Consider the following 56089-nt stretch of genomic DNA (forward strand, 5'->3'; position numbering starts at 1 on the left):
GTTATCCCGAGCGCCGCCTTCGAAGAACCTTAACTTAACGGCATTAGGCTCTGACCCCGAATTCACGACTTCATGCGACCTCGCGGACGCGCAGCTTCGACAACTGGTTCAGCGACCACGCCAGCAGCACGGCGGCCACGGTCAGGCCCAGCACGAGGCCGATCCAGAAGCCGGTCGCCGCCATCGGCTTGCCCGGCGACCACGGGAACCAGTCCGGCGCCAATCCGAGAATCCAGCCGACGGGCAGGGCGACGCCCCAGAACGCGATCATCTGGATCACCATCGGCGAGCGCGTCACCTTGTAGCCGCGGATGGCGGACGCGGCCGCGACCTGCGTCGCATCCGACAACTGGAACAGGGCGGCGAACAGCAGCAGCATCACGCACGTGGCCTGGACGCCTGCGTCCGACGTGTACATCGCCGCGATCTGCCAGCGGAACAGGGCGATGCAGATGGCCGACAGCAGGCCGAACGCGATGCACATCCCGGTGCCGACCCACGCGACGAAGCGCGCGCGCACCGGATTGCCTTCGCCCATCGCCTGGCCCACGCGCGTGAGCGCGCCGATGCCGAAACTCAAGGGCACCATGAACACGAGCGAGACGAAATTCAGCGCGATCTGGTGCGCCGACACCTCGATCACGCCGAAACGCGCCACGAGCAGGCTGATGATGCCGAACGCGCTGACCTCCGCGAAATACGTGATGCCGATGGGCAGGCCCAGGCGCAGCATGCTGCCGATCTCTTTCCAGTTCGGCCCTTCCCAGCGCGTGAACGGATACGTCAGGCGGTAGGCGACGCCCCATTTGATCCACCAGACCATCGCGCCGAGCATCAGCCACATGCCGGTCGCCGTCGACAGCGCACAGCCGAGCGCGCCCAGCCTGGGCAGGCCGAACTCGCCGAAGATGAACAGCCAGTTCATGACGATGTTGTAGAGCAGGCCGCAGATGGCGATCACCATGATGGGCTTGGTCTGGTTGATGCTCGTCGTGTAGCCGTACAGCGCGCGGTAGCAGGCGAACGCGGGCATGCCGAAGCTGATGATGTGCAGGAACGTCGACGCACGGTCGGCCACGGCCGCGTCGAGGCCGATGTGGTCGAACACGAGCGTGCACAGGTTCGCGGCGAGGCACCCCGCGACGCCGACGCCGAAGCCCATCCACAGCGACTCGCGCACCGAGTGCGAGATGCGGTCGTAGCGGCCGGCGCCCATCTCGTGCGAGACGACCGAGTTCACGGCCATCATGATGCCCATGACGGTCACGAGGATGATCGACCACACGGACGTGCCGAGCGACACGGCGGCGAGTTCGGCCGCGCTGACGTGGCCCGTCATGGCGACGTCCGCCACGCCCATGCCGACGGTCGCGAGCTGGCCCACGAGCATGGGCCACGAGAGCCGCCACAGCGTCGCGACCTCGGTGCGGACGGGATGCGCCGCGCGGGCGCCGGTGCTGGACAAATTCGTCATGTTCGGTTTGCTGGGAGAAACCGCGCATTTTACTGAGGAATTGCCAAGCCCGTGTGACCGGCGCGCGACGCGCTCGGGACTGCCTCAGCGCTGCGCCAACGTCGTTCCCGGCACCGACTTCAGGTAGGCATACAACGCCCGCAGGTCCGTCTCGTTCATCTGCCGGAACGACCCGAACGGCATCACGGCACTGACCGCGCTGCCGTCCGGCCGATGGCCCGTCCTGAGCATGGCGATGAACGCGTCCGGCGTCGGATACCGGTTCATCGCACTGCCCTTGCCGGGCGCCAGCCGGGCGGCCGGCGGCCACGACGGCGGCGCGCCCGGCACGCGGCCGCCAGCCAGGTCCGCGCCGTGGCAGCCGATGCACGTGGCGGCGACATAGGCGCCATACGCCGGCGTGACGGCGGCCGGCACGGCCTGCGGCGGCGCCAGCGCGTGGTCGATCTTTTCCGATGCGTCCTTGATGACGCCGAACGCGTACAGCGCCTTGACGGGCACCGGCACGTCGACGACGGCCTTCGCCCCGGACACGGGCCGCATCTGCTCCAGGTAGGCGACGAGCGCCGCCATGTCTTCGTCGCTGAGGCGGCTGTAATCCTCGCTGGGCATGATCATGACGGGATTGCCGTTCGGCTTGACGCCATGGCGCACGGTACGCACCCAGTCGACGACGCGGTAGTGCGCCGTGGTGCCGTTCGGACCCGCCGTGATGTTGGGCGCGACGACGAGCATGCCGCCGTCGCGCACGACGGTCTTGCCGGCGCCGTCCGCACCGTGGCACTCGGCGCAGCCGCGCGTGTTGTACAGGTAGCGACCGTGGTCGACCCGGGCGACGTCGGGCACGATGTCGAGCGGACGCACGTCCAGCGTGATGCTGCGTGCCATCTTGCGTTCCCCCAGCACCTTGCCGACGCCGGCCGTGGCCACGCCCAGCAGGGCGAGTGCCGCCAATGCGATGCTCGTGCGCCTGACCCATTTGCTCACCATGATTTTCCCCTTGTTGGACGAACGGCAACACGAGGAATCTAGCACTGCCGTTCATGGCCCGATACTGGTTGAAATGCTAATGACGGCCGGGCGAACACGATGCGTCATGCGTCAAGCATGCATCATCGAACGGCGTCGCGATTCACTTCGTCGTGAAGCTGGTGAGCCACTGCGGGTTGGCGTCCTTGCTCCAGTTCGCCGTGCCGTTCATCGCCTTGGCTCACCATATCGTTGACGGCCGCCATGGCCGCCGCATTGTCGTAGGTCTCGCTGGCGCCCACGATGTCGATGAACACGTAGGGGCCCATCCCGGACGGCTCCACGCCGGCGATGCTGTAGCTCATCGAGCACGAGCCGCGGGCGGTGCCGGCGCCAAGGCTACGCCGGTAACTCATCACGTAGTCCGGCCAGTTCATCACACGCCTGCCCACGGAGGCCTTGTCTGATAGACACTTCTAGTGAAGCCTGGGAAGTGGCTTTGAGCTAAAAACCATTACAGGGGAAAGACAGTGCGTATATGTTTCTTGATAAGTCTTGCTTTGTTCTTGATCAATTTCACATCGGCCCAAGCGGCGACTTGGCAGCCATCGCCGGAACATCGGCAGATTGCCATTTGGCCTGGTGCAATACCTAATGCAACGTCTCTTGAACAGCCAGAGTCGGTAGTTCCTGCAACAGGACACGGTGGGTGGATGCAGATCAATGACGTCAGCAACCCGACGATGACGGTGTACCCGCCGAAGGGCCTGAACACCGGAGCTGCTGTCATCGTATTTCCCGGCGGGGGATTCCGAGTCTTGGCCATCGATCTGGAAGGTACCGAAATCTGCGATTGGCTGACATCCCAGGGCATGACTTGCGTATTGCTCAAATACCGCGTCCCCGGCGGGAATGACTACTTTGACGAAAAATGTCGATGCAGAATCTTTCCAAAGATACCACTCGCGCTACAGGATGCGCAGCGGACCATTAAGCTCGTGCGATCGAAGGCGAGAGAGATGAACCTGAACCCGCGAAAGATCGGCGTCATCGGCTTCTCGGCAGGGGGCTATTTGGTGGCGCAGGTCAGCAATATTGTCTCGTCTGCCTACGCAACGGTTGATGCTGTGGACGAGCTAAGCAGTCGCCCTGACTTTGCTATTGCGCTTTATCCGGGTCACCTTTGTCGCTCTGGAGCACTCGAATCAAGCATTCACGTGACGAAGGAAACGCCGCCCACATTTCTAGTGCAAGCTTGGGACGACCCGGTCGACCCCATCTGCAATAGCACGCTGTATGCCCGGGCGCTCAATGAGGCAGGTGTATCGGCAGAGGTTCATTTGTTTGCAAAGGGCGGACATGCTTTCGGTCTTAGGGAAAAAGACCATCCGATAACCGCCTGGCCATCGTTGCTGAAAAGCTGGCTAAAGGAAATCGGCGTTCTATAAATGCGATAAATTAATGTCACTTTGGGTTGATAGCGGTTTCTCGACACCAAGCGTCTGGTAGGAAGTAATTGAAAAGCAAGCCCCCCGCCTCAACATACGGGTGAACCAACCATCCAACCCGATCGGGAGCGACGCTCGTGGAATACAAGGACTACTACCAGACCCTTGGTGTCGAGAAAACGGCGACCCAGGACGATATCAAGAAGGCGTACCGCAAGCTGGTGCGGCAGTACCACCCCGACGTCAGCAAGCACAAGGACGCGGACGCGAAGACCAAGGAAATCAACGAAGCCTACGATGTGCTGGGCGACGCCGAAAAGCGTGCCGCCTATGATGAGCTGGGGCGGGGCCATCGTCCCGACCAGGGCTTCCAGCCGCCGCCGGACTGGGGCACGCAGTTCGATTTCGGCGGCGCCGGTGCGGACGATTTCTTCAACGACCTGTTCTCCCACGTGGGCCGGCGTGCGCGCGGCGGCGCGGGCGCGGGCGCAGGCGCGCGGGCGGGCGGCGGCGGTTTTCAGATGCCCGGCGAAGACATCCACGCGGCGATCGCCATCGACCTGCGCGACGCCTACCAGGGCGCCACGCGCACCATCAGCCTGCGCGTCCCGCAGCACGATGCGCAGGGCCATGTGACGATGCAGGACAAGACGCTCAGCGTGAACATCCCGCAAGGCGTCACGCCGGGCCAGCAGCTGCGCATGCGCGGGCAGGGGCATCCGGGATTCGGCGGCGGGCCGGCCGGCGACCTCTACCTGGAAATCCAGTTGAACCCCGACGCGCGCTATCGCGTCGAAGGAACACACGTGTACCAGGACGTGCCCGTGGCCCCGTGGGAAGCGGCGCTGGGTGCGAGCATCCCGGTGCAGACGCCGTCCGGCACGGTCGAGGTGACGGTGCCGCCGGGGTCGCAGAGCGGGCGCAAGCTGCGCCTGAAAGGACGCGGCATTCCCGCCAGGACGCCGGGCGATTTGTACCTGATGCTGAACGTGGTGTTGCCGCCCGCCACGAGCGACCGGGCGCGCGAGCTGTACGAGGCGATGGCGCGCGACCTTGCCTTCAATCCACGCGAACGCATAGGAGCCTGAACGATGCATGACGATATTCTCACCGGCGTGCTGCTGGAGGACGTGGCGCTGACCCTCGACGAACTGGCGCGCGCCTGCAACGTGGAACCCGACTGGGTCGTGCGCCACGTGCGCGCGGGGGTGCTGGGCGGCGAGGTCAGCGTGCAGGTGACGAGCTGGCGTTTCCGCAGCAACGACCTGGCCAGGGCCCGGCACCTGCTGAGCGTCGAGCGCGATTTCGACGCCAACGAGGACCTCGCCGCGCTCGTGGTCGACATGGCCGACGAGATCCGCCGCCTGCGCGCGCGCCTGCGTGTGCTGGGCGTCGATGCCGGTAACGGCTGAGCACTGCGCCGGCGCCCGTGCGCCGGTTTTTCGGCGGGCTCGGGCGGCACGAGGCGTGCGCGAGAATCCCCGTGTTATCTTGCCCTCATGCTCAAACGACCGACCGACGCCAACGCACCGTTTTGCCCGTCCGAAGTCTCAGGCACCGTCAACGTGCCCGAGAACGGTCCGCTGTGGAAAAAGATCCTGCGCTATGCCGGCCCCGGGCTGCTCGTGTCGGTGGGCTATATGGACCCGGGCAACTGGGCCACCGCCATCCAGGGGGGCTCCCAGTTCGGTTACGACCTCCTGTTCGTCGTCGTGCTGTCCAGCCTGGCGGCCATCGTGCTGCAATGCCTCAGCATGCGGCTCGGCATCGTCACGGGCAAGGATCTGGCGGTACATTGCCGCGAGCAATATTCGCCGGTCCAAGCGAAGGGTCTATGGGCATTCGCCGAGCTGTCGATCATCGCCTGCGACCTGGCCGAAGTGCTCGGCTGCGCACTCGCATTCAAGCTGCTGCTGGGGGTGTCGCTGCCCGTCGGCGTGGCGCTGACGGCGCTCGATACCATCATCGTGCTGGGCCTCAAGGGCAAGGGATTCCGGCGACTGGAAGCCATCGTGCTGGGGCTCATCCTGACCATCGGCGTCTGCCTGTTCGCCGAACTGTTCCTCGTCGACCCGGACCCGCTCGCCGTCATGGCGGGCCTCGTGCCGTCGCTGGAAAAGCTGGGCCAGCGCGACGCGCTGTACCTCGCCATCGGCATCCTCGGTGCGACCGTCATGCCGCATAACCTGTACCTGCACTCGTCCGTCGTGCAGACGCGCATCATGCGCCACGACCTCAACCAGGACGGCACACGGCTGGCCGAAGCGATCAAGCTGTCGCGCATCGATACCGTCGTGTCGCTGTTCCTCGCGCTGTTCATCAACGGCGCGATCCTCGTGCTGGCCGCCGCGTTTTATAAACCGGGTGGCGGTAACGTGATGGACATCGACCAGGCCTATTACCTGCTGGCCCCCGTGGCGGGCACGGCGGCGGCGGCCATCCTGTTCGGCCTGGCGCTGCTGGCGTCCGGCCAGAGCTCCACGTTCACTGGCACCATCGCCGGCCAGGTCATCATGGAAGGCTTCTTGAAACTCAGGATTCCTGGCTGGCAGCGCCGCCTGCTCACGCGCGCGCTGGCGTTGGGGCCGGCGATGGTCGGCGTGCTCACGCTGGGCGACCACGTCATCGGCAAGATGCTCGTCGGCAGCCAGGTCGTGCTGAGCCTGCAATTGCCGTTCGCCATGTATCCGCTGATCCGTTTGACGGGAAGAGGCGACCTGATGGGGCAGTTCGTCAATGCCTGGTGGACTCAGGCGCTGTCGTGGTTCCTGTTCGTCGTCATCTCCAGTGCGAATCTCTGGCTGGTGTGGCAGGCGCTGTTCGGCTGACCCGGCCATATCTTCGCGCGCGCCGTTCCGGATCGGGCAAATCTACAATTCACTTCCTGCTTAGCTATTTTTTGAACGCTGATACGGAGGTTACATGCAACGAGGAACGAACCAGGCCCTGCAGGGCAAACGTGTGGCCATCCTCATGACGGATGGCGTGGAGCAAGTCGAATATACGGGCCCGCGCGGCTTTCTCGAACAACAGGGCGCCCAGGTCACGCTCGTGTCGCCGAAGCCCACCGGCGACGAGATCCAGGGCTTCAATCACCTGACCCCGGCCGACAAATTCAAGGTCGAACTGGACGTGCGCGACGCACGCCCGGCCGACTTCGACGCGCTCGTGCTGCCGGGCGGCGTCGCCAACCCGGACCAGCTGCGGTTGTCGATGGAAGCGATCACATTCATTCGCGCATTTGGCCGCGAGAACAAGCCGATCGCCGCGATCTGCCACGGGCCGTGGACCTTGATCGACGCCGACCTCGTCACCGGCAAGCACGTCACCAGCTGGCCGACCTTGCAGCTCGATCTGCAGAATGCCGGGGCGGAATGGACCGATGAACCGGTCGTCGTCGACGGCAAGCTCGTCACGAGCCGCAAGCCGGACGACATCCCGGCCTTCAACCAGGCCCTGCTGAGCGAACTGCAGTCGGCCGGGCAGACGCGCCACTGACGCATCCTTCGCGTGATCGATGCGCCGGCGCTTTTCTTGTTGCGCATGCGGCGTGCGACGTGTCCCCTATACCGTGCCTAGAATGGTCGATCGTCTTCATACGTTCGACCAAAAGGAGTTTATATGGAACAAGTTGCCAGCAAGCCCTTACAAGGCAAGCGCATCGCCATGCTGATGACGGATGGCGTCGAACAGATCGAATACACGAGCCCCCGTTCTTTCCTGGAAGAGCAGGGGGCGACTGTCGTCCTGCTGGCGCCCAAGGCCGCCGGCGATGAAGTGCAGGGCTTCGACCACCTGCATCCGGCCGACCGCTTCAAGGTCGAGATGAACGTGAGCGATGCGAGGCCGGCCGATTTCGACGGCCTCGTGCTGCCGGGCGGTGTCGCCAATCCGGATCAACTGCGCATGAGCAAGGAAGCCATCGCATTCATCCGTGATTTCGATGCCGAGGACAAGATGGTCGCGGCAATCTGCCACGGTCCGTGGACGCTGATCGACGCGGGCATCGCCACCGGCAAGCACCTGACCAGTTGGCCCAGCCTCAAGCGCGACCTGACGAATGCGGGCGCCGAATGGACCGATGAGGAAGTCGTGCTGGACGCGCGCCTCGTCACGAGCCGCAAGCCGGACGATCTGCCGGCATTCAATGACATGTTGCTGAAGGAATTGCTCGTCGCGCCAGGGACGGACCCGGGGCCGACATCCTGATCGCACCGCATCCTCCAGTAAATTGGAGAATTAATCCAAAATAGTTGACGGAAAATCTTTCATATTGGAGAATTAGTCCATTATGAAAGAGGATTCTTCCGTCAACGGGCGTATCGCCCAACAGGTGCGGCTGCTGCGCAGCGCGCAGGGACTGTCGCTGGATGCGCTGTCGACCCAATGCGGCGTCAGCCGTTCGATGCTGTCGCTGATCGAGCGGGGCGAGACCAGTCCCACAGCCGTCGTGCTCGACAAACTCGCGGCCGGCCTCGGCGTGCCGCTGGCATCGTTGTTCGACGATCCTGCGCGCAAGCCCGAGCCCGTCGCGCGCCTTGCCGACCAGGTCACCTGGCAGGATCCGCATTCCGGCTACCTGCGCCGAAATATCTCGCCAGAAGGGCTCCAGTCGCCGACGCGTATCGTCGAAGTGACGTTTCCGCCGCGTACGCGTGTGACGTACGAGGCCGGCGCCCGCACGCCTGCCGTGCTGCAACAGATCTGGATCCTGGAAGGCAGGATGCAGATCGTCTACGGCGCGCAATCCTGGCTGCTGGAGACCGGCGACTGCCTCGCCATCCCGCTCGACGAACCGAATTCCTTCCACAACCCGGGGGACGTTCCGGCGCGCTATGCCGTCGTCCTCACCACGCTTGCCAGGAGCTGACCATGAGTTGCCGCGTTCGCCGTGTTGATACGTTGACCGATTCCGACATCGACGGGCTGGCCGCCGTGCTGCTCGACTGCGTCGAGGGTGGGGCGTCCGTCGGGTTCATGCAGCCGTTTTCCAGCGATCGGGCATCGGCATGGTGGCGTGGGCTTGCCGCCGACGTCGAGGCCGGCAAGCGTGCGTTGTTCGTGGCCGAGGACGAGATCGGCATCGTCGGCACCGTGCACCTCGTGCTGGCGCAGCCGGACAATCAGCCGCACCGGGCCGACCTGTGCAAGATGCTCGTGATGCAGCGTGCGCGCAAGCGGGGTATCGGCGCCGCGCTGATGGATGCGGCGGAGAAGGCGGCACGGTCGGCCGGCAAGACGCTGCTGGTGCTGGATACGGCCAGCCAGGATGCGGAGCGCCTGTATGCGCGCATGGGCTGGACCAGGCTGGGTGTCGTTCCCGGGTTCGCGCTGTGGCCCGATGGGGGACTGTGCGATACGACATATTTTTATCGCGATCTCACTGAGAGGTAGGTGGTTTGCCGTATAAAAGTACGAAGCGGAGTGTCCTCCGCCTCATCCATCTTTCTGCTCAGTGCTTGATCAGTGACATCAGATGCTCTGCCGCTTCAGCGACAGGGCGCCCTTTTACCTGGCTTTCCTCGACTTGCACCTGATGGTGCGCCTGATCGTGACGTTGCCGAAAGATGGGCTGGATTTTCTGTTTGCCGATCATGACGGGATCAGTCCTGATTGCGCCCAGAAACCGGGTGCTGTTGGGGTCGGTAATGACGGTCATATTCACTTTCATGGCATCCTCCGTATATCAATGCTGTGTTAATCGGCCGTGAATCCGCCGCCGCACAGCGCATAGCGCGTGCCGACGCCATCACAATGCAGCTGGAACCAATAGGCATGCTTGCCATCGGTTCCAAAGGAAATACCCTCATTATTGGTCGTAAGGGTGTTGTTGGCATCCTGCGGTTTTCCTTCGAAGAATTGCGCACCGAAATCCTGACCGTCATTGATTAAAAGGCCGACTTCGATGGTGGAGCCACCATTGATATAACCCCAGTTGTCGACATTAATTGCCATGTTCATACTCCTAGATGGTTAAGAAAACGATCAACTGACGTGATTGCCCATCACGTTAGTACACAGAGGCCAATGGGCGTATCGCAACAATATTTTGCGTTGATTTATAGCGCCTGCGTTCACTCATCGTAAGCCCGCAAGGAGGCCTGTAAAGGGTGATTCGTCGTGGTATTGACGCTTATCTACCGAGTCCAGATAGGATTAGGAAATTTCCTGAAAATTCAATCGGTAAGTCGCTGATTTAAAAAGGAATAGCTTTTGGTGTAAATGCCGGACATTGCGCATGGCGGCCGATAAACGTCGATGTTCTATTTATCGTTGGAAGTGGCCGAGGCGAAGCAAAAATGCATGAGCCGCGACATGTCCGCCCGCGAGCGCAGCGAAATGAAATGGACAGCCGTTGAGATTTCGACGCTATTCCAATCGTGCGGCAATAAATCAGCTTGGGCTTGTACGCCGCCGCGCTCCCTTGTATCCTTGGCAAGAACATCGACCAGGCGGCCGCTCCGACCACGCATGCACATCACGCTCACGCTAGAAACCGTCGGGGAAACCCTCCACATCCACTCGTTCGCCGACCGCTGTCCGAACTGCGTCGACGCGACGATCGCGTTCGCGGATGAATGGAGCGCGAGCCGCTTCCTGCAACGGCACCGCCACGACGCGAGCTGCATGGCCCGCCTGCGGGCTGCGCTCGCTGCGGACGTCGTCGGCCTGGACCGCCTGACGGACGACGACGTCATCGCGGCCGGCGCCTGGCGGCTGGGCCGCGGCGCGTGGAAAGTCAGCCGTCACGCCCAGCGGCAATCCACTGGCGGTGGCGGAGGCGGAGGCGGTGGCGGAGGCGGAGGTGGGGCGGCGAGCGCCGCGGGCAGTAGCGCGGCCGCGTCGGCGGCGCCGGGGCGCAGCCCGACGCCCGCGGCGGCGCGCACGGCATCGCCCGCGGCGGCTGCCGCCGGTGCGACGGTCGCAGCGCCCGCCGAGTGGCCCGAAGCGGCGGACCAGGTCGCGCAGGCGCAAACGCTCGAGCGGGCCGCGCAGTCCGGCGCGCCGTTCTGCGAAATCTGCGAGCAGCGCCGGCGCGAGCGCGCGGGAGCCGCAGCATGACCGACGCGGAACTGCAGGCATTGACAGGCGTCCTCTGGCCCGACGGCGACGGCACGTCGCGCCAGCAGGCCTATTGGCTGCTGGACTGCGCGCGCGATCCGGCCATCTTCGGCCTGCTGCGGGCCGGCGGGCTCGAATACAGCTGCCTGTACACGGGCAACCTGCATCCGCGGCTGCAGGCCGCCGCGCCGTACCTGGTGCATCTGGCGGCGAACTCGCGCACCACCGACCGGCTGCTGCGCAGCGGCTGGGGCAAGTCCTGGGGCATCCTGACGACGGCGGCGCCCGACGTGACGCTGGCGCGCCAGCGCCTCCATTTCAAGAAATTCCTGCGCGTCAGGACGGAGGACGGCCGCGAGCTGGCGTTCCGCTTCTACGACCCGCGCGTGCTGAACGTCTACCTGCCGACCTGTACGGATGCGGAGTTCAAGACGCTGCTCGGCCCGGTGGCGCGGCTGCTGGCCGAGGCGCCCGGCGGCGCCGGCCTGCGCCAGTTCGATCTCGACGGTCAGCGCATGCGCACGCGCGAACTGGCGCTCGCCGGCGCGGACGCCGCGCAGGCGCGCTAGCCCCAGGCGTTCTCGTCAGCGGCCAGCACGACGTCGACGCCGTCTTCCACCACGCCGGCGCGCAGGTTGTCGCGCTGGCCCCAGTTGTGATCGAAGGCGCCGTCGTTGTGCGTGAACGGCAGATTGATGATCGAGCGCGCGCGCGACGCCGCGATTGCGCCGTTATGGAAACGCACGCCGTACATGTCCTCGACGGGCGCCACGACCGTCATTTCCGTGTGCTGCAGGATGTCCCCCTGCGCGAAATAGCATGCACTCCAGGGCAGCACGTAGGCGTTGTGCGGCCAGGGATCGACGACCCACCATTGCGAGGTGCCGATCCGCAGGACGACGAAGTGGTGGTCGCCGCTCCAGCCGACCTTGCAGGCCACCGTGCCGGGCGGTGCACACGTGCTCAACACGCCCATGACGACGGACGAGAATTTTTCGCAGACGCCGCCGCCCAGATACAGCGTGCTGGCCGCCAGCGCCGCCAGTCCGCGCACCAGCCCGCCCGCCATGTTTTCCATCGCGCCGTCGACGTCGAACAGCCGCTCCGAGGGGCCGAGCGCAGTGCGGTCTTCGGCATCGATCGCGTCGACGGCATCCAGGTAAATGAAGTCGGCGCGGGCGTCCTCGGTGCGCGGATGCGGGCGGCGCTGCGCGATCGCATCCGGCAGCTGGCCGCGATTGTTGAACGGGCCGTTGGGCAGCAGAGCGCGCACGGACCGCACGACCGCGATGGCGAGATCGCGTGCGGCCTGCTCGTCGTCCGCGTTGCCGGGGGCGCGGTTCGGCGGCGCCGCCTCGACGTACGCGAAGCGCAGATAGACGTCGCGCACCTGGTCGTCCTCGCGCCGCGCGCGGTCTTGCGCGCACGCCTCGACGTCCTCGTCGCGTTCGTCGCGCAAGGGCCCGTAGACGACGCCCGTCGTTTCGGACGGCGTCTCGTGGTGGTAGGGCGGCGGCCTTTGCGCCGCCAGCGGCGGATCGGCGTCCGCCGGCAGGTCGGGGAGGGCGTCCTCCGGTTCAGGCTCAGGCTCCGGCTCCGGTTCGGGTTCCGGAGCAGGCAGGATGACGGGCGGCGGGCCTTGCACGATCACCGGGGGCTGCGCCAGGTCGGCCGGCGGATCGTCGTCCAGCACGGCGCCACAGTTGCATCTCATGCTTCTCTCCTCAGGTCGGCGGCGGCGTTCGCCGGGCGCCGGAACAGCGCATAGCGGTCCATGTGGTCCATGACGGCCCGGTGCAGCAGGCGCGCCTTGTCGCCCGGCGCGGCGGACGCCTGCAATGCGGGCGCGATCCAGGCATACAAGGGATCGCGGTCGACGTGGGTGCCGGCCATGCAGGTCAGCAGCAGCCAGCACGACAGGCCTTCCTGGCCCAGACCATGCGCCTGCACGCGCGCCGCGCTGCGTACCAGCGTGTCGTCGAGCGTGCGCTGCGACAGGCTGCGGTAGTAGGCCGGATACAGGCGGTACAGGGTGCGCACGGGGTCGCCGCGCGTCAGTTCGTCGAAGCCGGTGCGGCGGATGCGCAGCAGCGCGGTCTGGTAGCGCCGGCCGTCGGCCCCGGCCGTGTCGCGCAGGAACGCGCCGGCCGCGCCGTACAGGTCGTGCATGCGTGCGGCCGGGCTGGCGGCGCGCGCGCCTGCGAGGATCGTCGCCGCCCAGGGCAGCAGCGGATCTTCGTCGAAACAGGATCCCAGCAAAAACATCAGGCGCACCCAGCGCCGCACCTCCGCCGTGCGCAGGAAGCCGTGACGGCCTGCGCGTGTCATGCCCAGCGCGATGGCTTTGTCCACCGCGTCTGGACCCAGGATCCGGCAGTCTTCGCCGAACTGCTGGTGCACGTCGGCCAGCAGGTGCTGCCGCAGGCGGGCTGCGCGCATTGCGGCGAGCTGTTCGGAACGGACGATCAACATGGGACGGGCGGGAAGTCGACGAAGTTGCCGATAATACACGAACGCCGCGTGATTTTCCTTAGTCAGGCGCTCCGGCTCGCCCCTTGTCCGTGCCGGACGAGGATTCGATACCCAGCGCATGAGGTATTCAAAACAAAAGCCCCACCGGCTTGCGCCGGTGGGGCTTTTGTTTTGAATACTGGTGGGGCGGAGTCAATCGAACTCTTCGCATTTCGCCCGTACCTAAAGGCCTTCTGTTGAATGGCTTTCGTAGATACCGTCACAGATACCGTCAAAAGTGAACGCTTGGCCTGTAACCTAGCCGGGCTATACCAACACTGACTTGGCAACCGGTGCGCGCTTCAAGAGTGTATCGCAGCTACAACGTGGGCGAGCATGACCATGTTGGTGTCGAGAAAGCAGTTTAAATTGTATAGAATACAATCTTGAGTTTCAGATGACGCGACCCAATGGCACGAGACGAATTTTCTGCTGCAACGAAACGAACGCTTGCTGCGCGAGCTGCGCATTTTTGTTCGAATCCCTACTGTCGCAAGCTAACTGCTGGTCCGAGTTCAGATGAGAATAGGAGTCTCGTCACGGGGCATGCGGCGCATATTCATGCCGCGTCGCCGGCTGGACCCCGCTTCGATAGCAGCCAAACCGCAGACGAACGTGCGCATATCTCAAACGGCCTGTGGCTCTGTAGGGAATGTGGCGATATCATAGACAAGGACGATTCCTCTCACTCAGCGGCTCTCTTGCGACAGTGGAAGACGGATCATGAGGCGCTGATTTCCGAGGTCCGCACGCGAGGGTATTCCGAAAGCTTAGCTTTGCTTCAATCAAGGCAAGTAGAACCAATGATAGCTAAAAGGGTGATCGCCGCGCTCGAAGATCGCCGGGCGCTTTGGCAGACATTTGACGCTGAGTTTCCGGACCGGGTACGTCAATCCTTGGACCAGTTACGTTCGCGACTTGTCGATCTTCGGAGTGAGCTTGATGAACGCAGTCCGTTAGATCAGATTCTTTTAGCGCTCACAAAAACGATTCATATTTTCTTCAATGCCGTTGAGGCTTCCGACCTGACAACGCTACGATGCAATTCGAGTGATCCAGAATGGCGCAGCTTCAGTGACGCTCTCGCTACTCTCCGAAAATCAGTCGGACTCCAGATATTCAACCTCGCGAATGCATATAACGTTAAACTCAGCGACGACCTTAAGTCGATTAGCCCATTGAGCACATAGTACATGGATGAAGTCAAATTCCCTTTTCCAGAAGATGATTTTCTGGCATCGGTTGTGGAGGCACTAAAGATGCGCGGGGATGCTCGTGCAATAGCTTCTCTCATCGAAGGACAATGTAATTTCCTGCTGTGGAGCGAAGATTTTGGAATAAGCACGTGGCGTATGTTTGTTGCGTTGCCAGTTCCATTATTTTATGCGATGACCGAAGAGGATAGAGAGGCAACCGAGGAATCAATTAAGGAAGTTGCGTCATCTTTCTTTAGCTCGACGCCAGGAGATCATTTCGGTCTTGTGAATCTCGCTCCAAGGATTGAACAGGCAAATATAGGCTGGCGCGAGGAAGCTTTGCGGTTTGTGCGCGGTGAGGGAGTGACGAATCAAGGACGGGTGCGGAGCGATAACATCGCATCAAAGCAGCATCTTGGTCTTCTCTTTCGGTCTAAGGCTGAAATTACACTTTTTGAAGCTCTTACGAGAGCTCAACTTGCGGTAGCGCCGTTGCCTGTATTCGTTCGAATTGGTAAAAGCTACAATCGCCTTGAGCCTGATTTTATTGTGGTCTATAAGGGTCTTACGTTTGTCGTCGAAGTGGACGGCGATACCTATCATAGGGAATTGCCCGCTGAGGCCGACAAACGGTTAATTCCACTTACCTATGAGGGTGTCGAAGTCCGCCGCATTCGTGCTTCGGAAGTTGGTAACGATAAGGACGCAGATGTGGTAGTCCGGGACCTTATCCAATTCATGGCTAAACGAAAAGAGGCCCGCTAGTGGGCCTCTTTTGAGTCGTCGTGACGACATAAATTTGCAGAAAATCGCAACCGGCGCGGCTTTCAGAGTTTAATGGCCTCAGCTACGTACGTTGGCTATGTGAAGCTCCAAACGGTACGTTTTTGCTTTGCCATCAATGAGTAAGGGCAGGTAAAGCGCAATATCTTTCCCTTTGAGTGCTTCAGCCTTTGGTCCGTCGGGCAACAATGGCTGAGCCGACCACCCTACGTTCGCCGATACGTAAGTCACATAGTCACTCGGAAGAACAGTTTCATTCACCGACGCGTGAGGCGCGATGTTCGTTGGCACCGCTAGACGGTCCTTGTCGATAAATTTAGTTCCGCCTCGTATAACTGAGTGCGAAATTCCTGCGGTATCGACGTAAGCGGCCTGTGACCAGTCAATCCTGATGGTCTCGGACGTTAAGTTCGTTAAGAAAAGACCGAGATTTTCGCGCGACGGGGTTATACGAATTTTTACTTTCGAATCGCTGATTGATTGGTCCGCAGCGCTCCCGTCCAAGGTGAAGATGTAGTTCACATCATAAACGCCGCCGAGATACTTGATGTCGAAGGAATCCATTTTCGCGCCGTAAGTGGTCGCAATTTCGTTTTCGATTCCTTGTCCAAATGGTCGAGCAGCTCCGGGTGCGATGTCCTCTACGAAGACAATCTTGTTTCCTATTTTTGCATGCTGGCGATCAAACAAATCTACCGAAAAGGATGTACGTCTCCAATGCTTCGCCGTGTTATTGCGAAGTGTGCCATTCATTGCCACGGAAATCGAGCTTGGGGCGTAAAAACTGAAATTTTCCAGCGCAAGCGGGCCGGCGTCTGTTTGGAACGTCTTCGTATGCCATTGCTGAGCACCTGGAGGATGTTGGGGAGCCGCGCAAGCGGTGAGAAGGAGGGCACTGACAGTTGCCGCAACAAAGTGTTTTGTCATGATTTGTAGGTTACGTTCAGATTTTCGCGTTATGGGGTACATGTACCGTGGAGCGAACGCAATCATACCCTAATCATGGATGAGTGCCGAACCTATCTTCTTTACGTCGCTCCCCTCAGTTGCTCGCCATTGGTGAAGCTATCCGCCTTCGCCGGGAGGTGCTTGGGCTCTCGCAAGAGGAAGTGGCGCTTCGTTCCGAGGTTGACCGCAGCTATCTCGGCAGGATTGAGCGCGGCGACAACAATGCCGCCGTTCTCACGTTGGTGAAGATCGCAGGAGCGCTGAACTTAGCGCTGTCTGAACTCTTGCAAAGTGCCAACCTGTAGTCGGCAACTTGCAATTGATTGCAAACAGCGGCGCTCTTTGACGAAAAATATGAGTAGGGTCATTTCAAAATCGCTATTTGCAGGGATTTTGCCGTGGACAGGTGGCTTTGCGGGAACACTACTGCACTCTCGATTTTTTAGCGGATACGTCGCAAATTGCGCCTTTGCCGCTGTTGTAAATCGCCAATCAGAACATACCGAAGTGCGGCCGGAACTTCGCTCCAGATCGATTCAGGATTCCACCAAGATGGGGTAGGAATTGTACGCAGGGCATCGCGTATACGTCTTCTCACTGTACGATTCTGTATTAGCGATAGCGCTGCCTGCGCGCCGATTATAGAGCTGGCGTGAAGCAGCCATTTCCATTCGTGTGTCGATTGTTGGGCCAGCGCGAAATCAAGCTCACGTACCGTGTAGTTCATCAGAGGGTTGTGAATGCGGCCGAGGTCTGCAAAGCTGCTTAAGTCTCGAAGCCGAAGTTCGAACCGAGTCTTTATTCGAGCAGTTATCCGACCGTTGCAAACCTCATCTTCAAGGCGTTTATCGTAGACTAGCAGATAACGATCACTTTCTAATGATCCAATCGTCAGCGCATTGAGCTCACCTTGAGTTGTAAATGTGCGCGACACCTGCTTACGAGGTGTGTCAAAGACCAGAAGTCGGCTAATGGGGTGGTCGACATCAAACGCGATGTCAATCCGCGTCACACGTGCGTTTTGTAATGCTGACGCAAACGAAGGGATTGAGCGAGCGAGGAGCTGAAATACTGCATCACACCCGACTCGCCCTACCTTCGCCGGATTAAACTCAATGCGCAGGAAGTTGGAGCGCCCCCTACGGGGAGAATGTTGAATAAGGCAGAATTCCCCATTATCGAGATTGAGTCGCCACGCATATTGGTAGGTCTTGAGAGCTTCTCCGAATTGAACCCTTTCGATTTCGAGACCTTCAAGATGAGTCTGGTGAAAATTTTCGGTGACTGCATCTTGTTCGTCTGTCGGAACATGGAGTGTAAGGCTTAGCTTATCGATGAATACCGGTGTGCGCGTAATTGCCGTAGGTTGAGGGATAGCCATATGTTCTCCTCTCTCGCTTACCGCTTGACCCTCTTATAGACTGCATCGTCGCCCGTCATTCTTGGTGGCGTGGTCGTACCGCGAGGGCATGTGAGTAGCCATTGTTCAATGTCCGCTTCTAGCCAACCCATAGCTTTCTCACCTATGCGGACTCTTGTGGGAAATTTCCCCGACTTCTCTAGGCGCCAAATCGTGCTCCGGCTTAGTTGGACTCTTTTCATTACTTCTTCCACACGAATGATCTTCATGATTTCTCCGTTCGACGACGCACCATTGCGTCTCAGGAGTAATAATCTGATTCAAAGCGGGGGAGGCGAAAGGTATGAGGTATCCTTCTCTCTTTCCCCCGACACCTCGTATGGCGCTGGCCAACCACCCCAGATGGTATCGCGAGGTAGATCGCTTAATTTTTCCTTTACGTCTCGCGCGTTGTATTTGCTGCCAAATACGCAGTTGACTAGCGCAGCGACATACCTGTACTGAGGTTGGCCTTTTCGTAGCATTGGGCCATCAATTATTAGCCGCTCATCAAGAAGTAGCGTGGAGTTATGGCGAGTAGAAGTGACGCCGGAGAAGAATCGGAAAAGATAGGTCAGATTGAAAATTAAGCCTAGGACACGGACGTCCATAGACGGTCGTTCGCTTCGTCGTCTAAGCAGTCGAGATGGAAATATCAGCGGGCCGAACTGCGAGTCCAGAACAATGTCTATGTTTGACGGATGATTGATATCGGAGACCCTCTGTACGCCTAAGAGGTAAGCATCTAGTAATTCAATCAGCTCGTCTAGCTGCTCCTTCTTATTGCCACTCTTCATGGCAGATTCGGAAATGCTCCGGTTTTTAATCATGAAGGCCCGGATGTTTCTGCACTCCATTTGATGACCGGGCAGGGTATCGAATGCCGCTTCCCATGCGGCGCGCTCGGTGCTTAACGCATCGGTGCGAGGGTCGGGGCAGCGTTGGGCTTGGTAACAGGCTACTTCAATGTTTGAAACGAGCATGTCATTGGAGCCAGTGCAAACGGGAAGGATTTGCACCGCGCGTAACGTCTCCTGAATCGGTGCTCTAACCTGATGTTCAGAGGTGCATACCGTTCCAAACGACTGACGAAATTTCGCAATCCAAGTCGTATAGGAAGGCGACTTTAAAGTCATTAAAGTGACTATGCGCGCTGAGCGTTGTGAAGATTGATCACCTCGGCTCCATTGCAGAGCCCAACTAAGTAGGTTGACCAGCTATTCATCATTCGGCGCCGCTCAGGTAAATGTTCGGCATAGTTATACGCTGCCCTTACTGCGTCTCGCTCTGCATGGGCTAATTGCCTCTCAATCGCGTCTCTATTCCATCCTTGTTCATTGAGCAACGTCGACGCCATGCTTCGGAACCCGTGTCCGGTCATTTCGTCGCGTGTGTAGCCCATCCTCCGCAGTGCGGCATTTACCGTGTTTTCGCTCATTGGACGGGATGAGGTGCGTGGTCCAGGAAACACGTATCTACCAGAGCCCGTTAGCGGATGAAGCTCACGAAGAATTTCGACAACTTGCGGTGATAGCGGAACGATGTGAACTTCCTTCATTTTCATCCGTTCCGCCGGAATGCGCCATTCAGCGCTTTCGAGTTCAATCTCTTTCCACTCGGCTTTACGGAGCTCGCCCGGTCGCACGAAGACGTGTGGTGCCAGACGTAAGGCTGACTTCGTTATAAACGATCCTTCGTAGCAATCGATTGCACGAAGGAGCGCACCGATTTGCTTTGGATCAGTGATGCTCGCGTGATGGCGAACACGGGTTGGGGGAAGGGCGCGCTTCAGGTCTTGGGTGATATCTCGTTCGGCGCGGCCAGTCGCGACTGCATATTGGAAGACTTGACCGCTGCTTTGCTTGGCCCGATGGGCCGTTTCGAGTCTGCCGCGCACCTCGATGCGGCGCAGCACGGCGAGAAGTTCGGGCGGCGTAATCTCGCGAATAGGGCGTGTGCCAAGCCACGGAAAAACATCTCGCTCAAAGCGTTTCAGAATTTTGTCCGCATGTGAAGCGCTCCATACTGGCACGTACTTGCTATGCCACTCGCGTGCGACAAACTCAAAGCTTTCAAGGTCGCCACCTGAAGATTTGAGCGCTTTCTTTTGTGCGGAAGGGTCAATGTTAGTCGCAAGGGATTTTCGAGCGTTCAGAAGCGCTTCACGGGCCTCAGCAAGTGTGACCGTGGGATAGACCCCAAGCGCGAGCGTCTTTCTCTTGCCAGAGAACCGGTAGTCAAACCGCCAATACTTCCCTTTCTGATTCACAAGCAAGTACAGGCCCTTTTCGTCTGCAAGCTTGAACGGTTTCACGTCCGGCTTAGCGGAACGGACGCGTAGGTCAGTGAGAGGCATGACGGTATTTCCGGTGTCGGTGTTCGAGATACCGTCAAAGATACCGACCGCCGTTGTGGTATGTCAAGAAACGTGATGAAACATGATCAACAAGAAAAAATGCCGCTCTCCTATGAAGGGTAGCGGCATTCGCAAGGTTTTGAACAAGGTTGAAACTGCTCAAAACAAGTATTTGGTGGAGGCGGAGGGAATCGAACCCTCGTCCGCAAGCACTCTACAGACAGTTCTACATACTTAGCACTATCTTTTAATTTAACGCGGCCGACGGGGATGTGCACCCTTCGACCAAGCGAGTTACCTTAAATTTCGGAAGCAACCAAGTAACCCGGTTGAGTCCTAGCCTCTGTAAATGACTCTACTTGCCTTGCGGCCCACCCCAGAGGCGAGGTAGTGTAGAGCTAGCAGCGATTAAGCTGCGAGTGCGTACGAGTTATCGTTTGCAGTTATTGATTTCTGGATGTATTTACGAGGTGACCAGTCCTCGGTATGCCCTGTTCTGCTTTGCAACCCACGTCGAAACCAGGTCGCCCCCAGAAAGAGAATGCCCATTGTACCGCAATCGGCCAGTGAGCGGAGGGCCTGGACGCGCCCTCACACCCGATATGGGCGCGAGGTGCGCAAAATCAAGGCCCGGACCGTTCAACGGCCCTGGTTCTGGTTGGCGATCTGGTTGCCCAGCATGCCGCCGCCGATGATGCCGGCCACCGTGGCCAGCTTGCGCCCGTTGCCGCTGCCGACCTGGTTGCCCAGCAGGCCGCCCACGACGGCGCCCGTGCCGATGGCGACGTAGTTCGGCTGCGCTGCGGGACGCGGTGCCGGTTCATGATAGGCCGGCGCATCGTTCTGGGCGTAGCTTGCGTGGTGCACGGTGTGCCGCGGTTTCGCCGGCACTTCCTTGATCACGGTTTCCTTGATCACGACCGGGGCCGGAGCCGGCTGGGCACTTGCGACGGCCGGCTGGGCGTAGGCGGCTTGCAGCGGCTGCGCACCTTGGGGCGCTTCCGCAGCCATCGGCAGGGCGGCCGTCGTGGCGCCCGCCTCGGGTGCGCTGTGCGAGCTCGGCAACAGGCCGGTGATCGCGGCCGCGCCGGCCAGGCTGACGACGATGACGGACACTGCGGCAGCTGCCATCAGCGGGTGGATGCGAGAGGTGGCGGTCTTGATCGTTTCCATTTTTCTGCTCCTGAGACGTTGTTGTCGTATGGCTCTAGATTACTCAGAGGCACTGTGAAGAGATAGACAGTGATCTGTATCAATCGTAAAGATATGTAAATGCCGAGCCGGAAGGCGGCAAGAGTCGTCCAGCGAAGATCGCGGTGCCGGCAGGGTACTTGCAACTAACCGACAACAGACCGCAGCGCCGGAGGAAGGCTGGCAGGACCGGCGGCGGCGCACAGGTAGAGGAGGATCGACCGCTCCACGTCACTGCCCGCCCGGGCAGGCAGGACGCGGCAGTCAGCGCGGTGAGTCAGCGCGGTGAATCAGGCTGCCTTTTCCGCGGCTCGCGCGGCATCCGCCAGTTCCAGCAGCATCCGCAGCAGCCGGCGCGGCGTGTCGAGCTGGTAGTCGGCGCCCCACGTGGCCGGATCGATGGAACCGCAATAGCCCCAGTTGCAGGCCACGGTGACCATGCCGGCCGCGCGGCCCGCTTCGATGTCGCGCAGGTCGTCGCCCACGTACCAGCAGTGGGTCGGATCGATGCCCAGGCGGCGCGCGGCTTCCAGCAGCGGGGCGGGGTGCGGTTTCGCGTGCGGCGTCGTGTCGCCCGAGATCACGCAGCCGGCGTGCGCCAGCCCGATCATCGGCACCAGCGGGTCGGTAAAGCGCGCCGACTTGTTGGTGACGATGCCCCACGCCATGCCGGCCGCCATGATGCCGTCCAGCAGGTCTGGCACGCCGTCGAACAGCGTGCTGTGTACGGCCATCGCCGACCGGTAGCGCTCGAACCATTGATCGCGCAGTTCGTCGAAGCCCGCGTCGCCCGGTGCCAGGCCGAAGGCGGCGCCGATCATGCCGCGGGCGCCGTGCGATGCGGTCGGGCGCAGCAGCGCGTACGGCGTCGGTTCCAGGCCACGCTCGGTGCGCATCCAGTTGACGGCGGCCGCGAGGTCGGGCGCGGTGTCGGCCAGGGTGCCGTCGAGATCGAACAGGACGGCGCGTGGCGCGGGCAGGGAAGAAGGAAAAGTCATGAGGCAATCGTCAGAGCGGTTTGCTGCAGGCCACCATGTAGTTGACGTCGGTGTCCTGGTTCAGCGAATAGATCTTGGTCAGCGGGTTGTACGTCAGGCCCTTCAGCCCGTCGACGATGAGGCCGGCGTCGCGCGCGAAGTTCGACAGTTCGGCCGGCGTGATGAATTTGGCATAGTCGTGGGTGCCGCGCGGCAGCATGCGCAGCACGTATTCGGCGCCGACGACGGCGAACAGATACGATTTGACGTTGCGGTTCAAGGTCGAGAAGAACACGCGGCCGCCCGGTTTGACGAGCGTCGCGGCGGCGCGCACGATGGCGGCCGGGTCCGGGACGTGCTCGAGCATTTCCATGCAGGTCACGACGTCGAACTGGCCCGGCTCCGCTGCGGCCATGTCCTCGGCCGCGATCAGTTGATAGCGCACTTCCACGCCCGATTCCAGGCTGTGCAGGTCGGCCACCTTGAGGGCCTTTTTCGACAGGTCGATGCCCGTGACCTTGGCGCCCTTGCGCGCCATGGATTCGGCCAGGATGCCGCCGCCGCAGCCGATGTCGATGACGTTCTTGCCAGCCAGCGGCACGCGCGCGTTGATCCATTCCAGGCGCAACGGGTTGATGTCGTGCAGCGGGCGGAATTCGGACGTCGGGTCCCACCAGCGGTGGGCCAGCTCACTGAACTTCTGGATCTCTAAGGGATCGGCGTTGGTCGTCGTAGTCATAGGACGGAATGATAGCGGAAATGGGTAGCCGGCACGGATGGGGTCGCGAAAAAAACACAGGGCCGGCAAGCATAAAAAAACCCCGCCGCAGCGGGGTTGTTCGGGCGCCAGGCCGGATTACTGCTGCTGGCTGCCGCGGGTGCCGACGACTTCGATTTCGACGCGACGGTTCTTGGCGCGGCCGGCGGCGGTCTTGTTGTCGGCGACCGGCTGTTTCTCGCCCTTGCCTTCGGTGTAGACGCGCTTGGCTTCCACGCCCTTGCTCTGCAGATAAGCCTTGACGGCTTCGGCGCGGCGCACGGACAGCTTCTGGTTGTATTCGTCGGTGCCGACCGAGTCGGTGTGGCCGACGGCGATGATGACTTCCAGGTTGATGTCCTTCAGCTTGCCGACCAGGTCGTCCAGCGATGCCTTGCCGGCAGGCTTCAGCACGGCCTTGTCGAAGTCGAAGAAGGCGTCAGCCGAGTAGCTCACCTTTTCCGAGGTCGGGACCGGGGCTGCTGCCGGGGCCGGAGCCGGGGCAGGTGCCGGGGCGGCGGCCGGCGCCGGAGGCGGCGGTGCGACGCACTTGCCGTTTTCCAGATGCTCGGGTTCCACGCACAGCGGTGCGTCGCAGCCGGGGACCGCGTCGGCCGGGGTCCAGTAGCCGGTGCGCCAGCACAGGCCGAAAGGATCGCGGGCGATAACGCCACGGGCATCCTGCACGTAAGCGCTGTACGGCGTGCGAGCGTGAATATCGGTGGTCAGCGGCGCATACGGCGGTGCGCTTTGCGCGGATGCACTGCCCGCCATCGCGGCCGTGGCTGCGAATACGAGGGTTGCCAATTTATTCATATTTCTTCTTCCTTTCGGTAAAATCTTCTAGCAGCGAAACTGCTCAGAGGCAATAAGACGTGAGCATAATATTAACACTCGAAACAGCACGTCGGTTCCGCATTGTGAAACAAGCAATTAACGTCTCGGCCATTTTGCCACATACGCCACATCCGCACGATCAGGCGTCGACCAATTGCCGTGCATGGTATTTGTCGCGTTGTTTCTGCGCAACAAGGTGTCGGAAAGCGCATGCAAGCTTGACGAACGTTTATGACAGGAATGTGTCAAGGCGTTAATTGTGCCAATTTGCCATCACCGCCGGTTGCCCCCGAATTGCGTTGCTGACAGGTCGGCCGTGGTAAAATCATGGGCTTGGAATTCAACAAATCAGCCTGAAGGCGCCGACCCGCACAATGGATCAATTCGCAAAAGAAACAGTTCCAATTTCCCTGGAAGAAGAGATGCGCAAGAGCTACCTCGATTACGCCATGAGCGTGATCGTGGGCCGCGCTCTGCCGGACGTGCGCGACGGTTTGAAACCCGTACACCGCCGCGTGCTGTACGCGATGCACGAGATGAACAACGTCTGGAACCGTCCCTACCTCAAGTGCGCGCGCGTGGTCGGCGACACGATGGGTAAGTATCACCCGCACGGCGATGCGTCGATCTACGACACCCTGGTCCGCATGGCCCAGGATTTCTCGCTGCGCTACACGCTCGTGGACGGGCAGGGCAACTTCGGTTCGATCGACGGCGATTCCGCCGCGGCGATGCGTTACACCGAGTGCCGCCTGGACAAGATATCGAACGAGCTGCTGGCCGATATCGACAAGGACACGGTCGACTTCCAGCCGAACTATGACGGCAAGGAAAAGGAACCGACCGTCCTGCCGACGCGCATCCCGAACCTGCTGATCAACGGCTCGTCCGGCATCGCGGTCGGCATGGCGACGAACATCCCGCCGCACAACCTGTCGGAAGTGATCAGCGGCGCGCTGCACGTGCTCCGGAATCCGGATTGCACGATCGACGAGCTGATCGAGCTGATCCCGGCGCCGGACTTCCCGACGGCCGGCATCATCTACGGCGTCTCCGGCGTGCGCGACGGCTATCGCACGGGCCGCGGCCGCGTCGTGATGCGCGCCAAGACGCACTTCGAGGAGTACGGCAAGGACGGCGGCCGCATCGCGATCATCGTCGACGAGCTGCCGTACCAGGTCAACAAGAAATCGCTGCTGGAGCGCATCGCCGAAAACGTGCGCGACAAGAAGCTGGAAGGCATTTCCGACATCCGCGACGAGTCCGACAAATCGGGCATGCGCGTCGTGATCGAGCTGAAGCGCGGCGAAGTGCCGGAAGTCGTGCTGAACAACCTGTACAAGCAGACCCAGCTGCAGGACACGTTCGGCATGAACATGGTGGCCCTCGTCAACGGCCAGCCGAAGCTGCTGAACCTCAAGCAGATGCTGGAGTGCTTCCTGTCGCACCGCCGCGAAGTGGTCACGCGCCGCACCGTGTTCGAGCTGCGCAAGGCGCGCGAACGCGGCCACATGCTGGAAGGCCTGGCCGTCGCACTGGCGAACATCGACGATTTCATCGCGATCATCAAGGCCGCGCCGACGCCGCCGGTCGCGAAGACGGAACTGATGGCGCGCGCCTGGGATTCGTCCCTCGTGCGCGAGATGCTGAACCGCACCGAACTGGGCGCCTCCGGCGGCATCGAGGCATTCCGTCCGGAGCACCTGCCGAAGCACTACGGCATGCAGACCGACGGCCTGTACAAGCTGTCGGACGAGCAGGCCCAGGAAATCCTGCAGATGCGCCTGCAGCGCCTCACCGGCCTGGAGCAGGACAAGATCATCAACGAGTACCGCGACGTGATGCTGCACATCGCCGACCTGCTCGACATCCTGGCCCGCCCGGAGCGCGTCACGCAGATCATCACGGACGAAATGCTGCACGTGAAGTCCGAATACGCCGACAACGGCAAGGACACGCGCCGCTCCGCGATCGAGCACAACGCGTCCGATCTGGAAACGGAAGACCTGATCACGCCGCAGGACATGGTCGTCACGCTGTCGCACACAGGTTATATGAAGTCGCAGCCGATTTCCGAATACCGCGCGCAGAAGCGCGGCGGCCGCGGCAAGCAGGCGATGGCGACGAAGGACGAGGACTGGATCGACCAGCTGTTCATCGCCAACACGCACGACTACATGCTGTGCTTCAGCAACCGCGGCCGGATGTACTGGCTGAAGGTGTGGGAAGTGCCGCAGGGTTCGCGCAACTCGCGCGGCAAGCCGATCGTCAACATGTTCCCGCTGCAGGACGGCGAGAAGATCACGGTGATCCTGCCGCTGTCGGGCGAGAACTCGACGTTCCCCGAAGACCATTATGTGTTCATGTCGACGAGCCTCGGCACGGTCAAGAAGACGCCGCTGCGCGACTTTTCCAACCCGCGCAAGGCCGGCATCATCGCCGTCGACCTGGACGAGGGCGACTTCCTGATCGGCGCCGCCCTCACGGACGGCAAGCACGACGTGATGCTGTTCTCGGACGCCGGCAAGGCCGTGCGCTTCGACGAGAACGACGTGCGCCCGATGGGCCGCACGGCGCGCGGCGTGCGCGGCATGAACCTGGAAGAGGGCCAGAACGTGATCGCGCTGCTGGTCGCCGAGAACGAGCGGCAGTCGGTGCTGACCGCGACCGAGAACGGCTTCGGCAAGCGTACCCCGATCACCGAGTACACCCGCCACGGCCGCGGCACGAAGGGCATGATCGCGATCCAGACGTCGGAGCGCAACGGTAAAGTCGTCGCCGCGACGCTGGTCGACGAAACGGACGAGATCATGCTGATCACGACCGGTGGCGTGCTGATCCGCACCCGCGTGGCCGAGATCCGCGAGATGGGCCGCGCCACCCAGGGCGTGACCTTGATCGCGGTGGAGGACGGCACCCGGCTGTCCGGCCTGCAGCGCGTGGTCGAGACGGACCTCGAGGAAACCGAGCTGGAACCGGCACCGGAATAAGCCGGTCCCGCCGCCGACAAGCCGCCGCGCGCCAACGCCGGCGGCTTTTTTATTTCCAAAAACCGGGGTCAGAGCCCTTATTTTGGCTATTTTCCACGATCAACATCGGAACGTTCGCCTTTTCGCAATGTGGCACCGCCCGGCGAAATGGCGGCGGTTGAGGATTTTTTGCAAGTTTCGTGCGAAAATCGAGGAACCCGCATTGCCATGTCGGGCATGCAGGCCCCCGCTCCAGCTCTCATTCAAGGATATTCGTGAATCAATCTCTCGCCGCCACCCAGGTCTATAACTTCTCCGCCGGCCCGGCCGTCCTGCCGAAGGAAGTCCTGCGCCAGGCCGCCGAAGAGATGCTGGACTGGCACGGCAGCGGCATGTCCGTGATGGAGATGAGCCACCGCGGCCCCGAATTCATCTCGATCGCGAAGCAGGCCGAAGCCGACCTGCGCGAACTGCTGGCGGTGCCGGCCAACTACAAGGTCCTGTTCATGCAGGGCGGGGGCCTGGGCCAGAACGCCATCACGCCGCTCAACCTGCTGGGCCGCAAGCCGCACGGTGCCGCGTCCGGCCCGGCGACGATCGACTTCGTCCACACGGGTTCGTGGTCGGGCAAGTCGATCAAGGAAGCGCGCCGCTACGCCAACGTGAACGTCGCGGCGTCGGGCGAGGCGAGCCGCTTCACGACCGTGCCGCCGCAGGAGACGTGGACGCTGAGTGCGGACGCAGCCTACCTGCACCTGTGCACCAACGAGACCATCGACGGCGTCGAGATCGGCTACGTGCCGACGGTGCAGGGCGCCACCCCGCTGGTCGTGGACATGTCGTCGCACATCCTGTCGCGCCAGATCGACGTGTCGAAATACGGCGTGATCTTCGCCGGCGCGCAGAAGAACATCGGTCCGGCCGGCCTGACGATCACCATCGTGCGCGAGGACCTGCTCGATCACGCGCTGCCGATCTGCCCCGGCGTGTTCAACTGGCGCGCCGTGGCCGAGGCGGACTCGATGCTGAACACGCCGCCGACGTACGCGATCTATATCGCCGGCCTCGTGTTCGCGCACCTGAAAAAACTGGGCGGCGTGGCCGCGATGGAACGCCGCAACATCGAAAAAGCGCGCCTGCTGTACGCGGCGCTGGACGCCGACGACTTCTACCAGAATCGTGTGGCGCCCGAATATCGCTCGCGCATGAACGTACCGTTCTACCTGCGCGACGAGTCGTTGAACGAACAATTCCTGGCCGGCGCCAAAGCGCGCGGCCTGCTGCAACTGAAGGGCCACAAGTCCGTCGGCGGTATGCGGGCATCGATCTACAACGCGATGCCGATCGAGGGCGTGCAAGCCCTGATCGATTATTTGAACGAGTTCGCGGGCCGGTAATCCGGCGTAGGGTGGGCACCCCCGTGCCCACGCGTAACGTGTGCGTAACGCGAACATCCGCGTGGGCACGGGTGCCCACCCAACGGAGCAAAAGCGCGAACGGCACATCAAGAGCAGACAATGACAGACAAACTGAAACCCCTGCGCGAACAGATCGATGCGATCGACGCGCAAATCCTCGAACTCCTCTCCCGCCGCGGCAAGGTCGCGCAGGAAGTCGGCCACGTGAAGGCCGAGACGAACGCCCCCGTGTTCCGCCCCGAGCGCGAAGCGCAGGTGCTGCGCGGCGTCGCCGAGCGCAATCCCGGTCCGCTGAAGAACCAGGACGTGCAGACCATCTTCCGCGAGATCATGTCGTCCTGCCGCGCGCTGGAAAAGCGCGTGACGGTCGCCTTCCTCGGTCCCACCGGCACGTTCAGCGAACAGGCGGTGTTCCAGCAGTTCGGCAGCGCCGTGCAAGGCCTGCCGTGCGTGTCGATCGACGAAGTGTTCCGCGCCACCGAGGCCGGCACGGCCGACTACGGCGTCGTCCCGGTCGAGAACTCGTCCGAGGGCGCCATCAACCGCACGCTCGACCTGATGCTCGCGACCACGACCATCATCAGCGGCGAAGTGTCGATCCCCGTGCACCACAGTCTCATGACGAAGACCGGCAGCATGGACGGCGTCAAGGTCGTCTGCGCCCATTCGCAGGCGCTGGCCCAGTGCCAGGTGTGGCTCAACCTGCACCATCCGGACGTCGAACGCCGCGCCGTCGCGTCGAACGCGGAAGCGGCCGTGCTGGCGAGCCAGGACCCGACCATCGCGGCGATCGCCAGCGAGATGGCCGGCGAACAGTACAAGCTGGGCGTCGTGCAGGCGCACATCCAGGACGACCCGCACAACCGCACGCGCTTCCTGATCATCGGCAGCCAGGCCACGGGCCCGTCGGGCCGTGACCGCACGTCGATCGTGCTGGCCGTGCCGAACAAGGCCGGCGCCGTCTACAGCCTGCTCGCGCCGCTGGCCAAACACGGCGTGTCGATGACGCGCTTCGAATCGCGTCCCGCGCGCATCGGCACGTGGGAGTATTACTTCTACGTCGACGTCGAAGGCCACATCGCCGATGCGGCGGTCGGCCGCGCGCTCGAAGAACTCAAGGACAACGCCGCCTTCTTCAAGGTGCTGGGTTCCTATCCGGTCGGCCTCTGAGCCGGGCATCACAGAATCATTCACAGTTCAGCCAAGAGAGTCCCATGTCGCAATTCGGTCCAGACTACGTCCGCGCCATCGCCCCCTACCAGGCCGGCAAACCCATTTCCGAAGTCGCCCGCGAGTTCGGTCTCGATGAAGCCAACATCGTCAAGCTGGCGTCCAACGAGAATCCGTTCGGCGTGCCCGAATCGGCCAAGGCCGCGATGGCCGCCGCTGCCGCGGAACTCGGCCGCTACCCGGACGCCAACGGCTTCGAACTGAAAGCCGCGCTGGCCAGGCGCTACGACGTGCCGGCCGACTGGATCACGCTCGGCAACGGCTCCAACGACATCCTCGAGATCGCGGCCCACGCCTTCGTGCAGAAGGGCCAGGCAGTCGTCTACGCGCAGTACTCGTTCGCCGTGTACGCGCTGGCCACGCAGGGCGTCGGCGCGCGCGGCATCGTGGTGCCGGCCAAGAACCACGGCCACGACCTCGACGCGATGGCAGCCGCCATCGATGCGGACACCCGTCTCGTCTACATCGCCAACCCGAACAACCCGACCGGCACGTTCATCCCCGCCGCCGGGATCGAGGCGTTCCTGGCCAAGGTGCCGGCCTCCGTCGTCGTCGTGCTGGACGAGGCGTACAACGAATACCTGGAGCCGAAGGACCAGTTCGAATCGACGCAGTGGGTCCGCAACTACCCGAACCTGATCGTCTCGCGCACGTTCTCGAAGGCGTACGGCCTCGCCGGCCTGCGCGTCGGTTTCGCCATCGCCCAGCCGGCCGTGACGGACCTGATGAACCGCATCCGCCAGCCGTTCAACGTGAATTCGCTGGCGCAGGCCGCCGCCATCGCCGCACTGAACGACAAGGCGTTCCTGCAAAAGGGTTTTGAAAACAACCGCGCCGGCTACAAGCAGCTGACCACGGCGTTCGAGGAACTGGGCCTGGAATACGTGCCGTCGCACGGCAATTTCGTGCTCGTGAAAGTGGGCGACGACGATGGCGCCGGCGCGCGCGTGAACGTGGCGTTGCTGAAGCAGGGCGTGATCGTGCGTCCGGTCGGCGCCTACGGCCTGCCGCAGTGGCTGCGCATCTCGATCGGCCTGCCGGAAGAAAACGCGCGCTTCATCGAGGCGCTGAAGAAGGCTCTCGGTTGATGTTCACGAAAGTCGTCATCGTCGGCGTCGGCCTGATCGGCGGCTCGTTCGCGCTGGGCCTCAAGGCGGCCGGCGCGGCGGGCCACGTCGTCGGGCTCGGGCGCTCCGCGCAGGCGCTCGCGCGTGCGCGCGAACTCGGTATCATCGACGAAGCGGCGGCGTCGCCGCAAGACGCGCTGCGTGGCGCCGACCTCGTGCTCATCGCGGCGCCCGTCGCGCAGACGGGGCCGATCCTGGCCTCGTTGCTGCCGTACCTGGAGCCGCAGACGATCGTCACGGACGCGGGCAGCACCAAGTCCGACGTCGTGGCGGCCGCGCGCGCCGCGCTGGGTGACCGGCTCAGGCAGTTCGTGCCGGGCCACCCGATCGCGGGGCGCGAGTCGAACGGGCCGGACGCCGCGATCCCCGACCTGTACCGCGGCAAGAAGACGGTGCTGGCGCCGCTGCCGGAGAACGCGCCGGAAGCGGTGGAACGCGTGGCCGCCGCATGGCGCACGTGCGGCGCCGTCATCCACATGCTCTCGCCGCAGGAACACGACAAGGTGTTCGCCGCCGTCAGCCATCTGCCGCACCTGCTGGCGTATGCGCTCGTCGACGACATCGCGGGCAAGCCGCACGCCGACCTGCTGTTCCAGTACGCGGCCAGCGGCTTCCGCGACTTCACCCGCATCGCCGGCAGCTCGCCGGAAATGTGGCGCGACATCAGCCTCGCGAACCGCGACGCGCTGCTCGGCGAGCTGGATGCCTATCTCGTTCAATTGACACACCTCCGCGCGCGGCTCGCCGCCAATGACGGTGCCGCGCTGGAGGCGACCTACGCCAACGCCCAGCGCGCCCGCCGTGCGTGGATCGAAGCGATCGAAGCCGCGGAAAAACCGCCGGCGCCCGATCAGGAATCAGGAAAATGACACAGTCTAAAATCTATCCCCAGCACATCGACCTCGAACCCGTGATGCGCGTGCAGGGCACCGTACGCCTGCCGGGATCGAAGAGCATCTCCAACCGCACGTTGCTGCTGGCCGCGCTGTCCGAAGGGACGACGACCATCCACGACCTGCTCGCGTCGGACGACACGTCCGTCATGCTGGACGCCCTCGCCAAGCTCGGCATCCGGTGCGAGCGGATCGACGACCGCACGCACGTCGTGCACGGCGCCGCCGGCCGCCTGCCCGTGGGCCAGGCCGACCTGTACATGGGGAATGCCGGCACCGCGATCCGTCCGCTGACGGCGGCGCTGGCCGTGATCGGCGGCGACTACACCCTGCACGGCGTCGAGCGCATGCACGAACGCCCGATCGGCGACCTGGTCGACGCGCTGAACGCCGTCGGCGCCAGCATCGAGTACACCGGCAATCCGGGCTATCCGCCGCTGCACATCCGCGCGGGCCGCGTCCAGCCGGACCGCATCGCCGTGCGCGGCAACGTGTCGAGCCAGTTCCTGACGGCCCTCCTGATGGCCGCGCCGCTGATGGCCACCGCGCACCCGGTCACGATCGAGGTCGTGGGCGAGCTGATTTCCAAGCCGTACATCGAGATCACCCTGAACCTGATGCGCCGCTTCGGCGTGACGGTCGGCCAGGACGGCTGGGCGTCGTTCACCGTGCAGCCGGGCCAGAAGTACCAGAGCCCGGGCAGCATCCACGTCGAGGGCGATGCGTCGTCGGCGTCGTACTTCCTGGCCGCGGGCGCCATCGCCGGCGGGCCGGTGCGCGTGGAAGGCGTGGGCCGCGATTCGATCCAGGGCGACGTGCGCTTCGCCGACGCGTTGGCGGCGATGGGCGCGACGATCACGAAGGGCGACAACTGGATCGAGGCGAAGTCGAACGGCGTGCTCAAGGCCATCGACGCGGACTTCAACCACATCCCGGACGCCGCGATGACGATCGCCGTCGCCGCCCTGTACGCGGACGGCACGAGCACGCTGCGCAACATCGCCAGCTGGCGCGTGAAGGAGACGGACCGCCTGGCCGCGATGGCGACGGAACTGCGCAAGGTCGGCGCGACGGTGGAAGAGGGCGAGGACTACCTGCGCGTGACGCCGCCCGAGACACTGTCGCCGGCGTCGATCGACACCTACGACGATCACCGGATGGCGATGTGCTTCTCGCTGGCGTCGCTCGATGGCGCGGCGCGGCGCGGCAACGCGATGCGCATCAACGATCCGAAGTGCGTGGCGAAGACGTTCCCGGATTATTTCGAAACGTTTTCCGGAATCGCGCAAGACACCTTATCCTGATGGGATAAATCTGGTAACCACACACACGTACATGTCGAACACGAATATTCCCGTCATTACGATTGACGGCCCGACCGCCTCGGGCAAGGGCACGGTGGCCCACAAGGTTGCCGACCGCCTGGGCTTCCACCTGCTGGATTCCGGCGCGCTGTACCGCCTCACCGCGCTGTCCGCGCTGCGCCGCGACACCGACATGCGCGACGAGCACGCGCTCGCCAAGGTGGCCGAGCACCTGAACGTCCGCTTCAACGGCGGCCATATCTATCTGGGCACGGAAGAAGTGAGCAACGCCATCCGGGCCGAGGACGTGGGCAATACCGCGTCGAAGATCGCCGCCCTGCCGGGCGTGCGCCAGGCATTGTACGGTTTGCAACTGAGCTTCCGCGAAACGCCCGGCCTCGTGGCGGACGGGCGCGATATGGGCACCGTGATCTTTCCCGGCGCAAAGCTGAAAGTGTTCTTGACTGCAAGTGTTGAGGCACGTGCGCAACGCCGGTATAAGCAATTGATTGACAAAGGGTTTTCTGCTAATATGGACGATCTGCTGGCGGATTTGCAGGCCCGCGACGCGCGCGACACCCAGCGCGCCGTGGCCCCGCTGGTGCCGGCGGAGGGGGCGCACATCCTCGATACCTCGCAAATGACGGCTGATCAAGCCGTCGAACAGGTACTCGCCTGGTATGCGCATCCCTGAATCAGCAGCAACCAAGCAGCAAGCGCCGCGCGAGCGGCGTGTCGGGTGCCCGGGGCCGGTCGCCTCGGGTGTGGTTCAACTTGACCCAGTTCAGATCGCATATGGCCGATCTGCTGGCTAACATCTCAAAACTTATGGCTACTGCAGCAAATCAAGATACCGGTATGGAAAGCTTCGCAGCACTCTTCGAAGAGTCGCTGGCCCGTCAAGACATGCGTTCGGGCGAAGTCATCTCCGCCGAAGTCGTGCGTCTGGATCACAACTTCGTGATCGTCAACGCCGGCCTGAAGTCGGAAGCTTTCATCCCCATCGAAGAATTCAAGAATGACCAGGGCGAACTGGAAGTCAACGTGGGTGACTTCGTTTCCGTGGCCATCGAATCGCTGGAAAATGGTTTCGGCGATACCATCCTGTCGCGCGACAAGGCCAAGCGCCTGGCATCGTGGCTGGCTCTGGAAAAAGCAATGGAATCGGGCGAGATCGTCACCGGTACCGTGAACGGCAAAGTCAAGGGCGGCCTGACCGTCCTGACCAACGGCATCCGCGCATTCCTGCCGGGTTCGCTGGTCGACACCCGTCCGGTCAAGGACACGACTCCGTTCGAAGGCAAGACCCTGGAATTCAAGGTCATCAAGCTGGACCGCAAGCGTAACAACGTCGTGCTGTCGCGTCGCGCCGTCATCGAAGCATCGATGGGCGAAGAGCGTGCGAAGCTGATGGAAACGCTGAAGGAAGGCACCGTCGTCACCGGCGTCGTCAAGAACATCACCGACTACGGTGCGTTCGTCGACCTGGGCGGCATCGACGGCCTGCTGCACATCACCGACCTGGCATGGCGTCGCGTGCGTCACCCGTCGGAAGTCCTGTCGGTTGGCCAAGAGATCACCGCCAAGGTCCTCAAGTACGATCAGGAAAAGAACCGCGTCTCGCTGGGCGTCAAGCAACTGGGCGACGATCCGTGGACCGGCCTGTCGCGTCGCTACCCGCAAGGCACCCGCCTGTTCGGCAAGGTCACGAACCTGACCGACTACGGTGCGTTCGTGGAAGTCGAGCAGGGCATCGAAGGCCTGGTGCACGTCTCGGAAATGGACTGGACCAACAAGAACGTGGCTCCGAACAAGGTTGTCCAGCTGGGCGACGAAGTCGAAGTCATGGTCCTGGAAATCGACGAAGAGCGCCGCCGTATCTCGCTGGGCATGAAGCAGTGCAAGGCGAATCCGTGGGACGACTTCGGCATGACCCACAAGAAGGGCGACAAGGTCAAGGGTCTGATCAAGTCGATCACCGACTTCGGCGTGTTCATCGGCCTGCCGGGCAACATCGACGGCCTGGTGCACCTGTCCGACCTGTCGTGGACCGAAGCCGGCGAAGAAGCCGTCCGCCGCTTCAAGAAGGGCGACGAGCTGGAAGCCGTCGTTCTGGCGATCGACGTCGAGCGCGAGCGTGTCTCGCTGGGCGTCAAGCAGCTGGAAGGCGACCCGTTCAACAACTTCGCTTCGCTGAACGACAAGGGCACCCTGGTCACCGGCACCGTGAAGTCGGTTGAGCCGAAAGGCGCCGTGATCGCGCTGAACGACGAAGTCGAAGGCTACCTGCGCGCTTCGGAAATCGCCCGCGACCGCGTGGAAGATGCCGGCACCCACCTGAAAGTGGGCGACAAGGTCGAAGCCCTGGTCATCAACATCGACCGCAAGGCACGCAGCATCCAGCTGTCGATCAAGGCCAAGGACAACGCCGAGACCCAGGAAGCCATGCAGAAACTGGCTTCGGACAACAGCGCAGCAACCGGCACCACGTCGCTGGGCGCTCTGCTGAAGGCCAAGTTCGACAACAAAAACTGATCAAAGGTTAATTCCTTTCGGAAGCCAAGCAGATGACCAAGTCCGAGCTGATCAACCGCCTTGCTGAACGCTATTCCCAGCTGGTGGCAAAAGACGCCGAGTTTGCCGTCAAGACCATCCTCGATGCGATGACGGGCGCTCTCGCGAGCGGCCAGCGCATCGAGATCCGCGGTTTCGGCAGCTTTGCACTGAACAGCCGGCCGCCCCGCATCGGCCGCAACCCGAAGTCCGGCGACAAGGTGATGGTGCCCGAAAAACGGGTGCCCCACTTCAAGCCGGGCAAGCAGTTGCGCGAGCGGGTCGACGCGATGGTCGGGCAGCCGATCATCGAAGACTGATTCGTCTGCGTCGAGCCGACAAGACGGCGTCCCACCCGGGGCGCCGTTTTTTTTTTGAAAAATGTAACCGCGCATTGCATCGCCGATGCCCGTCGTGCAACCCACGTATAATCACGCCGCGCACACACAACGGCCGGGCTGGCCGTCCTATGAATATCGTTTCAAATATGCGACACTGCGCCTTTGCCGTCTTTCCACTCGGGACCTGCTGATGAAACTCGTCTCCACCATCGTCGGTTGCCTGTTGTTCGTCCTGTTTTTCAGCTTCGCCCTGAAGAACACGCACCAGGTCGACCTGCACTTCTTCCTGAACTACGAGGTGAGGGGGCCGCTGGTGCTGATGCTGCTGGCGTTTTTCATCGCCGGGGCGTTCCTCGGCATCCTGGCCGTGACGCCGACCGTGTTCCGCCACCGCCGCGAAAGCTCGCAGCACAAGCACACGATCCAGGCCCTGCAAAGCGCGGCCGGCACCGCCGCCGGCGCACCGCAGCCGGACAGCGTCACGCCGCGCGGCTGACATGGCGCGGCCGACGCGGCTCGACTGAACGTAACAGGATAATCAATAAGAACAACATATGGAATTTGAAATCTGGTGGCTGCTCGGCATCCCCGTCTTTTTTGCCCTCGGCTGGATCGCCGCCCGCGTCGACATCAAGCAGCTCGTCTCCGAATCGCGCAGTCTCCCGCGCGGCTACTTCAAGGGCCTGAATTTCCTTCTCAACGAACAGCCGGACAAGGCGATCGACGCCTTCATCGAGATCGTCAAGCTGGACCCGGAGACGGCCGACATGCACTTCGCGCTCGGTAACCTGTTCCGCCGCCGCGGCGAGACGGAACGCGCGATCCGCGTCCACCAGAACCTGTTGTCGCGTCCCGACCTGCCGCTCGAGCAGCAGGTGCATGCGCAGTACGAACTCGGGATGGACTACCTGAAGGCGGGCCTGCTGGACCGCGCCGAGGAAACGTTCAACCTGCTTGTCGACACGCAGTACGGCGTGCAGGCCCGGCGCGCGCTGCTGGAAATCTTCCAGCGCGAGAAGGAATGGCGGCGCGCGATCGCCGCCGCCGAGGGCCTGATGGAATCGGGCGCCGGCGCCCACCACAAGGAAATCGCGCAGTTCTATTGCGAGCTGGCGCAGGACGCCCTCGTGCACATGCAGTCCGACGAAGCGAAGGCGCTGCTGGACAAGGCCCTGCAGGCCGACCGCAAGAGCGTGCGCGCGACGATGCTGTGCGGCGATGCGCTCAAGGCCGAAGGCGACATCGAGGGCGCGTTGAAGACGTGGCGCCGCGTGGAGCAGCAAAGCGTGCCGCACGCGGCCCTCGTCGCCACGCGCCTGATGGATGGTTACCGCGCCGTTGGCCGCCCGCAGGAGGGCGTCAACCTGCTGCGCTCCTATCTCGAAGAAGCGTCGTCGATTGATCTGATCGAGGTGGTCTTCAAGGCCGTCATTGAACTCAACGGCGTGGACGCTGCCAAACAACTGGTGGTGGAAGAGCTGCGCCGCAATCCGACCCTGCTCGGTCTCGACAAGCTGCTGGAAGCGCGCCTGATGGATGCGCCGGCGAACGTCTGGGAAGAGCTGTCGATGGTGAAGAACCTGGTGCACGGGTACACGCAGAAGCTGGCGCGCTACCAGTGCAGCCACTGCGGTTTCAAGGCGCGCCAGTACTACTGGCAATGCCCGGGGTGCAGCAAGTGGGAGACTTATCCGCCGCGCCGCACCGAAGAACTGAATGTGATGAACTAAGCGAAAAGCGAACCATGAAGATTACGATTATCGGCACCGGCTACGTCGGCCTCGTCACCGGCGCCTGCCTGGCGGAACTCGGCAACGACGTCTTTTGCCTCGACGTCGACCAACGCAAGATCGACCTGCTGAACAACGGCGGCATTCCCATCCACGAACCGGGCCTGGAGGAAGTCGTCGCGCGCAACCGCGCCAGCGGCCGCCTGCAGTTCTCGACGGACGTCGCGGCCAGCGTCGCGCACGGCCAGCTGCAGTTCATCGCCGTCGGCACGCCGCCGGACGAAGACGGCTCCGCCGACCTGCAGTACGTGCTGGCGGCCGCCCGCAACATCGGCCGCCACATGGACGGCTACAAGGTCATCGTCGACAAGTCCACGGTGCCCGTCGGCACGGCCGACCGCGTCGCCGCGGCCCTGCGCGAAGAGCTGCGCACGCGCGGCCAGGAGAACATGGAATTCGCCGTCGTCTCGAACCCGGAATTCCTCAAGGAGGGCGCCGCCGTCGAAGACTTCATGCGTCCGGACCGCATCGTCATCGGCCACGACGACAGCCCCGCGGGCCACCGCGCGCGCGACCTCATGAAGCTCCTGTACGCGCCGTTCAACCGCAACCACGAGCGCGTCTACTGGATGGACGTGCGCTCGGCCGAGTTCACGAAATACGCCGCCAACGCGATGCTCGCCACCCGCATCTCGTTCATGAACGAACTGGCGAACCTGGCCGACCAGGTGGGCGCCGACATCGAGGCGGTCCGCCACGGCATCGGCTCCGACCCGCGCATCGGCCACAGCTTCCTGTACGCCGGCGCCGGCTACGGCGGCTCGTGCTTCCCGAAAGACGTGCAGGCGCTGGAGCGCACGGCGCGCCAGTACGACCAGGAACTCCTGATCCTGCGTGCCGTCGAAGCCGTCAACGACCGCCAGAAGCAGGTGCTGGGCCGCAAGGTCGTGCAGCGCTTCGGCGCGGACCTGACGGGCATGCGCTTCGCCGTGTGGGGCCTCGCATTCAAGCCGAACACGGACGACATGCGCGAGGCGCCGTCGCGCGTGCTGCTGGCCGAGCTGATCGAGCGCGGCGCCACCGTCGCCGTGTACGACCCGGTCGCGATGGACGAAGCGCGCCGCGTGCTGGCCATGGATCTCGGCGACGAGAAACTCGCCCGCATCGACTTCACCCAGGCCCCGATGGACGCGCTGACCGGGGCCGAGGCACTGGTCATCGTCACCGAGTGGAAGGCGTTCCGCAGCCCGGACTTCGAGCAGATCAAGGCGCGCCTGAAGCACCCCGTGATCATCGACGGCCGCAACCTGTTCGAGCCGCCGCTGATGACGGGCCTCGGCATCGAATACCACGGCATCGGCCGCTCGGTCCTGACGGGCAAGTGAGGCGCGCATGACCAGCACCATCGCCAGCCGCCTGCTGCCCACGGACAGCTACCGCCAGGCCGAAGCGCCGCAGCTGGAGCGCGTGCGCCTGCTCGTCGTGGGCGACGTCATGCTCGACCGCTACTGGTTCGGCGACGTCTCGCGCATCTCGCCGGAAGCGCCGGTGCCGGTCGTGCGCATCGAGCGCCGCGAGGAGCGCCTGGGCGGCGCCGCCAACGTGGCGCGCAACGCGGCGGCCCTCGGCACGCATTGCGGCCTGCTGGGCGTCGTCGGCGCCGACGAGGCGGGCGACCACGTCGAACGCATCCTGCGCGAATCGAGCATCCACAGCTACCTGAAGCGCGACGAGGCGATCTCCACCATCATCAAGCTGCGCGTCATCGGGCGCCAGCAGCAGATGGTCCGCATCGACTTCGAGGACGCGCCCACGGAAACGACCCTGCGCGACAAGCTCACGCAGTTCAAGGCGCTGCTGCCGGACTATGACGTGATCGTCCTGTCCGACTACAACAAGGGGAGCCTCGTCAACGTGGCCGAGATGATCCGCGCCGCGCGCGCGGCCGGCAAGACCGTCATGGTCGATCCCAAGGGTGACGATTTCACGCCCTACGCGGGCGCCACGATGCTCACGCCGAACAAGTCGGAACTCAAGCGCATCGTCGGCAGCTGGAAGACCGAGGAGCAGCTGACGGAAAAGGCGCAGATGCTGCGCACGGACCTCGGCCTGGAAGCGCTGCTGCTGACCCGGTCGGAAGAGGGCATGAGCCTGTACACGGCCGGCGAGGTCCTGCACGTGCACGCGGACGCGCGCGAAGTGTTCGACGTCTCCGGCGCCGGCGACACCGTCATCGCGACGATGGCCGCCATGCTGGGCGCGGGCGTGCCGCTGCCGGAAGCGCTGGCGACGGCGAACCGGGCGGGGGGCATCGTGGTCGGCAAGCTGGGCACGGCGACCGTCACCCGCGACGAGTTGTTCGCGCAGCGCCGCAAGGACGACGGGCACGTCTGATTGTGCGCCCGCAAGCCGCGCCGTCAACCCATTGTCCTGTCCATCCGTTATGGCAACAGGCGGCCATTCCCGGCAGCCATCCGACGATAATGGAGAAAACGAGATGATCAAGAAGCTGATGCTTGCAGTCGCCACGCTGGTGGCGTCGATGGGCTTTGCGTTCGCCCAGGTGGACGTCAACAAGGCCGATGCCGCCGCGCTGGATTCGGTCAAGGGCGTCGGTCCGGCCATGTCGAAGGCAATCATCGACGCACGCACCAAGGGCGGCGACTTCAAGGACTGGAGCGATTTCCAGAAGCGCGTGAAGGGCGTCGCCGACAAGCGCGCGGCCCAGCTGTCGAAGGCCGGCCTGCAAGTCAACGGCCAGTCGAAGGAAGGCGCACCGATGGCGGCCGCGTCCGCCGAGAAGGCCGCGCCGGCCGAGAAGACCGCCAAACCGGCCAAGAGCAGCGCCAAGCCGGCCGACATGAAGGCCGGCAAATCGGCCACCTGACGGTCCGCACCCCGCATGAGAACCCCGCCGCGCGCGGGGTTTTTGTTTTGTACAAAAGTATTTTGCGGCCGGACCCGGCCCCGGCCCGTACGCGCCACTCGAACTCGGATTAGAATGACGCTTTCGCGTTCGCAAAGAGTAGGCAATGGCATACAAGACCATCGAAGACACGATCGGCAATACCCCGCTGGTGCAGCTGGTGCGCATCCCCGGGCCGGAAGCGGCGGCCCGCAACAACGTTATCCTCGGCAAGCTCGAAGGCAACAACCCGGCCGGTTCCGTCAAGGACCGCGCCGCGATGTCGATGCTGCGCGGGGCCGAGGCGCGCGGCCAGATCAAGCCCGGCGACACCTTGATCGAAGCGACGAGCGGCAACACGGGCATCGCGCTGTCGATGGCGGCGGCGATCCGCGGCTACAAGATGGTGCTGGTCATGCCGGACAACCTGTCGGTGGAGCGCCGCCAGAGCATGGCCGCGTATGGCGCCCGGATCATCCTGACGCCCAAGACGGGCGGCATGGAATACGCGCGCGACCTGGCCGAGCAGATGCAGAAGGACGGGCAGGGCATCATCCTCGACCAGTTCGGCAACCAGGACAATCCGCGCGCCCACTACGAGACGACGGGGCCGGAAATCTGGCGCGATACGGACGGCCGCATCACCCACTTCGTCAGTGCGATGGGCACCACCGGCACGATCATGGGCGTGTCGCGCTACCTGAAGGAACAGAACGAGGCGGTCCGCATCGTCGGCGCCCAGCCAGAAGAAGGATCGTCGATCCCGGGCATCCGCAAATGGCCGGAAGCGTACATGCCGAAGATCTTCGACAAGTCGCGCATCGACCAGGTCGAGAGCGTGACGCAGGCCGCGGCGGAACAGATGGCGCGCCGGCTGGCGGCCGAAGAGGGTATTTTCTGCGGTATTTCCGCGGCCGGCGCCTGCGAAATCGCCTTGCGGATCGCGCAGACGGTCGAGAATGCGACGATCGTATTCATCGTCTGCGACCGCGGTGATCGTTATTTGTCGACGGGTGTGTTTCCCGCCTGATCGTCATTGTGCCCGGCGCGGGTTCTCGGCGCTGGGTCTCCCCATCCCACTACGATGTGGGGCAGTCATTCCTGCTCCGGTGCGGCGGCATCAAGGGCCGCCGTCCGGTCTGGCGTCCTTCATTATTGATCGAGGCCGCTGCCGCTGGCGTCCTTGTCTTTCGGCTTGAACTGCTTGTCGCTGATGCGGAACTTGGCGCGGCGGTCGCCCATCAGGTAACGCAGGTCGCGGATCGACAGGTCGGAAACTTCGTGCATGCGGATCAGCAGCGAAGCGCCGACTGGCAGGCGGTGGTGGCGGATCTTCGAGATCACCGGCGGCGCGACTTCCAGCGCGCGCGACAGGGCGGCGTCGTTCTTCAGGCGCAGGTTCTCGATCAGGGTGTCGAGCAGGCGATTCGGGTTGTATTGCAGCAGTTCGTCGTTTTCCGAATCGCTGTTCATATCGATACCGACTTGGTTCGTCATGATGTCACTATTCCTATGAGGGGTTTGTCAGAGCTCACGGTAAACTTCCAGGTCCTTGAGGATGTGAAAGTTTCTACTAAATTATACAACTAATTTCAAATTTAGTACTCAAGAGCAATAAAAATCAGTGGCTTTTGTTGAGTTCGTTGTCACATCGCAACAATAGCCGCAATGCAATTCTCTCACAAACTCACCATGGGAGATAATTGTTTTTTATTTAAAATTAAGTGTAAAGCAATTATCGATGCGCCGCCGCACGTTTCGGAATTGAATGGTGGAATGACAACTTGAGAGGGGGTATCGGGAAAGACCCACAGTTTCCTAGGAGAACTGTCTAGCGGAAATGTGGGTACTCCCCGGGGGTATAACGTTGTCACGACTGCATTAACTCAGCAGTATTTATGACAAGTCTGTTACAAATTGATACAAAGTTGTTGGTTCGGAGCAGCTAAATGCCGCGTGCGAGCCGCACCGCACGGCCCAACTCCACCACCGACATGGCATAAAAATAACTACGGTTATATTTCGTAATAGCAAAAAAATTAGCGTTTGCGACCCAATACTCCGTCGGGTCCGCGCCGTTCTGCAGGTCGACGAGGCCATACAACCGGCCGCCCGGCAGGGCCGTGTGGGTCGCGACGCCGGCGCCGTCGAGCTCCGCCGGCTGGTAGCGGGCGTCCAGGCCGCCCAGCAGCGGCTGCCAGGCGAGGCTGGGCGCCACGTCGGCCGGGAAGACGGCCGGCCCCGTGTTGTCGCGATCCCAGCCGTGCTGGACGAGGAAGTTGGCCACGCTGCCGATCGCATCCGCCGCGGAGCCGCGCAGGTCGACGATGCCGTCGCCGTCGAAGTCCACGCCATACTTGAGGATATTGCCCGGCATGAATTGCGGCATGCCGACGGCGCCCGCAAACGAGCCCAGCAGCGAGAACGGGTCGATGTTTTCCTTGCGTGCCAGCAGCAGCGTCTTCTCCAGCTCGCTGCGGAAGAACGCCATGCGGTCGAGCCGGTTCGGCGCTTCGGGGTAGGCGAAGGCGAGGGTGGTCAGCACGTCCACGACGCGGAACCGCCCGGTGTCGCGGCCATAAATCGTTTCCACGCCGAGGATGCCGACGAGGATCTCGGCCGGCACGCCGTACGTCGCCGCCGCGCGCGCGAGGGTGTCTTCGTTCTCGGCCCAGAAGCGCACGCCGGCATTGATGCGGATCGGCTCGATGAAGCGGTCGCTGTACGCGCGCCAGTTCTTGGGCTTGCCCGGCGGCGCCGGTTTCACGAGCTGGACGGCGGAATCGATGAAGCGCGCCTGCTTGACCACGTCGTCGATCTGGGCGCGCTCGAAGCCGTTGCGGGCCACCATATCGTCCTCGAAGTCCTGCACGGCCTGCCATTCGCCGAAGTTGACGGGTTCGCCGTCGTAGTCGATGGCGGGGCGGGCGGGCGCGGCGGCTTTCGCCGTCTTCGCATGCTTGCCGGACTTTTTCGCGGCCTTGGCGGACTTGCCCTTGGCGGGATGGGAATGATGGAGCGAGGATGCGGCGACCGCATCCGCCGTCGCACCGGCGCCGACGGCCAGGGCAAGCAGCAGTGGAACGAAGGATTTCATCGAACTCGGGACAGCAAATCTCTCAGGATGGGGACGAGGCCGGTGCCGGTGGCCTGCGATCCGTAGCGGTAAGCGCTGTAGCGGCGCAGGAATTCCGTCGCCGCCGCGCCGGGCTCAGGGGGCAAATCCGCATCGGCAACGCGCCGGGCGTATGCGGTCGGCCCTTCGTCCGGCGCACGCGGCAGGCCGAGCTGGCCGAGGCGCTGGCACAGGACCGAGTATAGCGCATCGACGGGGTCGGCTTTCCGTCGCTGCGAGAATTTTCTTACCAGGAACAACATGGCGCAGAGCATGCCGATCAGCGCCAGGCTTTGCCAATGGGACAATCCTTCTTGCAAGCGTTGCACGACGTGCTGCTGGCGCTGCGGCGTATAGTTCAGCACCCACTGGTTCCAGCCGTTGTTGACGGCGCCGATCGCGTAGCGCAGGCGGCCGAGCAGCGAATCCGGATCGGGCTGCAGCAGCCGGCCCAGGCCTTCGAGGCCGAACGGCGCCGGGGCCGGCAGCGCGCTTGCCAAGCTGTGCTGCACGCGCTCGGGCGCCACGGCGGCCGTCGGGTCGACGCGCACCCAGCCCCGCCGCGGCAGCCAGACCTCGGCCCAGGCATGCGCGTCGGACTGGCGCACGGTGAGGTAGCCGTCGATGGGATTCATCTCGCCGCCCTGGTAGCCCGTGACGACGCGCGCCGGCACGCCGGCCGCGCGCATCAGGAACACGAAGGCGCCCGCGTAATGTTCGCAAAAGCCGGCGCGCGTGCCGTACAGGAAGTCGTCGACGGCGTCCCGTCCGGGCAGCAGCGGCGGCTGCAAGGTGTAGACGAAGCCGCCTTGCGCGAATTCGCGCAGCACGGCCGCCACGCGCCGCGCCGGATCGGGCTCGCTTGCGAGCGCCTGCCCCTCGGCGCGCGCCCGCGGATTGGTCCCGTAAGGCAGCGTCAGCCACTGCCCGTCGAGGGGCGACGCCTCCGGCTGCAGCCGGTATTGCACGAACGAGACGAGGTCGTAGCGCACGCGTTCGGCGATCGGGTCGAGCGACTGGAATTCCAGTGCGCCGGACAGCGCCACGCCGTGGCCCGGCACGTCGGGCAGCGCGCGCGGCATCTCGAGCGCGAACAGCCAGCGCGTGTTCGACGGTTCCAGCGTGACCTCATAACCCACCGGCTTGCCGCCGACGGACAGCGACAGCGGCTGCGGGCGCACGAACCGCGACGGCCGCACGCGGGTCCAGGTGCGGCCGTCGTAGTTGCCCAGCACGGGACCGCGCCAGTACAGCTGCGGTTGCGGCGGCACGGGGCCGTCGAACTTCACGCGGAACGCGACGTCCTCCGACTGGGCCAGGTTCGACATCTGGCCCGGCGCCATCGTGTCCGACAGGCCGGTGCGGGCCGCGTGCGAGTCGTCCGGCATGCCCCACAGCGGGCCTTCGATGCGCGGAAACAGGAAGAACGCGGCGCCCGCCAGCGGCAGCGCCAGGCCGAGTACTTTCGCGCCCATCCACAGGCGCGTGCGCAGCGGCGGGACGGCGCCCGTCAGCTGGAACGACAGCTGGGTCGCGAGCAGCGCGACGATCGACGCCAGCATCAGCAGCGCGGTCGGGATCGTCTGCGAATAAAAGAAATTGGTGAGGACGAGGAAGTAGCACAGGAACACGACGACGAACAGGTCGCGCCGCGCATGCATCTCGAGCATCTTGAAGGCGACGAGGAGCACCAGCATGGCGACCCCCGCATCGCGCCCCAGCAAGGTGTGATAACTGTGCAGCACGCCGAACATCGCGGCCGCCGCGATCGGCACGAGGACGACGTTCGACGGCATGCGCCGGCCCAGCAGCGTGACGCCGGCGCGCCAGGCCAGGGTGGCGCCGCACAGCAGGCTCACCCAGACCGGCAGGTGGGCTGCGTGCGGCATCAGCACGAGCAGGCTGCTGGCGATCAGCAGCAGGGTGTCCTGCTTGTCGCGCGACAGGGGCACCCTCACGCCGGCTCTCCCGGCAAGCCGTACAGCGCCAGCGCGCGCAGGCAGGCCGCCTGGTGCGCCGTGCCGAGGGCCGCGTCGTAGCGGATGCGGCCGAGGTGGAACGCGTAGGGCAGGGCGCGCTGCTCCGCTTCCAGCACCCAGCGGGCCATGCGCGCGAGGCGCAGTTCCTCGTCGAGCCGGGCCGGCAGCGCGTCGAAGTCGAGCACGAGCTCGTCGACCGTGCCGCCCTCGAAGTGCTTGGTGACGAGCTGGCCGCCCAGTTCCGGGTCGAGCCGGGCGATCTGGCGCCAGGCGAGATGGCGCAGCGGATCGCCCGGCTGGTAGCTGCGCACGCCGCCGAAATCGTCGTTGCCCGCGCTGCCGATGCCGTCCGGACTGGGACGGCCCTGCATCGGCAGCGGCGGCGCGTCCTGCTCGGGGAAGGGATAGACGAGCGCGCGGCTGTCCGGCTGCCACCAGCTCCAGGCGCGGAACAGGCCGAGCGGGAAGCGCGTGGACAGGCGCACGCGCGGCGGGCGCATCCACCCGCGGGCGTGCGTCGGCGTGCGCAGCACCAGCGTGGCGCTGCCGCCGGCCGTGCCGTCTCCCGTCCCCACGTCGATGGCCTGGCGCGGTTCGGGCACGTCCTCGAAATCGATCCAGACGGCGTAGCGGGCCAGCCGCGTGGGATTCTTGACGCGCAGTTCGAACGGCGCATCCTCGCCGGCGAACACGTCGGGCGCGCGGCCGGGGCTGAGCACGAGGCCGGCCAGGTTGCGCGTCGTCTGCACCATGTCGACGAGGGCGCAGGCGGCGGCGACGAACGTCAGGCCGAAGCCGAGGCCGAGGTTGTAGTTGATGGAGCCGATCAGCAGCACGAGCAGCAGCGCGCAGAAGCCGAGGCCGGCGCGCGTGGGCAGGATGTAGACGCGCCGCTGGCTCAGCAGCACGCTGCCCGCATCGCGCGCGGTTGCCCGCGAACGCCACAGGGCGCGCTTGCGCTCGAGCCATCCGCCGGGTCGCGCCATCGCAGGATCGGCAATCCCGGCCATCAGACCGGGACCGACTTCTGCAGCTGCAGCACGAGGTCGCGGCTGGCCATCGCGACGCCCTGCGCCGAACGCAACGGCCGCAGGCGGTGCGCGCAGACGGGCACGAGCAGGGCCTGCACGTCTTCCGGAATCACGTGGTCGCGGCCTTCCAGCGCGGCCCACGCGCGCGCCGCCTGCAGCAGGGCCAGCGTGGCGCGCGGGGACAGGCCCTCCGCGAACAGCTTGCCCGAGCGCGATGCCTGCGCGAGGGCCTGCAGGTAGTCGATGAGGGCGCCCGACGCGTGGATCGCGCGCAGCGAGCGCTGGGCATCCATCAGTTCCTCCGGCCGCATCACGGGTTCGATCGTCTTGAGCATCGCGCGCCGGTCTTCGCCCATCAGCAGGGCGCGCTCGGCGGCGGCGTCCGGATAACCGAGCGACAGGCACATCAAAAAGCGGTCGAGCTGGGATTCCGGCAGGGGGAAGGTGCCGACCTGGTGCGCCGGGTTCTGCGTCGCGATGACGAAGAACGGTTCCGGCAGCGCGCGGGTGACGCCGTCGGCCGTGACCTGCCGCTCTTCCATCGCTTCCAGCAGGCCCGATTGGGTCTTCGGCGTGGCGCGGTTGATCTCGTCCGCGAGCAGCACCTGGGTGAAGATCGGGCCCGGGTGGAACACGAAGCCGTTCTTTTCGCGCTCGTAGACGGAGATGCCCGCCACGTCGGCCGGCAGCAGGTCGCTCGTGAACTGGACCCGGTTGAACCTGAGGCCCAGCGACAGCGCGAGCGCGTGGGCGAGGGTGGTCTTGCCGACGCCGGGCACGTCGTCGATGAGCAGGTGGCCGCCGGCCAGCAGGCAGGTCAGCGCGAGGCGGACTTGCTGGTCCTTGCCGACCACGATCTGGCTGACCTGGCGCGCGCTCGCGTGCAATTTGTTGAACATGGATGGTTTCCGGTCGTCGTTCAGGGGCGGCGGTGCGCGCGGGCGTGGTAGATTAGCGTTGTTAGCAACAAGATATGCCTGCGTCATTTGCCTGTCCCGTCGATTCTATGCGAGAACGGGAGGGCTTGCGGTACGGATGAGCAGCACGCGCACACACGAACCATGAGTACAGCCATCTACAGCCACCCGGACTGTTCCCTGCACGAGATGGGCAGCTGGCATCCCGAAACGCCCGAGCGCCTGCGCGCCATCGAGGACCAGCTGATCCTCGCGCGCCTGGACGGCCTCGTCGAGCACGTGAGCGCGCCGCTGGCCGACGAGGCCGACATCCTGCGCAACCACACGCAGGGCGCCCTCGACCTCGTGCGCGGCAACCTTCCCGCGGTGCCCGGCGAGCACTATCCGCTCGACGGCGACACCCTGTTGTGCAAGGACAGCTACCGCGCCGCCCTGCGCGCCGCCGGGGCCGCGGTGGCCGCCACGGATGCCGTCATCGCCGGCACCGTCGACAACGCCTTCTGCGCCATCCGCCCGCCCGGCCACCATGCGCGCCCGGGCGAGCCGATGGGCTTCTGCCTGTTCAACAACGTCGCCATCGCCGTGCGCCGCGCGCTCGACGTGCACGGCCTGGAGCGCGTCGCCATCATCGATTTCGACGTCCACCACGGCAACGGCACGGCGGAATCGTTCCGCGCCGATCCGCGGGTGCTGATGGCCAGCTTCTTCCAGCATCCGTTCTATCCGTACACCGACCCCGAACCTATCACCGCTACGAGTATCAATGTGCCGGTCGCGGCGTACACTGGTGGCGACGCCGTGCGCAAGCTCGTCGCCGAACAGTGGCTGCCCGCGCTGCATGCGTTCCGCCCGCAGATGCTCTTCATCTCGGCCGGCTTCGACGCCCACAAGGAAGACGATATGGGCGGCATGGCGCTGGTCGAGGCGGACTACGCGTGGATCACGCACCAGGTCGCCGACATCGCGCGCCGGTACGCGGGCGGCCGCATCGTCAGCTGCCTCGAAGGCGGCTATGCATTGTCGGCGCTGGGACGCAGTGTCGTGGCCCACATCAAGGCCCTCGCGGAACTCGACTGATTCCGCGAACTCTAACCCTCACAAATATGGATGAGTGGAGGGATGATGAGAACGCTCCGTTGTTTGATGGCACTGTGCCTGCTGGCATTCGCCGGCCTCGCGTCGGCAACCAACTACACCTTGTGGATCAACGGCCGCACGGGCGGCGGCGCGATCGGCAACTACACCGACTTTGCCTACTGGGGCCCGGCCAGCATGGACGCCGGCGTCAACAAGAAAGCCGTCAACTGGGACGGCCGCAGCAGCATCGCATCCCAGAGCGGCCGCATCCGCGACGCGCTCGACTGCTTCTGCACGGGCACCAACTGGTGCTACATCGCCACGCACAGCGCCGGCGACCTGCTCATCGGCTACACGCTCGCGAACTACGGCGGCTCCGCGCGCGTGAAGAAGGACGCCCGGCCGAACGCATCGGGCGTGTGCGGCAATGCGGGCGGGTCGTCGCAGACCGGCTGGAACATCAAGTGGATCGCGTCCGCGGCAGGGTCGGGCGGCGGTTCGGAACTGGCGGACATCGGTTCGTGGGTCATGTCGGAACCCCTCGTGCAGGATCTGCGGGTCCGTACGGCGCGCGCCATGTACAACCACAACGCCACCCGCGGCATCTGGTTCTGGATGTATGCGGGCGCCGACGGCGGCGTGACGTCGGTCTTCCTGCCGGGCCAGGACGACGGCGTGCAGGCCTATCACAGCGCGGGCGCCGTCTCGGGCGCGTCGGGCGGCGCGTATTGCAACCCGCACGACTGGTTCTGCCACGAGCTGACCCTGGGATCGGGACCGAACGGGGATGGCCGCGCCAAGTGGGCCAACCACTGGGTCGCCTTCCGCGACGACGGCGAGAACTACAACCACTACACGGCCGGGCACTGGGGCGGCATCGTCGCCGTCATGCGCGCCGCCGTGGCGGCCAACGCCAGGTAGCCGCGCTGCCGCCCATATGTGGAATCACAGGCCACCAATCTGGCTCGCACGGCAATTGACACACCCATGAACCCTCTCTACAGTCGACTCGGCCGTAAGCCACGGCGACCTCATCAGTTCGGCACCGAACCGGCGTACGGCGACACCATCCAACGACGACGAGAATGGAGGAGAGGAGATGACACTGATGCGCTGGCTGACGGCGCTGTGCCTGCTCGGAATCACGAGTCTGGCATCGGCGACGAACTACACGCTGTGGATCAACGGCCGCACGGGCGGCGGCACGATCGGCGACTACAACAGCTTCACGTACTGGGGCCCGTCTTCCACGGCGGCGGGCGTCAACAAGAAGGCCGTCAACTGGGACGGTTACAACAGCATCGCATCGCAGGGCTACCACATCCGCGATGCCCTCGACTGCTTCTGCACCGGCAGCAACTGGTGCTATATCGCGACCCACAGCGCGGGCGACCTGATGATGGGCTACACGCTCGCGAACTACGGCGGCTCGGCACGCATGAAGAAGAACGCGGCGCCGAACTCGTCGGGAGTGTGCGGCAACAGCGACGGCACGTCGCAGACCGGCTGGAACATCAAGTGGGTCCGCGCCGCGTCCGGCGCGGGCGGCGGCTCCGAACTGGCCGACTACGGATCGTGGGCCGTGTCCGACCCGCTGACGCAAGACCTCAAGACGACGACGGCGCGCGCCATGTACAACCATAACGACACCCGCGGCATCTGGTTCTACATGTACGCCGGCGCCAAGGGCACGGCCTACTCCGGCATCCTGCCCGGCCAGGACGACGAGGCCGTCGCGTACCACAGCTCGGGCGGCGTGTCCGGCAGTTCCGGCGGATCGTACTGCAATCCCAGCGACTGGTTCTGCAACGACCTGACGCTCGGAACAAGCGCGAACGAGGGCGGCAGCGCGAAGTGGAGTTACCACTCCGTGTCGTTCCGCGACGACAGCGAGGCCTATAACCATTACACGAACGGTAATTGGCAAGGCATCGTGTCCGTCGTGCGCAGTGCAATGGTGAACAGTGCCCTCTAGCCGTCACCGTAACGACAAGCCGCCGCGCCGCCCGTCCGCTCCGCCGCGGCCGGGTCTGCGGCGGCTGGCGCTGGGGGCGGCGGCCGTCGCCGTCGTGGCCGTCCTCGTGTGGAGCGCGATGGACCACGACGGCGCCGCGCCCGTGGCCGCGGCCAGCCAGCCCCCCGCGCCGCATGGGCCGCAATTCTTCGGCCGGGTCCAGGCCGAGGGGCTGCCGCTGCCGGACGACCGCGCGAGCCGGCGCCGCCAACTGGTCGACAACGTCCAGCTGGCCGATCACACGTATTGCAGCTATCGCACCTCCACCCAGTATCCGGTCGGCTCGCGTCCGATGAAGGACAATCCCGACCAGAATCGCCCCAACGACCTCGTGGCCTCGATGAACCCGATGCGCCTGGACGGCGGCGGAAGCGAAGGCCGCGTGCAGTTGCAGACCTCGCAGTCGCGGGTCTATATGGCATCCGGCGAATCGGTGGCGTTTTCGCTGCGCGCGGTCGACGCCGACGGCAAGACGCTGCCGCTCGTGATCACGCGCGCCCTCGCGCAGGGCATCACGTATGCGGGCACGCGCCAGACGCCGCAGGTGAGCATTCCCTTCGTCGACGACGGCACGGGCGCCGACCCGGTGCCGAACGACGGCGCCTTCGCCGGCGTGCTGGCGCCCGCGCAGACGGGGCTCGCGTCGTTCAACGGCACCATCCGCACCGAAGTGCGCTACAACGTGGGCGGCAAGAGCGGCGTCGTGCAATTCGACGTCATCTACACGCCCGAACTGCCGGCCGTGTGGGCTGGAGCGCCGCGCGAAGCCGTCGAGGAGGGCTCGCTCGTGTTCCACCTGCCCCTCGAGGTGCGCATGCCGGGCCGCTACATCATCAACGGCCGCGTCGACGACGCCCGCGGCCAGCCCGTCGCGCTCTTGACCTTCAACGACGTGCTCGGCCCCGGTCCGAACGACGTCAGGCTGACGATGTTCGGCAAGCTGCTGCGCGACCACTCGCCGCCGCTGCCCCTCACGCTGCGCGACGTCGACGGCTACCTGCTCAAGGAAAATACCGACCCCGACCGCGCGCTGGTGCCTCGCCTGCAAGGCAAGGTCTTGACGGGTACGTCGCACTCGCCGAAAAGCTTTTCGGATGCCGAATGGCAGAGCGAGGAACGGTCGCGCTACCTGACCGAATTCGGCAAGGATCTCAAGGAAGCGCGCGCCCGCCTGGCCACGTTCGACCCGACCGTGCCGTTGCCGCCGAGCGAGTGCATACCGGCAACACGATAGCGGGCCTGCGTGCGCCGCACCCGTCAGTACGCGTGGACTAGCGTAAAATAGAGGGTTGCACGCAGATATTGAGAGTTCTACATGTCGATTCAATGGTTCCCGGGCCACATGGCCGCCGCCCGCAAGCAGGCCGCGGAACAGATGGAAAACACCGATGTGGTCATCGAGGTCCTGGACGCCCGCCTGCCGGAGGCGAGCAGCAACCCGATGGTCGAGGAGTTGCGCAAGTTCCGCCAGCGCCCCTGCCTCAAGGTACTGAACAAGACCGACCTGGCGGATCCGGCCGCCACGGCCGCCTGGGCCGCCTGGTACGACGCCCAGGACGGCGTCACCGCTTACCCGATGACCACCAAGAAGCCGTCCGACGTGGCGCGCATTCCGGACCTGTGCAAGATGCTGGCGCCGCATCGGGGCGTGCCGACGAAGCCGCTGCGTATCATGATCATGGGCATCCCGAACGTGGGCAAGTCCACGCTGATGAATGCGCTGCTCAAGAAGCGCGTCGCCAAGGTCGGCGACGAGCCGGCCGTCACGAAGTCCCAGCAAAAACTTTACCTGGACAAGTTCACGGTGCTCGTCGATACCCCCGGCATGCTGTGGCCCAAGATCGAGATGGAGAGCGACGGCCTGATGCTGGCGGCCAGCCACGCGATCGGCACCAATGCCGTCATCGAGGAAGAGGTCGCGGAATTCCTGGGCAGCCTGCTGCTGCAGCGCTACCCGCAGCTCTTGAGCGCGCGCTACGGCGTCAAGACGGAGGGCATGGACGGCTTCGGCGTCATCGAAGCCGTCGCCCAGCGCCGCGCGTTCCGCGTGCGCGGCGGCGACTACGACTACGAAAAGGCGGCCCACGTGCTGCTGCAGGATTACCGCCAGGGCGCGCTGGGCCGCATCAGCCTGGAAACCCCGCAAACGCGGGCCGAGGCCCTCGAACGCCACCGAATCGAGATGGAAGAAAAGGCGCGCATCGCGGCCGAGAAGGCGGCGCGCAAGGCGGAAGAGGCGGCGCGGGGGAAGCGCGGTACGTGATTGCGTGCCGGTTCGATGCCGGCTCCGGGCGCCGTTCCCTTGTGCGGTTCAGCTTTACATCCGATGCTTACGATTCTTTCCACGCCCGACGCGTGATACACGGCGTTCCGGAAAAAGGTGGCAACGGTCGTCGTTCAGGTGCATCACGGGGCAGCTTGCCGGCCGCCCCGTGCGCGATGCTGTCTACTTTGACGGTCCGAAGTACGGCTTGAACGCCTCCTGCAGTTCCGGCGGGAGCCGGTTGAAGTCGATACGCTGGTTCTTGATTTCAGCGCGCAGCCGATCTGGCCCGCCGAATGCTTTCACGGTCCTGGCTGCAAAATCGACCGCCAGCGCTTTAAGCATGGGAATCGGCACGTTGCCGTCGTTGTCGGCATCCGGGTCGTGTACATCGAAGGTCTCGCCCGCATCGTCGCCACCGCACGTGGTGCCCGTCACGGTATATACCGCTCCGTTATCCCAGTATTCATACAGTTTTTGGTCAGGATCCCTGTTCAGCCGTTTGGAATAACCTGTCAGCAGGTAATACGTACTCGCGGCGTCCCTTGCACGCCCAAGTATCCACACGCGGCTTGTGGCAAACGCATCTTCGAGCTGGCCGCACTTTACGCGCAGGTCCTCGGGGAAAGGTTCCAGGTTGGTCCGATCGAGCGGCAAGCGCAGACCCAGTACGGGAACAGTCAGAAAGCGCGGCGGCTTGTCGCTGACCGCTGCGGCGGCCATTGTGCTGATTGTACACAAGGCGGCCGTGACGATTCTGCTAATAGCGGTAGACGGCATAGGATGGCCTCGGTTTTTGATCCGAGCTGGATGCTGAATTCAAGAGAGCATTGTTATGTCGAGCTGATCTGCAGAGTTTAGCCATGGTCAAACTGTGGCGACTCGAGCGGCAAGCGATGCGCAAGCGTGGATGGTTCGATGTGTTGGGTTCTTCACGAGGCCGCGTCGCCAAACCTGAAACTCGACACCGTCAACGCCCCGAAAAAACTCTCCTCGTGATACACGCACGCGGCCGCTTCATTCTCGGCCGCGCCGAGCGCCACCCACAGCGGCACCAGGTGATCCTCGCGCGGATGCGCCATGCGCGCGTACGGCGCCTCGCTCCAGTGCAGCAGCGCCTGCTCGCGCTCGGCCGGCGCCAGCTCCAGCAGCACGTGCTGCAGCCACATATCGAACGCATTCGACGCCAGCGCGCCGCCCGCGCCGAACTGGCGCAGATTGTGGAACGACAGTCCGCTGCCCAGGATCAGCACGCCCTCGTCGCGCAGCGGCGCCAGCGCCCGGCCGGCGGCCAGGTGGACGGCCGGGTCGTAATCGTGGCGGATCGACAGCTGCACGACCGGCACGTCGGCGTCGGGATAGATCGGCGCCAGCATCGAGAACGTGCCGTGGTCGAAGCCGCGCTCCGCGTCCAGGCGGGCGGGCTGGCCGGCGTCGTTCAGCAGTTGCGCGACGCGTTGCGCCAGCTGCGGCGCGCCGGGTGCCGGATAACGGATCTGGTACGTGTGCGGCGGGAAGCCGCCGTAATCGTAGATCATGCCCGGCGCGGTGCCGGACGACACGGTGAAGTCGTCCGTCTCCCAGTGGCTCGTCACGACCAGCACGGCGGTCGGACGCACGCCGATCTGGCGCCTGATGTCGACCAGCGACGCTTCCAGCTCGGCGTAGGCAGTGCCGTACTGGTCCTTCATCCACGGCCACGGGCCGCCTCCGTGCGAGACGAAATAGGTGGGCAGGCGGGTCATGGGGGCTCCTTCACGCGGCGTGTCAAACGGTCATGGTAGCCGATTCGCGCCGGGCGCGTGGGCGGGTCAGCGCACCAGGGCGAGCAACGCGCACAAGCGCGCACTGCGCATCCACCCGAGCACGATGACCGGCAGTTGGGCCAGCACGACGGCGCCGATCGTTCCGGCCGTCCCCAGCGCGGGCACGCGCGTGCGTGCGAGCGCGAGCAGCGCGGCGACCGCGACGCCGATGGCCGTGACGGCGAGATACGTTCCGAATAGCGCCAGCGGCCGTTGCAGCAGCAGGGCGCAGCCGCGCCACCAGGCCGCGACGGCGGACGTGCGGCGGCGGTCGGCGGCCAGCACGGCACGGCCGACGTCGACCGTCGCGTGGGCCAGCAGGAGCAGCACGGTCGTCGCCAGCAAGGCCAGGTGCGCGGCACGCTCGGCGTCGGCCTCCAGCAGGGCCGTCCCGGCCGCCTGGCCGGCGAGCCGCCAGGCGCCGGCGCCCAGCAAGCCGGCGACGCCGAGCGGCACGAGCGACCACGCGAGCATGCGCGCCAACCGCGGATACTCTTGCGCGCCGGCGGCCAGCAGGGCGCCCGACCCGAGGCGTTGCGGCGCGCGGCATGCCGCGATCGCCATGCCGGCCAGCAGCGGCGACAGCAGCAGTGTCAGCGCCAGCGCGACGCCGCCGCCCAGGCCCAGCGCCGGCGCATGGCGTTCGCGCGCGGCGCCCACGATGTCGGCGAACGCGATCATGTCGAGGCGCTCGGCCAGGCGCGCCGCGTACACCGAGTGATCGAGGCTGGCGGACAGCATCTGCCAGACCGGCAGCGTGGCGACGACGGTCGGCAGCAGCAGGAGGACGGCCCACCACAGCAGCAAGCGCCATTGCAGCGCGGCGCGCGTCGCGCGCAATACCGTGCGGGCACCGGCCGGGCGCGGTGCGCCGGGGTGCGTGGACAGCGGCGGGGCGAGGGTCGATTCGGTCGTCATAGCGTCGCGATCAGGGACAGGAGATATTCGGCGACGGCCGCGAAGTCGAGACCCCAGCGGCGCGACGCGCGCGCGTCCGGTTCGAGGGTGCGGCTGTCATCGAGCTTGCTCACGTCGAGGTAGTGCAGGCGCTGCGGATCGAGTTCGGCCGAGACGGCCCGCGCGGTCTTCGTCCAGACGAATTCGTGCCAGCGTTCGTCGGCGTCCCACTGCGCGGTTTCGCTGCTGCCGTCCGCGAATTTCACGACGAGCGTCTGCGGGACCGGCGCGCCGAGGCGGCGGACCGTCACCTCCGTGCGATACGGATACGGTCCGGTGCCGTCCGGCGCGTGCGGATGGAGCTTGTGCCAGCGCGTGCGCGTCTCCTCGTTCCAGCGGTCGACCTTGTCCTGCTTGTCCTCGATCCACGCACCGCCCCGCTGGCGCATGCCGGCAAGGGGCGGCAACTCCGTGCTCGTGAAGTCGCCGATGCGGTCGTCGACGCGGGTGGCGGCGTAGACCTGGCGCGCGAATGCGTCCTCGATGTCGGCGCGCCGGCCCGTCACCTCGGCCAGCGTCTCGCGCAGGTCGGCGATGCTCGGGTGGCGGAACT

The 56089-nt window shown here is 64.1% G+C and carries 57 protein-coding genes and 1 other RNA gene (1 of these 58 cut by a window edge); 32 read left to right on the forward strand and 26 right to left on the reverse strand.

Annotated features, from left to right (window positions below):
* Positions 1-70: 70 nt before the first annotated feature.
* From ASC93_RS28090 to ASC93_RS28100, 3 genes are all read right to left on the reverse strand, one after another.
* Positions 71-1474, reverse strand: a complete 1404-nt coding sequence (locus ASC93_RS28090; RefSeq protein ID WP_056450505.1) for an MATE family efflux transporter — start codon at positions 1472-1474, stop codon at positions 71-73.
* An 84-nt stretch (positions 1475-1558) separates the two neighbouring features.
* Positions 1559-2464: a c-type cytochrome gene (locus tag ASC93_RS28095; protein WP_229412903.1), complete on the reverse strand. Its 906-nt coding sequence runs from the start codon at positions 2462-2464 to the stop codon at positions 1559-1561.
* Positions 2465-2586: 122 nt separating this feature from the next.
* Positions 2587-2880, reverse strand: coding sequence for a hypothetical protein (locus ASC93_RS28100; RefSeq protein ID WP_056450507.1), 294 nt, complete (start codon positions 2878-2880; stop codon positions 2587-2589).
* Between the two features lie 276 nt (positions 2881-3156).
* Between ASC93_RS28100 and ASC93_RS28105 the strand changes: the two genes are divergently transcribed.
* The 8 genes from ASC93_RS28105 to ASC93_RS28140 all read left to right on the forward strand — a co-directional run bounded on the left by ASC93_RS28105 (position 3157) and on the right by ASC93_RS28140 (position 9285).
* Complete coding sequence (locus ASC93_RS28105) at positions 3157-3891, forward strand: alpha/beta hydrolase (protein WP_229412904.1); 735 nt, start codon at positions 3157-3159, stop codon at positions 3889-3891.
* A gap of 137 nt (positions 3892-4028) precedes the next feature.
* Positions 4029-4979, forward strand: coding sequence for a DnaJ C-terminal domain-containing protein (locus ASC93_RS28110; protein WP_056450510.1), 951 nt, complete (start codon positions 4029-4031; stop codon positions 4977-4979).
* A gap of 3 nt (positions 4980-4982) precedes the next feature.
* Positions 4983-5303 (forward strand): chaperone modulator CbpM, encoded by a 321-nt coding sequence (locus ASC93_RS28115; RefSeq protein WP_056450512.1) that lies wholly within the window; start codon positions 4983-4985, stop codon positions 5301-5303.
* 87 nt (positions 5304-5390) lie between these two features.
* On the forward strand, positions 5391-6719 hold the full coding sequence (locus ASC93_RS28120) for an Nramp family divalent metal transporter (RefSeq protein ID WP_056450514.1): 1329 nt from the start codon (positions 5391-5393) through the stop codon (positions 6717-6719).
* A gap of 94 nt (positions 6720-6813) precedes the next feature.
* Positions 6814-7389 (forward strand): type 1 glutamine amidotransferase domain-containing protein, encoded by a 576-nt coding sequence (locus tag ASC93_RS28125; RefSeq protein WP_056450516.1) that lies wholly within the window; start codon positions 6814-6816, stop codon positions 7387-7389.
* A 123-nt stretch (positions 7390-7512) separates the two neighbouring features.
* The gene (locus ASC93_RS28130) at positions 7513-8100 is read left to right on the forward strand and encodes a type 1 glutamine amidotransferase domain-containing protein (protein ID WP_056450518.1); all 588 of its coding nucleotides are present in this window, start codon (positions 7513-7515) and stop codon (positions 8098-8100) included.
* A gap of 82 nt (positions 8101-8182) precedes the next feature.
* Positions 8183-8761 carry a helix-turn-helix domain-containing protein gene (locus ASC93_RS28135; protein ID WP_056450520.1) on the forward strand — a complete coding sequence of 193 codons (579 nt, stop codon included), beginning with the start codon at positions 8183-8185 and terminating at the stop codon, positions 8759-8761.
* Between the two features lie 2 nt (positions 8762-8763).
* Positions 8764-9285 (forward strand): GNAT family N-acetyltransferase, encoded by a 522-nt coding sequence (locus tag ASC93_RS28140; protein WP_056450522.1) that lies wholly within the window; start codon positions 8764-8766, stop codon positions 9283-9285.
* A 58-nt stretch (positions 9286-9343) separates the two neighbouring features.
* Here the strand turns inward: ASC93_RS28140 and ASC93_RS28145 are convergent, their stop codons facing one another.
* Together ASC93_RS28145 and ASC93_RS28150 are read right to left on the reverse strand one after the other, a co-directional pair.
* Entirely contained in the window at positions 9344-9562 is a 219-nt protein-coding gene (locus ASC93_RS28145; RefSeq protein WP_157202159.1) for a hypothetical protein, read from the reverse strand.
* Positions 9563-9588: 26 nt separating this feature from the next.
* A complete protein-coding gene (locus ASC93_RS28150) occupies positions 9589-9846 on the reverse strand; it encodes a hypothetical protein (RefSeq protein ID WP_157202160.1) in 258 nt (85 codons plus the stop codon).
* A gap of 516 nt (positions 9847-10362) precedes the next feature.
* Here ASC93_RS28150 and ASC93_RS28155 point away from each other — a divergent pair.
* Positions 10363-10953 (forward strand): hypothetical protein, encoded by a 591-nt coding sequence (locus tag ASC93_RS28155; protein WP_056450532.1) that lies wholly within the window; start codon positions 10363-10365, stop codon positions 10951-10953.
* A complete protein-coding gene (locus ASC93_RS28160; protein WP_056450535.1) occupies positions 10950-11522 on the forward strand; it encodes a DUF4123 domain-containing protein in 573 nt (190 codons plus the stop codon). The genes ASC93_RS28155 and ASC93_RS28160 overlap by 4 nt, the downstream gene beginning before the upstream one ends.
* On the opposite strand, the gene ASC93_RS28165 is transcribed toward ASC93_RS28160, so the two are convergent.
* A complete protein-coding gene (locus ASC93_RS28165) occupies positions 11519-12667 on the reverse strand; it encodes a hypothetical protein (protein ID WP_056450538.1) in 1149 nt (382 codons plus the stop codon). The genes ASC93_RS28160 and ASC93_RS28165 overlap by 4 nt on opposite strands.
* A complete protein-coding gene (locus tag ASC93_RS28170; RefSeq protein ID WP_056450541.1) occupies positions 12664-13425 on the reverse strand; it encodes a hypothetical protein in 762 nt (253 codons plus the stop codon). The genes ASC93_RS28165 and ASC93_RS28170 overlap by 4 nt, the downstream gene beginning before the upstream one ends.
* A gap of 1232 nt (positions 13426-14657) precedes the next feature.
* Here ASC93_RS28170 and ASC93_RS30245 point away from each other — a divergent pair.
* Entirely contained in the window at positions 14658-15425 is a 768-nt protein-coding gene (locus ASC93_RS30245; protein ID WP_082548399.1) for a hypothetical protein, read from the forward strand.
* 78 nt (positions 15426-15503) lie between these two features.
* Here the strand turns inward: ASC93_RS30245 and ASC93_RS31220 are convergent, their stop codons facing one another.
* The gene (locus ASC93_RS31220) at positions 15504-16370 is read right to left on the reverse strand and encodes an FxLYD domain-containing protein (protein WP_157202161.1); all 867 of its coding nucleotides are present in this window, start codon (positions 16368-16370) and stop codon (positions 15504-15506) included.
* Between the two features lie 83 nt (positions 16371-16453).
* Between ASC93_RS31220 and ASC93_RS28185 the strand changes: the two genes are divergently transcribed.
* Entirely contained in the window at positions 16454-16696 is a 243-nt protein-coding gene (locus ASC93_RS28185; protein ID WP_056450551.1) for a helix-turn-helix domain-containing protein, read from the forward strand.
* A 137-nt stretch (positions 16697-16833) separates the two neighbouring features.
* Here ASC93_RS28185 and ASC93_RS31225 read toward each other — a convergent pair whose 3' ends face one another.
* The 9 genes from ASC93_RS31225 to ompA all read right to left on the reverse strand — a co-directional run bounded on the left by ASC93_RS31225 (position 16834) and on the right by ompA (position 23887).
* Positions 16834-17772 (reverse strand): hypothetical protein, encoded by a 939-nt coding sequence (locus ASC93_RS31225; RefSeq protein ID WP_157202162.1) that lies wholly within the window; start codon positions 17770-17772, stop codon positions 16834-16836.
* 17 nt (positions 17773-17789) lie between these two features.
* Positions 17790-18020, reverse strand: coding sequence for an AlpA family transcriptional regulator (locus ASC93_RS30250; RefSeq protein WP_082548400.1), 231 nt, complete (start codon positions 18018-18020; stop codon positions 17790-17792).
* 51 nt (positions 18021-18071) lie between these two features.
* Positions 18072-18809 carry a hypothetical protein gene (locus ASC93_RS31230; RefSeq protein ID WP_157202163.1) on the reverse strand — a complete coding sequence of 246 codons (738 nt, stop codon included), beginning with the start codon at positions 18807-18809 and terminating at the stop codon, positions 18072-18074.
* A 125-nt stretch (positions 18810-18934) separates the two neighbouring features.
* The gene (locus ASC93_RS30255) at positions 18935-20146 is read right to left on the reverse strand and encodes an integrase arm-type DNA-binding domain-containing protein (protein ID WP_082548401.1); all 1212 of its coding nucleotides are present in this window, start codon (positions 20144-20146) and stop codon (positions 18935-18937) included.
* A gap of 173 nt (positions 20147-20319) precedes the next feature.
* Positions 20320-20678: a transfer-messenger RNA gene (gene ssrA / locus ASC93_RS30260) on the reverse strand.
* A gap of 107 nt (positions 20679-20785) precedes the next feature.
* Positions 20786-21319, reverse strand: coding sequence for a glycine zipper 2TM domain-containing protein (locus tag ASC93_RS32660; protein WP_056450557.1), 534 nt, complete (start codon positions 21317-21319; stop codon positions 20786-20788).
* Between the two features lie 308 nt (positions 21320-21627).
* Entirely contained in the window at positions 21628-22335 is a 708-nt protein-coding gene (locus ASC93_RS28200; RefSeq protein WP_056450560.1) for an HAD family hydrolase, read from the reverse strand.
* A 10-nt stretch (positions 22336-22345) separates the two neighbouring features.
* A complete protein-coding gene (gene ubiG / locus ASC93_RS28205; RefSeq protein WP_056450563.1) occupies positions 22346-23053 on the reverse strand; it encodes a bifunctional 2-polyprenyl-6-hydroxyphenol methylase/3-demethylubiquinol 3-O-methyltransferase UbiG in 708 nt (235 codons plus the stop codon).
* Positions 23054-23170: 117 nt separating this feature from the next.
* Positions 23171-23887 carry an outer membrane protein OmpA gene (gene ompA / locus ASC93_RS28210; RefSeq protein WP_056450566.1) on the reverse strand — a complete coding sequence of 239 codons (717 nt, stop codon included), beginning with the start codon at positions 23885-23887 and terminating at the stop codon, positions 23171-23173.
* Between the two features lie 395 nt (positions 23888-24282).
* Here ompA and gyrA point away from each other — a divergent pair, with 395 nt between their 5' ends.
* The 15 genes from gyrA to cysM all read left to right on the forward strand — a co-directional run bounded on the left by gyrA (position 24283) and on the right by cysM (position 41408).
* Positions 24283-26898: a DNA gyrase subunit A gene (gene gyrA / locus ASC93_RS28215; protein ID WP_056450568.1), complete on the forward strand. Its 2616-nt coding sequence runs from the start codon at positions 24283-24285 to the stop codon at positions 26896-26898.
* Between the two features lie 254 nt (positions 26899-27152).
* Positions 27153-28274, forward strand: coding sequence for a 3-phosphoserine/phosphohydroxythreonine transaminase (gene serC, locus ASC93_RS28220; RefSeq protein ID WP_056450571.1), 1122 nt, complete (start codon positions 27153-27155; stop codon positions 28272-28274).
* Positions 28275-28394: 120 nt separating this feature from the next.
* Entirely contained in the window at positions 28395-29465 is a 1071-nt protein-coding gene (gene pheA / locus ASC93_RS28225) for a prephenate dehydratase (protein ID WP_056450574.1), read from the forward strand.
* Between the two features lie 44 nt (positions 29466-29509).
* Positions 29510-30613 (forward strand): histidinol-phosphate transaminase, encoded by a 1104-nt coding sequence (gene hisC / locus ASC93_RS28230; RefSeq protein WP_056450577.1) that lies wholly within the window; start codon positions 29510-29512, stop codon positions 30611-30613.
* On the forward strand, positions 30613-31521 hold the full coding sequence (locus ASC93_RS28235; protein WP_056450581.1) for a prephenate dehydrogenase/arogenate dehydrogenase family protein: 909 nt from the start codon (positions 30613-30615) through the stop codon (positions 31519-31521). The genes hisC and ASC93_RS28235 overlap by 1 nt, the downstream gene beginning before the upstream one ends.
* A complete protein-coding gene (gene aroA, locus ASC93_RS28240) occupies positions 31518-32849 on the forward strand; it encodes a 3-phosphoshikimate 1-carboxyvinyltransferase (RefSeq protein ID WP_056450584.1) in 1332 nt (443 codons plus the stop codon). Before ASC93_RS28235 ends, aroA begins: the two co-directional genes overlap by 4 nt.
* Before the next feature lie 31 nt (positions 32850-32880).
* Positions 32881-33543, forward strand: coding sequence for a (d)CMP kinase (cmk, locus tag ASC93_RS28245; RefSeq protein ID WP_056450587.1), 663 nt, complete (start codon positions 32881-32883; stop codon positions 33541-33543).
* Positions 33544-33677: 134 nt separating this feature from the next.
* Positions 33678-35384: a 30S ribosomal protein S1 gene (rpsA, locus tag ASC93_RS28250; RefSeq protein WP_082548402.1), complete on the forward strand. Its 1707-nt coding sequence runs from the start codon at positions 33678-33680 to the stop codon at positions 35382-35384.
* A gap of 32 nt (positions 35385-35416) precedes the next feature.
* Entirely contained in the window at positions 35417-35722 is a 306-nt protein-coding gene (locus tag ASC93_RS28255) for an integration host factor subunit beta (protein WP_056450593.1), read from the forward strand.
* A 211-nt stretch (positions 35723-35933) separates the two neighbouring features.
* A complete protein-coding gene (locus tag ASC93_RS28260; protein ID WP_056450596.1) occupies positions 35934-36239 on the forward strand; it encodes a lipopolysaccharide assembly LapA domain-containing protein in 306 nt (101 codons plus the stop codon).
* Positions 36240-36297: 58 nt separating this feature from the next.
* Complete coding sequence (lapB, locus tag ASC93_RS28265) at positions 36298-37473, forward strand: lipopolysaccharide assembly protein LapB (protein ID WP_056450599.1); 1176 nt, start codon at positions 36298-36300, stop codon at positions 37471-37473.
* 14 nt (positions 37474-37487) lie between these two features.
* Positions 37488-38858: a UDP-glucose/GDP-mannose dehydrogenase family protein gene (locus tag ASC93_RS28270; RefSeq protein ID WP_056450603.1), complete on the forward strand. Its 1371-nt coding sequence runs from the start codon at positions 37488-37490 to the stop codon at positions 38856-38858.
* A gap of 7 nt (positions 38859-38865) precedes the next feature.
* A complete protein-coding gene (gene rfaE1, locus ASC93_RS28275) occupies positions 38866-39867 on the forward strand; it encodes a D-glycero-beta-D-manno-heptose-7-phosphate kinase (RefSeq protein WP_056450606.1) in 1002 nt (333 codons plus the stop codon).
* 103 nt (positions 39868-39970) lie between these two features.
* The gene (locus tag ASC93_RS28280) at positions 39971-40360 is read left to right on the forward strand and encodes a helix-hairpin-helix domain-containing protein (RefSeq protein ID WP_056450609.1); all 390 of its coding nucleotides are present in this window, start codon (positions 39971-39973) and stop codon (positions 40358-40360) included.
* 145 nt (positions 40361-40505) lie between these two features.
* Complete coding sequence (cysM, locus tag ASC93_RS28285) at positions 40506-41408, forward strand: cysteine synthase CysM (protein WP_056450612.1); 903 nt, start codon at positions 40506-40508, stop codon at positions 41406-41408.
* 122 nt (positions 41409-41530) lie between these two features.
* On the opposite strand, the gene ASC93_RS28290 is transcribed toward cysM, so the two are convergent.
* The 5 genes from ASC93_RS28290 to ASC93_RS28310 form a co-directional block, all read right to left on the reverse strand.
* Positions 41531-41875, reverse strand: a complete 345-nt coding sequence (locus ASC93_RS28290) for a hypothetical protein (protein WP_082548403.1) — start codon at positions 41873-41875, stop codon at positions 41531-41533.
* Between the two features lie 448 nt (positions 41876-42323).
* Positions 42324-43475, reverse strand: coding sequence for a lytic murein transglycosylase B (gene mltB, locus ASC93_RS28295; protein WP_056450615.1), 1152 nt, complete (start codon positions 43473-43475; stop codon positions 42324-42326).
* Complete coding sequence (locus ASC93_RS28300) at positions 43472-45451, reverse strand: DUF3488 and transglutaminase-like domain-containing protein (RefSeq protein WP_229412905.1); 1980 nt, start codon at positions 45449-45451, stop codon at positions 43472-43474. The genes mltB and ASC93_RS28300 overlap by 4 nt, the downstream gene beginning before the upstream one ends.
* A complete protein-coding gene (locus ASC93_RS28305) occupies positions 45448-46458 on the reverse strand; it encodes a DUF58 domain-containing protein (protein WP_056450685.1) in 1011 nt (336 codons plus the stop codon). The genes ASC93_RS28300 and ASC93_RS28305 overlap by 4 nt, the downstream gene beginning before the upstream one ends.
* 23 nt (positions 46459-46481) lie before the next feature.
* Positions 46482-47402, reverse strand: coding sequence for a MoxR family ATPase (locus ASC93_RS28310; RefSeq protein ID WP_056450618.1), 921 nt, complete (start codon positions 47400-47402; stop codon positions 46482-46484).
* Between the two features lie 162 nt (positions 47403-47564).
* Here ASC93_RS28310 and ASC93_RS28315 point away from each other — a divergent pair, with 162 nt between their 5' ends.
* The 5 genes from ASC93_RS28315 (at position 47565) to ylqF (ending at position 52774) form a co-directional block, all read left to right on the forward strand.
* Entirely contained in the window at positions 47565-48497 is a 933-nt protein-coding gene (locus tag ASC93_RS28315) for a histone deacetylase family protein (RefSeq protein ID WP_056450621.1), read from the forward strand.
* Positions 48498-48542: 45 nt separating this feature from the next.
* On the forward strand, positions 48543-49418 hold the full coding sequence (locus tag ASC93_RS28320) for a hypothetical protein (RefSeq protein WP_229412906.1): 876 nt from the start codon (positions 48543-48545) through the stop codon (positions 49416-49418).
* A 178-nt stretch (positions 49419-49596) separates the two neighbouring features.
* Positions 49597-50472, forward strand: coding sequence for a hypothetical protein (locus tag ASC93_RS28325; protein WP_200958421.1), 876 nt, complete (start codon positions 49597-49599; stop codon positions 50470-50472).
* A complete protein-coding gene (locus ASC93_RS28330) occupies positions 50462-51745 on the forward strand; it encodes a choice-of-anchor X domain-containing protein (RefSeq protein ID WP_056450633.1) in 1284 nt (427 codons plus the stop codon). The genes ASC93_RS28325 and ASC93_RS28330 overlap by 11 nt, the downstream gene beginning before the upstream one ends.
* Before the next feature lie 81 nt (positions 51746-51826).
* Positions 51827-52774 (forward strand): ribosome biogenesis GTPase YlqF, encoded by a 948-nt coding sequence (gene ylqF, locus ASC93_RS28335; protein WP_082548405.1) that lies wholly within the window; start codon positions 51827-51829, stop codon positions 52772-52774.
* Between the two features lie 183 nt (positions 52775-52957).
* On the opposite strand, the gene ASC93_RS28340 is transcribed toward ylqF, so the two are convergent.
* From ASC93_RS28340 to ASC93_RS28355, 4 genes are all read right to left on the reverse strand, one after another.
* A complete protein-coding gene (locus tag ASC93_RS28340; protein WP_157202164.1) occupies positions 52958-53497 on the reverse strand; it encodes a hypothetical protein in 540 nt (179 codons plus the stop codon).
* Positions 53498-53706: 209 nt separating this feature from the next.
* Entirely contained in the window at positions 53707-54519 is an 813-nt protein-coding gene (locus ASC93_RS28345) for a dioxygenase (protein ID WP_056450638.1), read from the reverse strand.
* 66 nt (positions 54520-54585) lie between these two features.
* The gene (locus ASC93_RS28350; RefSeq protein ID WP_082548406.1) at positions 54586-55497 is read right to left on the reverse strand and encodes a hypothetical protein; all 912 of its coding nucleotides are present in this window, start codon (positions 55495-55497) and stop codon (positions 54586-54588) included.
* A protein-coding gene (locus tag ASC93_RS28355; RefSeq protein WP_157202165.1) for a M1 family metallopeptidase crosses the window boundary here: on the reverse strand, positions 55494-56089 show its final stretch. It continues 1612 nt past the right edge of the window; the window shows 596 of its 2208 coding nt (coding positions 1613-2208); the start codon falls outside the window, past its right edge — the gene reads right to left on this strand; it ends in the stop codon at positions 55494-55496. The genes ASC93_RS28350 and ASC93_RS28355 overlap by 4 nt, the downstream gene beginning before the upstream one ends.

The organism is Massilia sp. Root335, assembly GCF_001425685.1.
GTDB lineage: Bacteria > Pseudomonadota > Gammaproteobacteria > Burkholderiales > Burkholderiaceae_D > Telluria > Telluria luteola.

Bases quoted from the DNA above. Each gene is read 5' to 3' on its own strand.
- ASC93_RS31225 (WP_157202162.1), bottom strand. From the start codon at position 17,772: ATGGCTATCCCTCAACCTACGGCAATTACGCGCACACCGGTATTCATC.
- ASC93_RS28270 (WP_056450603.1), top strand. From the start codon at position 37,488: ATGAAGATTACGATTATCGGCACCGGCTACGTCGGCCTCGTCACCGGC.
- cysM (WP_056450612.1), top strand. From the start codon at position 40,506: ATGGCATACAAGACCATCGAAGACACGATCGGCAATACCCCGCTGGTG.
- ASC93_RS28340 (WP_157202164.1), bottom strand. From the start codon at position 53,497: ATGGCCGCCGCAGCGGTCAGCGACAAGCCGCCGCGCTTTCTGACTGTT.
- ASC93_RS28325 (WP_200958421.1), top strand. From the start codon at position 49,597: ATGACACTGATGCGCTGGCTGACGGCGCTGTGCCTGCTCGGAATCACG.
- ASC93_RS30255 (WP_082548401.1), bottom strand. From the start codon at position 20,146: ATGCCTCTCACTGACCTACGCGTCCGTTCCGCTAAGCCGGACGTGAAA.
- ASC93_RS28105 (WP_229412904.1), top strand. From the start codon at position 3,157: ATGCAGATCAATGACGTCAGCAACCCGACGATGACGGTGTACCCGCCG.
- ASC93_RS31220 (WP_157202161.1), bottom strand. From the start codon at position 16,370: ATGACAAAACACTTTGTTGCGGCAACTGTCAGTGCCCTCCTTCTCACC.
- ompA (WP_056450566.1), bottom strand. From the start codon at position 23,887: ATGAATAAATTGGCAACCCTCGTATTCGCAGCCACGGCCGCGATGGCG.
- ASC93_RS28350 (WP_082548406.1), bottom strand. From the start codon at position 55,497: ATGACGACCGAATCGACCCTCGCCCCGCCGCTGTCCACGCACCCCGGC.
- pheA (WP_056450574.1), top strand. From the start codon at position 28,395: ATGACAGACAAACTGAAACCCCTGCGCGAACAGATCGATGCGATCGAC.
- ASC93_RS28090 (WP_056450505.1), bottom strand. From the start codon at position 1,474: ATGACGAATTTGTCCAGCACCGGCGCCCGCGCGGCGCATCCCGTCCGC.
- ASC93_RS28315 (WP_056450621.1), top strand. From the start codon at position 47,565: ATGAGTACAGCCATCTACAGCCACCCGGACTGTTCCCTGCACGAGATG.
- ASC93_RS28255 (WP_056450593.1), top strand. From the start codon at position 35,417: ATGACCAAGTCCGAGCTGATCAACCGCCTTGCTGAACGCTATTCCCAG.
- ASC93_RS28280 (WP_056450609.1), top strand. From the start codon at position 39,971: ATGATCAAGAAGCTGATGCTTGCAGTCGCCACGCTGGTGGCGTCGATG.
- ubiG (WP_056450563.1), bottom strand. From the start codon at position 23,053: ATGACTACGACGACCAACGCCGATCCCTTAGAGATCCAGAAGTTCAGT.
- ASC93_RS32660 (WP_056450557.1), bottom strand. From the start codon at position 21,319: ATGGAAACGATCAAGACCGCCACCTCTCGCATCCACCCGCTGATGGCA.
- ASC93_RS28320 (WP_229412906.1), top strand. From the start codon at position 48,543: ATGAGAACGCTCCGTTGTTTGATGGCACTGTGCCTGCTGGCATTCGCC.
- mltB (WP_056450615.1), bottom strand. From the start codon at position 43,475: ATGAAATCCTTCGTTCCACTGCTGCTTGCCCTGGCCGTCGGCGCCGGT.
- ASC93_RS28305 (WP_056450685.1), bottom strand. From the start codon at position 46,458: ATGGCGCGACCCGGCGGATGGCTCGAGCGCAAGCGCGCCCTGTGGCGT.
- ASC93_RS28170 (WP_056450541.1), bottom strand. From the start codon at position 13,425: ATGTTGATCGTCCGTTCCGAACAGCTCGCCGCAATGCGCGCAGCCCGC.
- aroA (WP_056450584.1), top strand. From the start codon at position 31,518: ATGACACAGTCTAAAATCTATCCCCAGCACATCGACCTCGAACCCGTG.
- ASC93_RS28160 (WP_056450535.1), top strand. From the start codon at position 10,950: ATGACCGACGCGGAACTGCAGGCATTGACAGGCGTCCTCTGGCCCGAC.
- ASC93_RS30250 (WP_082548400.1), bottom strand. From the start codon at position 18,020: ATGAAGATCATTCGTGTGGAAGAAGTAATGAAAAGAGTCCAACTAAGC.
- ASC93_RS28135 (WP_056450520.1), top strand. From the start codon at position 8,183: ATGAAAGAGGATTCTTCCGTCAACGGGCGTATCGCCCAACAGGTGCGG.
- hisC (WP_056450577.1), top strand. From the start codon at position 29,510: ATGTCGCAATTCGGTCCAGACTACGTCCGCGCCATCGCCCCCTACCAG.
- ylqF (WP_082548405.1), top strand. From the start codon at position 51,827: ATGTCGATTCAATGGTTCCCGGGCCACATGGCCGCCGCCCGCAAGCAG.
- rfaE1 (WP_056450606.1), top strand. From the start codon at position 38,866: ATGACCAGCACCATCGCCAGCCGCCTGCTGCCCACGGACAGCTACCGC.
- ASC93_RS28260 (WP_056450596.1), top strand. From the start codon at position 35,934: ATGAAACTCGTCTCCACCATCGTCGGTTGCCTGTTGTTCGTCCTGTTT.
- ASC93_RS28140 (WP_056450522.1), top strand. From the start codon at position 8,764: ATGAGTTGCCGCGTTCGCCGTGTTGATACGTTGACCGATTCCGACATC.
- ASC93_RS28200 (WP_056450560.1), bottom strand. From the start codon at position 22,335: ATGACTTTTCCTTCTTCCCTGCCCGCGCCACGCGCCGTCCTGTTCGAT.
- ASC93_RS28150 (WP_157202160.1), bottom strand. From the start codon at position 9,846: ATGGCAATTAATGTCGACAACTGGGGTTATATCAATGGTGGCTCCACC.
- ASC93_RS28345 (WP_056450638.1), bottom strand. From the start codon at position 54,519: ATGACCCGCCTGCCCACCTATTTCGTCTCGCACGGAGGCGGCCCGTGG.
- ASC93_RS28125 (WP_056450516.1), top strand. From the start codon at position 6,814: ATGCAACGAGGAACGAACCAGGCCCTGCAGGGCAAACGTGTGGCCATC.
- gyrA (WP_056450568.1), top strand. From the start codon at position 24,283: ATGGATCAATTCGCAAAAGAAACAGTTCCAATTTCCCTGGAAGAAGAG.
- ASC93_RS28095 (WP_229412903.1), bottom strand. From the start codon at position 2,464: ATGGTGAGCAAATGGGTCAGGCGCACGAGCATCGCATTGGCGGCACTC.
- ASC93_RS28165 (WP_056450538.1), bottom strand. From the start codon at position 12,667: ATGAGATGCAACTGTGGCGCCGTGCTGGACGACGATCCGCCGGCCGAC.
- rpsA (WP_082548402.1), top strand. From the start codon at position 33,678: ATGGCTACTGCAGCAAATCAAGATACCGGTATGGAAAGCTTCGCAGCA.
- ASC93_RS28310 (WP_056450618.1), bottom strand. From the start codon at position 47,402: ATGTTCAACAAATTGCACGCGAGCGCGCGCCAGGTCAGCCAGATCGTG.
- cmk (WP_056450587.1), top strand. From the start codon at position 32,881: ATGTCGAACACGAATATTCCCGTCATTACGATTGACGGCCCGACCGCC.
- ASC93_RS28290 (WP_082548403.1), bottom strand. From the start codon at position 41,875: ATGACGAACCAAGTCGGTATCGATATGAACAGCGATTCGGAAAACGAC.
- ASC93_RS30245 (WP_082548399.1), top strand. From the start codon at position 14,658: ATGGATGAAGTCAAATTCCCTTTTCCAGAAGATGATTTTCTGGCATCG.
- ASC93_RS28155 (WP_056450532.1), top strand. From the start codon at position 10,363: ATGCACATCACGCTCACGCTAGAAACCGTCGGGGAAACCCTCCACATC.
- ASC93_RS28115 (WP_056450512.1), top strand. From the start codon at position 4,983: ATGCATGACGATATTCTCACCGGCGTGCTGCTGGAGGACGTGGCGCTG.
- ASC93_RS28130 (WP_056450518.1), top strand. From the start codon at position 7,513: ATGGAACAAGTTGCCAGCAAGCCCTTACAAGGCAAGCGCATCGCCATG.
- lapB (WP_056450599.1), top strand. From the start codon at position 36,298: ATGGAATTTGAAATCTGGTGGCTGCTCGGCATCCCCGTCTTTTTTGCC.
- ASC93_RS28120 (WP_056450514.1), top strand. From the start codon at position 5,391: ATGCTCAAACGACCGACCGACGCCAACGCACCGTTTTGCCCGTCCGAA.
- ASC93_RS28145 (WP_157202159.1), bottom strand. From the start codon at position 9,562: ATGAAAGTGAATATGACCGTCATTACCGACCCCAACAGCACCCGGTTT.
- ASC93_RS28100 (WP_056450507.1), bottom strand. From the start codon at position 2,880: ATGAACTGGCCGGACTACGTGATGAGTTACCGGCGTAGCCTTGGCGCC.
- ASC93_RS28235 (WP_056450581.1), top strand. From the start codon at position 30,613: ATGTTCACGAAAGTCGTCATCGTCGGCGTCGGCCTGATCGGCGGCTCG.